The organism is Lysobacter sp. Soil_C_15 (assembly GCF_057657315.1).
The window spans coordinates 299,137-356,807 of the sequence record NZ_JBDGIR010000003.1 but is presented as its reverse complement, the minus strand read 5'-3'; the positions used below and the strand labels follow the sequence as shown (position 1 = coordinate 356,807).

Sequence of the window (57,671 nt, the reverse complement as noted above, 5' to 3'; positions counted from 1 at the left end):
GACCGGAGTGCTGAGGCCGGCCTCGCTGCGATTGCCACGGCCTGTCCCGGGGTGACTGCCTAATCGAAATGTTCGACCACCAATAGCCACCACAATCCTCGTGCGCCCTCCCCCACCAGGTACGAACAGCAGAGTGACTCGCGAGCCATCTCGCACCAGTCGCCATCCAGGCGGTAAGCGAAAATTTGGTCGAAAGGGTGCGGGAACAGGACTTCCAGCGCCTCCCCAATTGCCTGCCATGCGGTCGCAGCCGATTGCGCACTTCGCTTTCGATCAACCAAGAGGCCTACCAGCGAGCCTTGGAACTCGTAGTGCCCCAATCGAACTGTCTCAAGCTTGGTGAGGTCGATCCACCCCAGATCGGCGCACACGGCACGGACACAGGATTGAGTCAAAAACGCTTCAGGAAACTGCGCGTCGTAAGCACTCAGCGTGCTGAAACGGAGCTTGAAGAATGCCGAGAATGTCTCGCGAACAACTTCGGCCGAATCAAACAAAGAACTCAGAGCCGGGCCGTACCGCGGGTTACTGTACTCAGCGATGCCGTCGCAGTCTTTTGTCACCAGCGCGTGGGCTTGCTCAGCGGCGGGGCTTCGCGTTGGCGGTCGTAGGCGCGCAATTCGTCGCGCAGGTGGGCGATGCGCTGGCGGCCCAGGGCGTTGCGTTGCTCGTCCAGGACCACACCGTCGAGCAGTTCGGCCATGCGCTGGGCGGTCGGCAGCATGGTTTCCCAGGCGTCCAGCGCCGGCACCGGCGCCGGCAGGGTCAGGAAGAAGGCGATCGCCGGGGTTTCCAGCGCCTGGATCGCGCCCATGTCGAAGCTGCCGGGCTTCATGATGTTGGCGACGCTGAACACCGGGCCGCGCTCGGGATGGCCTTCGACCAGGCGGTGATAGACGCCCATGTGGCCGTAGACCAGGCCGGCCTTCTCCGCCGCGACCACGATGTCGGGGCCGTGCAGCTTCTGTCCGGCGCGCGCGGCCAGGTACAGGGTGACGATCTTGTCGAACTCGTCGCTGACCCGGCGGCCGAGTTCGCTGCTGGCGCCGCCCTCCAGGGTGCGGTCGAACAGCTCCAGTTCGGCCTGGGTGGTGGCCTCGCCGGGCACGCCGGCGCTCTGGCCGAGCTCGTTCTCGAGTTGTTCGCCCAGGGTCGGCTCCTGGCGCGAGGACTTGCCGGCGCGGGCGTCCTCTTCGCGGGCGATGCGCTTGCCCTGCCCCGGCTTGCGCGGGCGGCCGAAGAACACGATCGCGCCGATCAGGATCAGGCCGGCGATGAAGATGCCGATGCGCATCAGGGTCAGGTCGGACATCGGGGGCTCCTAGTGCTGCTTGCGTCGGTGGCGGGGATTCGGGCCGGGCGCCTCGGCGGCGCCGCGCTTGCCTGGTTTCCGCTGCGACTGCGTGGATTCGGTTGGAACGAAGGTGGCTGCAACGACGGTCGGTCCATTCGGGCGCTGCCGCGCAACGCCCGCCGGCCTCAGGCCGCGCCCGCCAGGCGGGTCGCTTCGGCCAGGTCGACCGAGACCAGGCGGCTAACGCCGGGTTCGCGCATGGTCACGCCGGACAGCTGGTTGGCCACTTCCATCGTCGCCTTGTTGTGGGTGACGAACAGGAACTGTACCTGTTCGCTCATCTCGTTGACCATCGTCGCCAATCGGCCGACGTTGGCTTCGTCGAGCGGCGCGTCGACTTCGTCGAGCAGACAGAACGGCGCCGGGTTCAAGCGGAAGATCGCGAACACCAGCGCCACCGCGGTCATCGCCTTCTCGCCGCCGGACAGCAGCGAGATATTGGACACGCGCTTGCCCGGCGGCCGCGCCATGATCGATACGCCGGTGTCGAGCAGATCCTCGCCGGTCAGTTCCAGATAGGCGTGGCCGCCGCCGAACAGGCGCGGATACAGCTCCTGCACGCCGGAATTGACCCGGTCGAAGGTGTCCTTGAAGCGGCCGCGGGTCTCGCGGTCGATCTTGCGGATCGCCTCTTCCAGGGTGTCCAGCGCGGTGGTCAGGTCGCCGTGCTGGGCGTCCAGGTAGTCCTTGCGCTGCGCCGCTTCGGCGTGTTCGGCGATCGCCGCCAGGTTGACCGGCTCGAGCCGGCGCAGCTTGTTGTCCAGCTCGGCGACGGTGCGCTCCCAGGTCGGCGCGTCGGCGTTTTCGTCCAGGCCGTTGACCACGTCCTCGAGCACCGCGCCGGCCTCGGCGATCGCCGTGGTCAGGGTCTCGGCCTTGAGCACCAGGGCCTGCTGCTCCAGCCGGCGCTGGCCGATCGCCTCGCGCTGCTGCAGCGCCTGCTCGTCGCGCTGCTGGCGGATCTGCTCGAACTTGCGCAGGTCGTTGTCGATGCCGTCCAGCGCGGTGCGCGCGCCGGTCAGGTCCTGCTCGGCGATCACCCGCTGTTCCAGCGCGACCTGGCGCTGCTCCTCCAGCGCGACCACCGGCTCGTCGCCGTCGTCGAGCTGGGACGACAGTTCGCTCAGGCGCGAATCGAGCTGGCCGCGCTGGCCGCCCATCCGCTCCAGGGTCTGGCTGAGGCCGGCGATCTGCGCGCGCTGGGTCTCCAGGCTCAGCATCAGCGCATGCGCGGCATCGCGCGATTCGCGCGCGGCGTTGCGCGCCGCCTCGCGCGCCTCCGACAGGCTGCGGCGCTCGGATTCCAGGCGCAGGCGCGCGTCTTCCAGTTCGCCCATGCGTTCGACCGCGGTCTCCTGGCGCAGCCGCGCCTCGCGCGATTGCTCGCGCGCGCTGTCCAGCCCGATCAGCAACTGCTCCAGGTCGGCATCGATCTTCTCGATCCGGCTGCGCGCCGAGTCCAGCCGGCCCTGGTGGCTCTGCAGCTGGCCGGCCAGTTCGGACACGCTGCGGTGGGCCATGTACAGGCTGCGCTGGGCGTCTTCGCGGTGCTGCTCGGCGGCCAGCGAGCGGTCGCGCAACTGGATCTGGTTCTGCTCCAGTTCGCGCTCGCGCTCCTGCAGGGTTTCGATCTCGACCCGCAGGCTCTGGATCTCGCGTTCGCGCAGCAGCGCGCCCTGCTTGGCCGCGCCGGAGCGCAGCACCCGCACCCAGCCGGCACCGAGGCGCTCGCCGTTGCGGGTGATCACGGTCTCTTCGGCGCCCAGCGTAGCCTGCAGCGCGCGCGCCGCGGCCAGGTCGTCGGCGCCGTGCAGGCGCGCCAGCAGGCGCCGGATCGCCGCCGGGCCCTGGACCTTGGCCGCCAGCGAGGTCGGCGGATAGACCGTGCCGTCGCGTTCGGGCGAGACCAGGGTCAGGCGGCCTTCGCCGAGTTCGCCGATCGCGTCGACCAGGGTCTCCGGCGCCTCGACCAGCACGCCTTCGATCAATTGGCCGAGCGCGCTTTCGACCGCGTTTTCCCAGCCGGCTTCGACCTCCAGGGTCTCGCCGACGCGCTGCGCCGAATCCAGCCCGTGCGCCTGCAGCCAGCTCAGGGCCGCGCCCTGCTCCTGGCCGAGCGCGGCGTGCTGCAGGGTCTCCAGCGAGGACAGCCGGCCGCGCGAGGTCTGCGCCTGCTTGCGCACCTCGGCGAGCTGGTTCTGGGTCGCGCGCTGCTGCTCCTGCAGGTCGGACACCGCGGCCTTGCGCGTTTCCAGTTCCTCGCTGAGGCTGTCCAACGACTCCTTCTGCAGTTCGTGCTGGCTTTGCAATTGCTCGAACGCGTCGGCCAGGGCGGCGACGTCCAGGCCGGTGCGCTCGGCGCTCAGCGCCTCGCGGCGGCGGTCGGCGTCGAGGATCTGCCGGTCCAGGCCTTCGATCCGGGTGCGCTCGACGTCGGCCGCGCGCGCGGATTCGGATTGCTCGCGGCTGTGCGCGTCCCAGCGCTGCTGCCAGTCGTTGAGCCGGGCTTCGGCGTCGCGCAGCGCCTCCTGGCGCGCCTCGTCGTCCTCGCGCAGGGCTTCGATCCGCGGCTCGGCGTCGGCGACCGCGGCCAGCAGCACGTCCAGGCGGGCCTGGTCGTTGCCGATGTGCTCGCCGATCTCGGCCAGCTGCGCCTTCGCCTCCTCGCGCGCCTTGTGCAGGCGGCTGGACAGTTCGCGCTGGTGCTGGATCTGCTGTTCGATCCGGGCCAGGGCGCCGCCGACTTCGTAGCTGGCGGCCTGGGCCTTGTTCAGCGCCTCGGCGGCCTCCTCGCGGCGGACCCGGCCGGTTTCCAGCTCGCGCTCGGCTTCGCGCTGTTCGGCGATCAACTGCTGCAGGCGGGTTTCCTGCTGCGACAGCTTCTCGCGCTGGGTCTGCAGCTTCTGGTCCAGGGCGCGGTATTCCAGCGCCTTCCACTCCACGTCCTTGACCTTGCGTTCGGCCTGGATCGCCTGGTACTGCTCGGCCTGGCGCGCCTGCCGGCGCAGATGCTCGAGCTGCTTGCCGACTTCCTCGCGCAGGTCGTTGAGGCGGTCGAGGTTCTCGCGGGTGTGGCGGATCCGGGTTTCGGTTTCGCGGCGGCGTTCCTTGTACTTGGAAATGCCGGCGGCTTCTTCCAGATAGACGCGCAGGTCCTCGGGCCGAGCCTCGATGATCTGGCTGATCATGCCCTGCTCGATGATCGAGTAGCTGCGCGGGCCCAGGCCGGTGCCGAGGAACAGGTCGGTGATGTCGCGGCGGCGGCATTTGCCGCCGTTGAGGTAGTACTGGCTGGTGCCGTCGCGGCTGACCGTGCGCTTGACCGAGATCTCGTTGAACGCGGCGTATTCGCCGGTGATGGTGTGGTCGGAGTTGTCGAAGATCAGCTCCACCATCGCCTGCGAAACCGGCTTGCGCGCCGAGGAGCCGGCGAAGATCACGTCGGTCAGCGAGTCGCCGCGCAGGCGGCTGGCCGAGCTCTCGCCCATCACCCAGCGCACCGCGTCGATGATGTTCGACTTGCCGCACCCGTTCGGACCGACCACGCCGGTCATGTTGGTGGGCAGGTGCAGCGTGGTCGGATCGACGAAGGACTTGAAACCGGACAGCTTGATCGTGGACAGACGCATGCGGCGGTGTGGCCTCTGGCGCGCCGGGGCGCTACCGTGAAGTTAGGTTAGATAGCTAAGCCAAGTGATTGAATGCACTGGGCCACACACGGTCAAGACCGCGCTTCTTCGCGAGTATAGCGAACCCCGGCCGAGCCCGCCGTCGACAGCGGCGGGCGCGGTCCGCCGGGTCCAAGGGCGCGCGCGGCTGCGGCCGGCGGCGGGGCACGACGCGGGCGCGACCCCCGGCCGTGATAAACAGTCAGTCCGGCCCCGCCAAGCCGTCGCACTCCCTCCGCACGGACCCACCCGCCCCGCATGAGCCGCCCGCGCGCTTCCCACCCGACCCGCAAGGCCGACGCCCCCCTGACCATGGCCGATCTGGCCGAACTGGCCGGGGTCTCGGCGATCACCGTCTCGCGCGCCTTGCGCGACAGCCCGCTGGTCAATCCCGAGACCCGCGCCCGGATCAAGCAACTGGCCGAGCAACAGGGCTACCAGTTCAACATCAGCGCGCGCAACCTGCGCCTGCGCCGCAGCATGACCGTGGCGGTGGTGGTGGAAATGAAGCCGACCGTGGAACGGCAGATGTCCGGCTCCTATCCGCTGGACCTGCTCGGCGGCATCAGCCAGGAGCTGACCTCGGCCGGCTACAGCGTGCTGCTGACCTCGCTGCAGGGCGGCTCGCTGCCCAGCGTACAAGCCGCCGACGGGGTGATCCTGCTCGGCCAGGGCGCGCACGAGGACGCCATGCACGAGGTCCAGCGCTGGGGCCGGCCGATGGTGGTGTGGGGCGCGGTCAGCCGCCACGAGACCCAGGTCGTGGTCGGCAGCGACAACCTGCGCGGCGGCAAGCTCGCCGCCGAGCGTTTCCTGGCCCTGGGCCGGCGCCGGCCGGTGTTCCTCGGCGACAGCGCCCACGGCGAGTTCGCCGAACGCCTGGACGGCTTCGGCTCGACCCTGGCCGAGCACGGCATCGTGCCGCTGACCCCGCAAGTGGCCAGTTTCACCGTCAGCGCCGGGGCCCAAGCGGTGCACAGCCTGCTCGACGAACAGCCGCAGTTCGACGCCCTGTTCGCCGCCAGCGACCTGCTCGCGATCGGCGCGATCCGGGCCCTGATCGAGCGCGGCCGGCGCGTGCCCGAGGACGTGTCGGTGATCGGCTACGACGACACCCCGCTGGGCGCGACCTATCTGCCGCCGTTGACCTCGATCCACCAGAACTTCGTCGACGCCGGGGTGTTGCTGGCGCGCAAGATCCTGGCCTTGATCGAAGGCCGCCCGGCGCAGTCGGAGATCCTGCCGACCCACCTGGTCGCGCGGGTCACCTGAGCCGCGGCGCGGCGCGCCGCGATGCGCGTCGGTCTCGCGCAGGGCGTGCGCTGGGTCATGCTGCGTCGCAACGTGCACACTGCATTGCGACAGTCCGCATGCTGCGCAGCAGCATCGCGCTAAGCGATTGATCCGATTCGTCGGCATGCACAGCGACGGCGCCCGCGCCGGATTCGCTGCGCGGGTCAAAAGCACATTGAATCGCAAGGCTGTTATCGATAACTTGACATCGATAACAGGCGCTCTCTAGGGTCCGCGCAACGCCGCTCAAGGACCCGCCCCGCGTGACCCAGCCCCAAGCCCTGCCGTCCTCCCCCGACGCCGCCGCCGACGCCTGGCTGTTGCGCCAGCGCGGGTTCGATCCGGCCCGGCGCCGCCGCGACGAGACCCTGTTCGCGCTCGCCAACGGTTCGCTGGGCGTGCGCGGCGGATTCGAGGAAGCCGACGGCGGCAGCGACGGCAGCTTCCTGGCCTCGGTCTACGAGAAGCATCCGATCCACTATCACGAACGCTTCCCCGGCTTCGCCCGCCACACCGACACCCGCCTGCCGGTCGCCGACGGCCAGCGCATCGCGGTCTGGCTCGGCGCCCAGCGCCTGGAACCGGATCGTGCGCAATGGCTGGAGTTCGAACGCAGCCTCGACCTGCGCCACGGCCGCAGCGCGCGCCGCCTGCGCCTGCGCACCGCGCAAGGCCAGACCGTGCAGATCCACGCCGAGCGCGTGCTGCCGTTCGACAGCGGCCACGAGGGCGTCGACCTGTTGGCGATCCGCTACCGGGTCGAATCGATCGACTACACCGGTCCGCTGAGCCTGGTCTCGGCGATCGAATGCGGCCACCAGGCCGCCGAACAGGGCGACGATCCGCGCATCGGCGTGGCTTCGGCGGAAGGCCTGAAGCTGCTCTCGGCGCATGCCGATGCGCACGGCGCGCACGTGCTGCAATCGACCCGGCGCAGCAACCTGCGGGTGGTCTGCGCCCAGGGCCACCGCAGCGGCGCCGGACTCGACGCGGCCCAGGCCGAGGTCGACGGCGACGCGGTGCGGCAGCGCTACCAGGCGCAGTTGCAGCCGGGCCAGAGCGCGAGCCTGGAGAAGTTCGTCGCCTACCTCAGCCATCACGACGAAACCGGCCTGGTGCAGCGCGCCCAGCGCGCGCTCGAGGACGCGGCCGCGCTCGGCTTCGACGCCCTCGCCGCGCGCCAGGCCGCGGCGCTGGCGCGGTTCTGGGGCGGCGCCGAGCTGTCGATCGACGGCGACGCGGCGGCCGAGCAGGCGTTGCGCTTCAACCTGTTCCACCTGCTGCAGTCGGCCGGCCGCGACGGCATCAACGGCACCGCCGCCAAGGGCCTGACCGGCGAGGGCTACGAAGGCCATTATTTCTGGGACACCGAGGCCTTCATGCTGCCGGTGATGGTCTACACCGCCCCGGAAGTCGCGCGCGCCATGCTGCACGCGCGCTACCAGGCGCTGGAGCCGGCGCGCCGGCATGCGCGCGAGATGAACCACGCCCACGGCGCGCTGTTCCCTTGGCGCACCATCACCGGCGGCGAATGCTCGGCGCACTACCCCTCGGGCTCGGCCGCGTACCACATCAACGCCGCGGTCGCCTACGCGATCGGGCTGTACTTCGACGCCACCGAAGACCTGGACTTCCTGCTCGAAAGCGGCGCCGAGATCCTGTTCGAGACCGCGCGCATCTGGCCGCAGATCGGCCATTTCGACGCCCGCCGCGGCGGCGCGTTCTGCATCCACGAGGTCACCGGCCCGGACGAATACACCGCCCTGGTCGACAACAATTTCTACACCAACCGCATGGCCCAGCAGCACCTGCTGCGCGCCGCGCAGGTCTGGCGGCTGCTGCAGGAACAGCGCCCGCAACAGGCGCAGGCGCTGGCCGCGCGGCTGCGCCTGCAGCCGCACGAGGCGGCGTCGTGGCAGCGCGCCGGCGAGGCGATGTTCCTGCACTACGACGACGCGCTGGGCATCTACGCCCAGGACGACACCTTCCTGAGCAAGCCGCGCTGGCCGTTCCCGCGCCGCGAGGGCGAGCACCGCCCGCTGTTGCTGGATTTCCACCCGCTGACCCTGTACCGGCACCAGATCTGCAAGCAGGCCGACGTGGTCATGGCCCTGGTCCTGGCCGGCCACGATCTCCCGGCCGACGCCAAGCGGCGCAGCTACGACTACTACGAAGCCGTTACCACCCACGACTCGACCTTGTCGGCATCGGTGTTCGGCATCCTCGCCAGCGAAGTCGGCCATGCCGCGCAGGCCGAGCGTTTCTTCAACGACAACCTGCGCGTCGACCTGGACGATCTGCACGGCAACACCGACCACGGCGTGCACATGGCCGCGCTGGCCGGCACCTGGCTCGGCCTGGGCGCCGGTTTCGCCGGGCTGCGCAGCCACGAGGGCACGTTGCGCTTCGCCCCCACCCTGCCCGCCGGCTGGCGCGGCTACGGCTTCGGCCTGCGCTGGCGCGGCCGCCGCCTACGCCTGCGGGTCGAGCGCGACGGGGTCGAATACCGCCTGCTCGACGGTGCGCCGCTGAGCATCGAGCACCAGGGCAAGCGCCTGGAACTGCGCGTCGAGCAACCGCAGCGCGCCGATCTGGCCGCGCCCGGCGGCCCGGTGCGGCAGACCTTCCCGCGCCCCGCGCAGGCGCTGATCTTCGATCTCGACGGCGTCCTCACCGACACCGCCCAGACCCATTACCGGGCCTGGAAGCGCATGGCCGACGAGGAAGGCCTGCCGTTCGACCGGCACGTCAACGAACAGCTCAAGGGCGTGGACCGGATGGCGTCGCTGGAGATCATCCTGCGCCATGCCGGGCGGGTGCTCGGCGCCGAGGCCAAGCGCGCCCTGGCCGAACGCAAGAACGCCTACTACGTCGAGGCGATCGCCTCGGTGACCCCGGCCGACCTGTTCCCCGGCGTCGCCGAGTTGCTGCAACGCGCGCGCGCGCGCGGGCTCAAGCTCGGCTTGGCCTCGGCCAGCCGCAACGCCGCCGCGCTGCTGGAACGGCTCGGTATCGCCCAGCGCTTCGACTACGTCGCCGACTCGGCGCGGATCGCCCGCGCCAAGCCCGAGCCCGACATCTTCCTCGACGTCGCCGCCGCGCTCGGCGTGGCGCCGGCGCAGTGCATCGGCATCGAGGACGCCGCCGCCGGCGTGGTCGCAATCAAGCGCGCCGGCATGACCGCGGTCGGGATCGGCGACCCGGCCGCCCTCAGCGATGCCGACGCCTGCCTCGGCGAGATCGCCGCCTTCGACCTGGACGCCTTCGTTTCGCCCTGACCGCGCGCGGCACGCACCGCCGCGGCAGATCCGACCGCCAACCGCAATCCGAGCAAGAGAACTTTCAGATGAGTGGGGAGAACACCATGCAACGCGCATCGTCCAAGCAAGCTCGCCTGATCCGTTACGCCCTGTCCGCGGCGATCGCCGCCGCCCTGGCCCCGGGCGCCGTCCTGGCCCAGGCACCGGCCGCGCAGGAACCCGCGCCGGCGGCGCCGGCCGCGGCGTCCGACAGTAAGGAAGCGGCCACCACCCTCGACGCGATCGTGGTCAGCGGCACCGCGCGCTTCAAGGGCCTGCGTAAGCGCGACGCCAGCTTCTCGATCACCACCGCCTCGCTGGAGCAGATCCAGGAAGCGGTGCCGCTGAGCACTGCCGACGCGCTCAAGGTCGTGCCCGGCGTGTGGGCCGAATCGGCCGGCGGCAGCACCGGCGCCAACATTTTCGTCCGCGGCATGCCTTCGGAAGGCGATGCGCCGTTCGTGACCGTGCAGATGGACGGCGCGCCGCTGTACCCGCCGCCGACCCTGTCGTTCCTGGAGAACTCGACCCTGTTCCGGATGGACGACACGGTCGAACGGATGGAAGTGCTGCGCGGCGGCCCGAGCCCGATCTTCTCCAACGGCCAGCCCGGCGCGACGGTCAATTTCATCCAGAAGAAGGGCGGCGAAGAACCCGCCGGCAGCGTCCGCATCGGCCTGGGCAGCGACAACTTCCGCCGGGTCGACCTGTTCAACAGCGGCAAGCTCGGCGAAGGCTGGTACTACAGCGTCGGCGGCTTCTACCGGGTCACCGACGGCGTGCGCGACACCCAGTTCCCGGCCGACAAGGGCGGCCAGCTCAGCGCCACCCTGACCCACAGCTGGGACAGCGGCGAGGTCACCGTCTACGCCCGCCACACCGACGACAAGAACGCCTTCTTCACCCCGATCCCGCTGTTGTCGCGCAACAACGGCAGCAGCCTGTCGAGCTTCCCCGGCCTGGACGCGCAGACCGGCACCCTGCTGGGCAACGACTTCCGCCACGTCGAGATCCCGACCGGCCGCGGCACCAGCATCCGCCGCGACCTGGCCGAGGGCCGCGGCATCAACCTCGACGTGTTCGGCGCCTCGATGGACTTCTACGCCGGCGACTGGACCATCAGCGACCGGGTCAACTACGTCAGCGGCCAGGCCCCGACCAACGGCCTGTTCACCGGCGCCAGCCCCAAGACCTTGGCCGACTACATCGCCGGCTTCAACAGCGCCGGCACCGCCACCTACGTCAACGGCGGCGGCACGGTCGACCCCAACCAGCAGGTGCTGACCGCCGGCTTCTGGGTGGTCGACAAGAAGCTCGAGTCGTTCACCAACGACCTGCGCTTCAGCCGCGACCTGTTCGAGGGCAACACCTTCACCGCCGGCGTCTACTACGCACGCTACTCCTCCAAGGACACCTGGTACCTGGGCAACAACATGCTGCTGACCGCGCAGAACAACGCGCGCCGGATCAATCTGACCCTGGCCGACGGCCGCCAGGTCACCCGCGACGGTTTCGTCGGCACCTCGTTCTTCTCCCTGCGCGGCGACTACGACGGCCAGAACACCGCGGTGTTCCTCGCCGACGAATGGCAGATCAACGACCGCCTGCGCCTGGACGGCGGCGTGCGCTACGAGTGGCAGCAGGTCGACGGCACCGTCCACGACGTGGCCACGGTCGACCTGGACGGCAACCCGAACACCCTGTACGACAACGCCACCTCGATCTCGCTGCCGAGCAGCCGCCGGATCGACCAGGACGACCACCACTTCTCCTGGACCCTGGGCCTGAACTACAAGCTCAACGACAGCAGCAGCGTGTTCGCCCGCGCCAACTCGGGCTACAAGCTGCCGGCGTTCGACAACCTGCGCGACGGCAACACCAAGATCCAGGAAATCGACCAGTACGAGCTCGGCTTCAAGTCCGGCAACAACGTCTACGACCTGTACCTGACCGCGTTCTACAACAAGTTCACCAACTCGCCGTTCCAGGCCTTCCTCGACGACGGCACCAACTTCACCACCGTCGGCGACTCGCGCGCCTACGGCGTGGAAGTGGAAGGCGCGGTGCGGCCGATCGGCGGCCTGGAGCTGGCCCTGACCGGGATCTGGCTGGACGCGCAGTACGAGAACTACCGCGAGTTCACCGGCAACCAGGTGATGCGCCAGCCCAAGCAGCAGTTCCGCTTCACTCCCAGCTACTTCTGGAACCTGCCGTTCGGCGACCTGAAGATCTTCGCCACCTACTCGCACATCGGCGACCGCTACGCCGACCTGGCCAACACCCAGAAGCTGCCGTCCTACGACACCCTGGACGTGGGCGCCAACCTGCACGTCGGCGAACACTGGGAGTTCGCCTTCACCGGCAGCAACGTCACCAACGAGCTGGGCCTGACCGAGGGCAACGTGCGCGTGCCCGGCGCGGCCACCGGCGGCGTGTTCATGGGCCGTCCGCTGGCCGGGCGTTCCTACCTGTTCTCGGCCGCCTACCGCTGGTGATCCGGCGTCCGCGCCGCCGCCCGGCGGCGCGGCGCTACCCGGGCCGCCGCGCGCGGCCCCGGGACCGCTCTTACCTCACCGTTCGCGACGGCCGGCGCTCGTGGCTGCCGCCCTCCCCCTCTCTCCGGCGTCCGCACTTGGCAAGCCGCCGCGAACGGTCTTTTATTGGCTCGCTCCGGCCCCGCGCCGGAGCGCTCACCGGAGCTACGCCCGCATGAACCGAGGCCGCATGATCCTGGCGATGATCCTCACCTACATGGTGTTCGGGATCCTGCTCAACAGCGTCGGCACGGTGATCCTGCAGTCGATCCAGGGCTTCGGCATCGACAAGGGCCAGGCCAGCATCCTGGAAGCGTTCAAGGACCTGCCGATCGCGATCGTGTCGTTCCTGACCGCGGCGCTGATGCCGCGGCTGGGCTACCGCCGGGCGATGATGGTCGGACTGGCCCTGGTCGGCGCGGCCTGCGCGCTGATGCCGCTGCTGGCCTCGTTCTGGATGACCAAGCTGCTGTTCGCGGCCACCGGCATGGCCTTCGCCCTGGTCAAGGTCTCGGTGTATTCCTCGATCGGCCTGCTGACCGAGAGCAAGCAACAGCACGCCAGCCTGACCAGCACCATCGAGGGCTGGTTCATGGTCGGCGTGCTCGCCGGCTACTGGATCTTCGCCTGGTTCATCGATCCGCAATCGCCCGGCGATCCGGTCTGGCTGCGGGTGTACTGGCTGCTGGCGGCGGTATGCGCGGCGATCGTGCTGCTGCTGGCCGGCTCGCATCTGGACGAACGCGCCGCGCGCGACGGCCATGCCGCCGGCGACTCCTTCCTCGACATGTTCCGCCTGGTCGCCCAGCCGCTGGTGGCGGTGTTCCTGGCTTCGGCCTTCCTGTACGTGCTGATCGAGCAGAGCGTCGGCACCTGGCTGCCGACCTTCAACCGCGAAATCCTGCACCTGCCGACCACCATGAGCGTGCAGGCGGCGAGCATCTTCGCCGTGTCGCTGGCGCTGGGCCGGCTCGGCGCCGGCCTGGCCCTGCGCCGGGTTCCCTGGCACTGGCTGCTGATGACTTGCGTCGCGGCGATGGCAGCGCTGGTAGTGCTGGCCCTGCCGCTGGCCGGCGACGCGCGGCCGAATCCGGCCATGACCTGGGCGCACGCGCCGCTGGCGGCCTATGTGTTCCCGCTGATCGGCCTGTTCATGGCGCCGATCTATCCGGCGATCAACTCGGTGGTGCTCAGTTCGCTGCCCAAGTCGCGGCACGCGGCGATGACCGGCCTGATCGTGGTGTTCTCCGCCCTCGGCGGCACCACCGGCTCGTTCATCACCGGACAATTGTTCGCCCGCATCGGCGGCGGCACCGCGTTCTATCTCTCGCTGCTGCCGATGGCGCTGCTGCTGTTGGCGATCGCCTTGCTCAAGCGGCAGAGCGGGCGCGCCGACGCCGCTGTCGCGGCGGCGGCTTGAACGACGGCCGACTCTCGGACGCGACCGACCGACTCATGCTCGTCAGGCTTGCGCGGGGCGGGCATCGGAGGACTTCGCAATCCTGTCGCGATGAAGCCCTGCCCCCCCCCGCTTTCGCGGGGACGACGGCAGGTGGGTTTCGCCGTGAACTGCCCAACCGTCCCGCCTGCGACGGCAGGCGTCGGCTCCCGGCGAGGCCGGGCTCACTCTTCCAGCAGGACGTAGTCGCCCTTGGTGCCCCAGCGCTTGCCGACCCGCGCGCACAGCTTGCCGTCGCAACGGGTCAAGGCGCCCGTGCGCGAGGCTTCCAGGATATCGGCGCCGAACTTGGCGCGTTCGATCTCGCGCATGGATTTGCGGGCGAAATAGACGCTGGCGCCGACCGCCAGCACCGAACCGACCAGCAGCGCGACCACGCCCTTGTACAGCAGGTGCTGCTGCGAGCGCAGCAGCGACTTGCGCTGTTCTTCCAGCGCCTGCGCGGCGCGCTGGGCGGTCTCGGCGCTTTCGCGCAGTTGCGCGCCGATCGGGGCGAAGGTCTGTTCGGCGCCGCGGCCGATGGCCTCCTGGGTCTGGGCGCGCACGGCCTGGGCGATCTGCTGCCCGAGCAATTCGGCGCCGGCGCCCATGCCTTGCGCGGTGCGTTGCAACTCGTCGGCGCTGCGGTCGACGTGCTGGACCGCACGTTCGCTTTGTTCCTGCAGATGCTGGGCGAAAATCGCCAGGTCGGCGGCGAGGCGTTTCAGGTCTTGCGCGTCCTGCACGAGGATCTCCGTAAGCGTGCTTTTGAGAACATGATCTTGAAAAGCGCGATCTTGAAATGCGCGATCTTGAAAAGCGTGATGCTGAAAAGCGTGATGTTGAAAACGTGTTCTTGAAAACGTGCCGGCGAGAACGCGACCCTGAAAACGTTCGTTGAAAACGTGCCGGCCGAAGGTCGGCCGAAGAATCGGGTCGCCCCCTCCCCCCTTACGGTCCGGGCAAGCGCGGCGCGGGCGGCGCCGGCGATTGCGCGGCTTGCTGGGTCGGCGCGGGCGGCGGCTGGACCTCCGGCGCCGGCGTCCGTTCGGCGGTACGGGCCTGGGCGTTGTGATCCTGCTGGCGCTGCTGCTCCTGTTGCTGCCGGTACTGCTCGCGGCCGCCCCGCAGCCAGGCCTGGCCGGATTCGGACTGGGCGTAATCCTGGGTCGCGGCGCGGAAGCCGGCATTGTCGCGGTTGCGCGCGGCTTCGACCATCCGTTCGAAGCTGCGTTCGACCTCGTCGCCGCGCTGCGCGCGGCTGCCCGCGGCCTGGCCGCCATGAGCCTGGCCGCCTTGTACTTGAATGGGCTGGCCGGCGTCCAGCGCGCCCAGCCGCACCGGCGCGGCGCCGATCGGCACCCCGCGACGCTCGAAACGCGCGTCCAGCTCGGGGTCGATCGGTTCCTTGCGGTAAGGATCGGCCACCGAGCCGTCCTTGTGCTGCTGCTTGCTCGCGACCAGGTCGACCCGGTCGCGTTCGCCGTCGCGGAAGTCGCGGGTGGTGTAGAAGAACTGGTGCTTGTCCGAACGATGGACGACGTTGAGCGAGGGATCGTCCGGCTCGGCCCGCTTGGCCAGCAACGGCCGGTCGCTGAGACTGTTGAGGTAGTCGGTCATCAGGTTGCCGCTGCGGATCGACAAGCCGTTGAGCTCGTAGCTGCCGCCGATGTTGCTGTGCGCGCCGCCGACGGTGACGTTGAGGAAGCGCGATTCCTCGGTGAAGCCTGGCCGCAGCAGGCTGGTCGACTTGAACTGGTCGCGGCGCTCGTCCTCGGCGGTGATCTGGAAGCCCGACACCACTGACGGCGGCAGCCGCCGATCGTGCAGGCGCGGCTCGCCGGTGCCGACCGGGTCGAACAGCCCCACCGCCTGCGCCACCTGGCCCGGCGGCACCAGCGCCGGCTTGGTGTATTCGACGCCGACGATGTTGCCGTCGCCGTCCTGGCGGTACTTGGCGCCGCTCGGATCCTGGATGCCGCGCTCGTGGACCAGGCGCGCGAACGCCGCTTCCTGCTCGGCGCCGCGGCTGAAGCCGATCCCGGCGACGCTGATCCGCGCCTGCGGGTCTTCGCGCAGCCATTGCTTGGACTGCTCGGCGAACTGGCGGTACATCTGCTCCACGCGCGGCTCGAAGGTATGGCCGGTGGCCATGTCGCGGGTGCTCTTGAACCAGCCGTCCTGGGTGCCGGGGCCTTCGACGTAGCCGTAGCCGACGTTGCGGTGCAGACCGGCTTCGAGCTGCTGGACCACGTTGGCGACGTTGGTGTGGTTCTTGGGGTCGTCCTTGTACATGCTGTTGCCGGTGCCGTCGAACGCGGCCACGAACAAACGCGCATGCGGGTCTTTCGAATCCAGCAGCAACGGCGACTGCAGCCGCGCCAGTTCGGCGCTGGCCTCGCGGTAACTGTCCAGATCGTGCCGGTCGGCGGGGTAAGTCTTGACCCCGTCCGGATGCTTTCCACCGCCCATCGCAAACTCTCCTTAGTCCTGCGGCCCGCAAGGGCGGTCAGTAGCTGCGGCTGAACACCTTGATCAGGTCGGCGCGGTAGTCGCTGTGCGGATTGGCCGGGTCCTGCGGCCGCTTCAGCGGAATGAAGCAACGGCTGTAGACGTTGATGGTGCGGTCGTCGACTTCCAGGATGATCTCCGGCTCGCCGATGCTGGCGCCGTCGGCGATGTCCTCGCGGGGCACCTCATGCCGCACCAACTGGTCGCGGAAGATCTCGGCGATGTCGATCTGCGCCTGCAGTTCGGTCTTGTCCTTGGCCCGCCAGCGCACCTCGGCCGGGCCGGGGAAGTTGCGGATGTCCAGGTGCCCGCCCTTCATCCGCTCGCGCAGGTCGGCGCCGTAGGACGCGGCCGAAGGACTCAGCGCCTCGGGCTCGGGCCGGCCGTGCGGGAAGCCGTTGTAGAGGATCTGGCAGCCCCAGGTGTCGAAGCAGTAGGCGCCGAAGCGATGGCGCTGGAAGCGCAACGGCCATTCGCTCGAGGAGCCGGCGACCGAAGAACCGGCGGCGGCCGAGGCGGCGGAGCTGGAGGCGGCGGAACTGGACATGGCGGTTTGACATCCTGTGGCGGCGAATAGGACCAGCGCCAAGGCCGCGGCTCGGGCGGCGCGGCGCGTCGGCGCGGCGGGCGCGGCGGGCGCGGTACAGCGGCGGCGGCCGGTCGCGGGCAGACGATCCATCGGTCCCTCCTGGAAACTGAACGTTATCACTCCCCGCCCCGACCCGCCCACTATACGGATCGGCGGCGAGGCGTATCGACACGCGCGAGCCGCCAGCGCCGGGCGTGCCTCGGGCCGCGCGTTGCGAAGCAGCAAGAACCGGGCCGTGTCGAGAAAAAAACGGACCGGCTTCGCGGCCGATTCCGCGGCAACCGTTGCAGATTCCGACATTGGCGGCCGCGGCCGCGCCAGACAGTGCGCGCCGCCGCGATTTCACCGCGCGGCGCCGTGCCACATACGCCTACGTCTGTTGGAACGGCCGTTTGAAAGCAGCGCTCAAACCGCCGCTCGAAACCGGACTTGAAACCCGCGCCTGAAAGTACCGTCTCAAGCTGCCGTCTCAAGCTGCCGCCTCAAGCTGTCGCTTCAAGCCGTTGTTCAATGCCGAACCAAGTGCGCGTCCGACCGACTGCCGCGTCGCGCCCCGCCCACGAGCGCCGATGAACACTCGCCCGCTGCTGCCCGGCAACACCAAGGCCCGCCTGCTCGAGGCGGCCGAGGCCTTGTTCATCGAGCACGGCTACGAAGCCATGTCGTTGCGCCAGATCACCGGCCGCGCGGTGACCAACCTGGCCGCGGTCAACTACCACTTCGGCAGCAAGGAAGCATTGATCCAGGAACTGCTGCAGGAGCGTTTCGACCGGCTCAACCAGGAACGCCTGCGCCTGCTCGACGTGTGCGAGCAACGCTACGGCACCGAGGCCATGGACGCCGCCGCGGTGCTCAGCGCGCTGTTCGTGCCGGCGCTGCGCATGGGCCGCAACCGCGCCAACGGCCCGGCCTTCGTGCGCCTGCTCGGCCGCGTCTACAGCGACCCCTCGCCGTTCATCCGCGACTATCTGCGCGAACACTACCAACCGATCTTCGGCCGCTTCTTCGGCGCGTTCGCCCGCGCCCTGCCCTATCTGTCGCGCAACGAACTGGGCATGCGCCTGCATCTGTGCCTGAAGGCGCTGGCCGGGGTGCTGGCCGGCGAGAACATGGACGAGCTGATCGCCGCATTGTGCATGGGCGAGGAAGTCAGCGACTCGCTGATGCTGGCGCGGTTGATCACCTTCATATCGCCGACCCTGACCGAACCGTTCGGCAACGCCGAACAGATCGGCAAGGTCGAGCGCGTGGTGCTGCTCGCCGACGCCGCGGCCCAGGCCGCCGATGCGCAGGCGGCAGCGCGCAAGCCTTCGGGAATCCTGCCGCCGTGGGCGGTCGAGGTGGTGGAGACATGACCCCTCCAGGCCGCGCTCCGCCCTCGCCGCCGCGGCGATAGCGACCAGCGAATCGCGCCGGCCCAGGACCGGCGCCGTGCGGACCACCGGGCGATGCCACGCGGGCATCGCGACGCTCCCGGCGCTCCGCCCCAGCCTCCGCCGCATGCGTCGCGGCGCGGCCGTCCTGACCCGTCGCGGCACAGCATCCGCGGCGCAACGGTGCATTGCACCTCCCTTTCCAGCCTGTTTGGAGACTAGACCATGTCCGCAATCCGAACTTTCGCGTGGGTTTCCCTGATCGCCGTCGGTGCGTTCGCGGCAAGTGCGGCGTCGGCGGCTTCGCTGACCCCGGTCAACAGCGGCTTCAGCGCCAGCGGCCCGACCAACCTCACCGGCCCCGGCGGCGTCGGCGGCCCCTGCACCTCGACCTTCTACGGCAGCATCGACGCCTTCGGCAACGGCACCATCAACGGGCCGGCCTCGACCTTCGTCGGCAGCTCGCTGATCTGCAGCGTGATCAAGGGCCAGAACACCTGGCAATTGGTGCCGACCTCGCCGACCACCGGCGAGCTGCGCAACGTGCGCGTGGTCGCGCTGGGCCTGATCGCCTGCCAGGGCACGGTGCGCGGAACCCTGGTCGGGGGCGTGTTCACCTTCGACACCATCCTGCCGGGCAATTGCCGGGTCAGCGGCACGCTGACCACCTCGCCCACGGTGGGCATCGTCTGGCCGTAAGCCTGCGCGGTTGCGCAAGGCTCCGGACCTTGCGCAGCCGCTCGCCGTCGCCGGCCGCGAACCAGGGGAACGCAGGCCGCGCATCCGTCGCCCACCCACCGCTGACCTATCGCCAAGCCATCCAGCGCAGGCCGGCCGATCGCGAACGCCGCCGCGCGCCATTCCACGAGGGGAATATCCGATGCCGTCGAGTCATCCACGTTCGCCCACCGCGCCGCGGCGCCGCGCCTTGCTGCTGGCCTTGCTGTCCGGCCTGGCGGCGCAGTCCGCTGCTCAGCAGGCCACCGCCCAGCGGGCCGTCGGCCAGGACGGCGCGTCGGCGGGCGCGGCCGCCGACGCGACCACCCTGGATGCGGTCATCGTCACCGCGCAAAAGCGCGCCGAACGCATCCAGGACGTGCCGATCGCGCTGTCGGTGTTCAGCGCCCAATCCCTGGACGAACTCAAGATCGAAGGCGGCGCCGAGCTGTTGCGGGCGACCCCGAACGTGAGCTTCTCCAAGAGCAATTTCGCCAGCTACAACTTCTCGATCCGCGGCGTCGGCACCAAGGCCCTGTCGGTGACCACCGACCCCGGCGTGGCGGTGAGTTTCAACAGCACCCCGCTGATCCGAAATCGACTGTTCGAGCAGGAGTATTTCGACGTCGACCGGATCGAAGTGCTGCGCGGCCCGCAGGGCACCTTGTACGGCCGCAACGCCACCGGCGGCGTGGTCAACATGATTCCCAGCCTGCCCAGCCTCGACGGCTTCGAGGCCAATCTCAAGGGCGAGGTCGGCAACTACGACAGCCGCCGCGTCGCCGGCATGCTCAACCTGCCGGCCGGCGACAGCCTGGCGTTCCGCCTGGCCGGCGCCTGGACCCGTCGCGACGGCTACGACTACAACACCGTCACCCGTCGCGACGTCAACGACCGCGACCTGTGGTCGGCGCGCGGCTCGGCGCTGTGGACGCCGAACGAGCGCGTACGCGCCAGCCTGGTCTGGGAGCATTTCGAAGAGGACGACCGGCGCTCGCGCACCGGCAAGCAGCTGTGCCATCGCGACCCCGGCCCGGAACGGGTCGGCGCGAGCGCGACCGATGCGCCGTTCTATCGCGAATACCTCAGCCAGGCCTGCCTGCCCGGCTCGCTCTACGACGAGGGCGCTTTCGGCACGCCCAACGGCGCCAGCCTGCCGCAGATGCTGGTCGCGCCGGGTTTCGTCAAGCTCGGCTGGCTGCCGGATTTCAGCGATTTCGTTTACGCCTTGCGCGGCGGCGTGACCGCGCCGATCGACCCGTTCGGCAACGCGCGCCAGTCGCGCGACCTGCGCGAGATCGCGACCAGCTACGACCCGCGCTTCAAGGCCGAGAACGACGTGGTCCAGCTCAACTTCGATTTCGATCTCGGCAACGGCCTTGGCCTGGTCTCGCAAAGCGCGTATTCCAAGGACGATTACTACTCGACCCAGGATTACGGCCGCTTCGCTTCGGTGCCGATCTTCAGCGATTCCGACGGCGCGGTCGACGACGAGGGCAATCCGGCCTTCGCGCTGACCCCGGGCGGCGTCTACACCGATCCGCAGCTCGGCCCCTCGACCGGCTATCTGGCGGTCGACCTGAGCCGCGCGCGCAGCAAGCAGTGGTCGCAGGAGCTGCGCCTGCAGTCGGACTTCGACGGCCGCTTCAACTTCAACGTCGGCGCCAACTACCTGGATTTCGAGATCGACGAGGACTACTACGTCTTCAACAACATCTTCTCCCTGCTCGCCCAGGGCTTCTACAACCAGGACGCGCTGCGCGGCATCGCCGGCTACCCGCCGCTGGACTGCCCGCAGAATCTCGACCCGAGCCTGCCGTTCTACCTGCAATGCGTGTACATCGACCCGAACCCGATCGACCGCATCGACGGCCAGGGCCACAACTATTTCCGCAGCCGCAACATCGCCCGTACCCGCTCCTGGGCGGTGTTCGGCGAGGGCTATTGGCAGCTGTCGGACACGGTCAAGCTGACCGCCGGCCTGCGCTACACCGACGACACCAAGATCACCACGCCGGTGCCGAGCCAGCTGCTGCTGGCGCCGGGGCTGCGCGGCGGCGGCCTGGTCAACAGCGGCTACCCGGCCCTGCCCGACGTGCGCCAGAGCTGGGGCAAGTTCACCGGCCGGCTGGTGCTGGACTGGAAACCGGACCTGGCCTACACCGACGACACCCTGGTCTACGCCTCGCTGGCGCGCGGCTACAAGGCCGGCGGCACCAACTCGCCGGGCATCGGCGCCGACCCGGAGTTCCTGGGCTTCATCCCGCGCGACGCCACCTTCGCCCCGGAATACGTCAACGCTTTCGAGATCGGCACCAAGAACAGCTTCGCCGGCGGCAAGCTGCAGTTCAACGCCTCGGCGTTCTATTACGACTACCGCGATTACCAGGTCTCGCAGATCGTCGACCGCAGCGCGTTCAACGAGAACTTCGACGCGACCTCCTACGGCCTGGAGCTGGAACTGGCCTGGAAGCCGACCGACCGGCTGCGCCTGGACGCCAACCTGGGCTGGCTCAAGACCCGCATCGCCGACGGCGAGCGCTCGATCGACGTGATGAACCGCACCCAGGGCGACCCGGACTGGGTGGTGGTGCGGCCGTGGCTGCAGCAGGCGTCCAACTGCGTCGCCCCCAAGGAGTACGTCGAGCGCATCCTCGCCGTGGCCGGCGACTACAACATCGCCCCGACCATCCTCAACAACTTCTGCAGCCCCAAGTTCTTCCTCGGTGGCGACCTGTTGCCGGGCGGGTTCTACGAATCGCTATTGGGCTTCAGCTACGACCCGCGCAGCGACGGCCCCAACGGCGGCCAGGGCTTCTACGCCGACCTCGGCGGCAACGAGTTGCCGAACGCGCCGCGGCTGACCTTCAATCTGGGCGCGCAATACACCTTCCTGCTCGGCGACAGCTGGGACCTGACCTTGCGCGGCGACTACTACCGGCAGAGCAAGAGCTATGCGCGGGTCTACAACACGGTCAACGACCGGCTGCGCTCGTGGAGCAACGCCAATTTCTCCCTGACCCTGAACCTCCCGCAGTCGGACCTGAGCGTGCAGCTGTACGTCAAGAACGCGTTCGACAAGACCCCGATTACCGACGCCTTCGTCAACAGCGACGACAGCGGCCTGACCACCAACGTGTTCACCCTCGACCCGCGCATCGTCGGACTGAGCGTGCGCAAGGGGTTCTACTGAACGACGGTTCCGGGGCGTATCGAATCGGTTTCGCGGCCTGCGCCGTGCCCGTCTCCCCTCTCCTGCGGGCACGGCGCGGGTCGCCTTCCCGGCAGGGGTAGGAGCGGCGCAAGCCGCGAACGCGGGTTTGCATACCGCCGCGCTGCGATCCGCAACCTGCGCGGTCGCGGCTTGTGACCGAAGGAAATCCCGTGGGACGCCGCTCCAACCCCGAAACCATCCAATCCCGAGTCCCGAGTCCCGAGTCCCGAATCCCTAGTCCCGGCCCAAAGCCAACTCACTGCCGGGATCGAAGAAATGCATGCGCTCGGCCTCGTAGGCCAGGTGCAGTTCGTCGCCGACCTTGGGCAGGTCGTAGGGCGGCAGGCGCACGACCAGTTCCTCGCCGCCGCAGCGCAGGTTGAGGAAGGCTTCGTTGCCGACCGGCTCGACCACTTCGACCCGGGTCGCCAGGGTATCCGCGCCGGCCGCGGCCGGGCGCAGGTGTTCGGGACGCAGGCCGACGATCAGCTCGCGCCCGAGGTAGCCGCGCACGGCCTCGGCCGCCTTGCCCGCCGGGCGCAGCGGCAGTTCGATGCCGTCGGCGACGCGCAGGACCGGGCCGTCGTCGCGCTCGCCCACCACTCCGCTCAGGGTGTTCATCTTCGGGCTGCCGAGGAAGGTGGCGACGAACAGGTTCACCGGGCGCTCGTACAGCGCCATCGGCGTGTCGATCTGCTGCACGTGGCCCTGCTTCATCACCACGATCCGATGGCCCAGGGTCATCGCTTCGATCTGATCGTGGGTGACGTAGATCATGGTCGTGCCGAGCTGGCGGTGCAGGCGCGCGATCTCGACCCGCATGCCCATGCGCAGCTTGGCGTCGAGGTTGGACAGCGGCTCGTCGAGCAGGAACACCTGCGGCTGCCGGACCAGGGCCCGGCCCAGCGCCACGCGCTGGCGCTGGCCGCCGGACAGCGCCGCCGGCTTGCGCTGCAGCAGCGGCTCCAGCTCCAGCATCGCCGCCGCCGCGCCGACCCGCTCGGCGATCTCGGCCTTGCCGGCGCCGCGCAGCTTGAGCCCGAAGCCGAGGTTCTCGGCCACGCTCATATGCGGATACAGCGCATAGCTCTGGAACACCATGGCGATGTCGCGGTCCTTCGGCGGCACATCGTTGACCCGGCGCTCGCCGATGCGCAGTTCGCCTTCGCTGATCGTTTCCAGGCCGGCGACCATGCGCAGCAGGGTCGACTTGCCGCAGCCCGAGGGCCCGACCAGCACCAGCAGCTCGCCGTCCTCGATCTGGAAACTGGCATCGGCCACGCCGACATAACCGTTCGGATAAACCTTGCGCAGACGATCCAGGGTGACCTTGGCCATGAACTCTCCGACGAAAACGAGCGCGGCGGTGCATTCGGCGCCGCCCTCGGCTATTCTGCCATGTAACCGTTTACATGCGCGCCCTTCCGGTGTGCCGCGACACGGAACCGCCTCTTGCCCGAGACTCGCTGCCGCCGCCTCCACCGTACCCTCGCGCAGGGTGGGCCGTGAACCCGGCGCCCGTCCCCGTGCGCGCATCGTCGGCGTCCGCGCCGCGGCGACGCGCGCACGCCCGCGACGCCCGGCACCGTGGCCGCGATCGGATCGCCCGCGCCCACCGTCGCGCACGAGCGTGCCGGCAAGAATGCGCGATCCGCGCCGCCATCGCGCGCATCGCGGCGCGCGGCCTCGCCGCGTCCGGCCGCTATGTCGCCGGACGCCCCCGCGGCGATATGCTTGACCCCGCCTCGGCGTCCGCGCGCGCATCGGCTCGAAAGCCGGTCGCGATCGCCCGAGTTCCCCCCTTCCCCCTTTGGTCCGCGCGTTCCATGCACGACACCCTGCTGTTGTTCGGCGCCACCGGCGATCTCTCCCAGCGTTACCTGTTTCCGTCCCTGGTCCATCTGTGGCGCGACCGCCTGTTGCCGCCGAGCTTCCGCATCGTCGCGGTCGGCCGGCAAGAACTGAGCGAGGAAGAATTCCGCGCCTGGCTGCGCGAGCGCATGGCGGCCGAGGCCGCCGACGACGCCGGCGTGGTCGAAGACCTGCTGGCGCGGATCGCCTACGTCTCGGTCGACCTGCGCGACGAGGCGGCGATCGCGCAGGCGCTGTCGGCCTACGCCGACCGCCCCAGCGTCAGCTACCTGGCCACCCCGCCGGACCTGTTCGTGCCCTGCGCCCAGGGCCTGAAGGCCGCCGGCCTGCTCGACGGCGAATCGCGCCTGGTCCTGGAAAAACCGATCGGCCGCGACCTGGCCTCGGCGCGCGCGATCAACGCCGCGCTCAAGGCCTGCCTGGACGAAACCCGGATCTTCCGCATCGACCATTACCTGGGCAAGGCGGCGGTGCAGAACCTGCTCGCCCTGCGCTTCGGCAATACCTTGCTGGAAGCGGTGTGGCAGCACCGCTGGATCGAGTCGGTCGACATCCTGGTCGGCGAGACCGCCGGCGTCGACGGCCGCGAAGGCTATTACGCCCATTACGGCGCGCTGCGCGACATGGTCCAGAACCACATGCTGCAGCTGCTGGCGCTGATCGCGATGGAGCCGCCGTCGGCGCTGGACGCCGACAGCATCCGCGACGAGAAGCGCAAGGTGCTGCGCGCTTTGCGGCCGATGAGCGAGGCCGACGTGGCCGAGCACACCGTGCGCGGCCGCTACGGCGCCGGCGTGGTCGAGGGCCGCGCGGTCAAGGGCTTCGTCCACGACCAGCCGGTGGAGACCTTCGTCGCGGTGCGGACCTGGATCGACAACTGGCGCTGGGCCGGAGTGCCGTTCCGGCTGGTCACCGGCAAGCGCCTGGCCGAACGCGCGACCGAAGTGGTGGTCTCGTTCCGCCCGGTCGCGCACTGGCTGTTCGACCGGCCCAAGCGCGGCCGCGAACGTCCCAACCACCTGCGCATGCGCCTGCAGCCGGACGAGACCATCGAGCTCGGCCTGATGGGCAGCCTGGCCGCGCCGGAATGGGGCGCGCTGGAACTGCGGCCGATGTCGCTGGACTTGTCGATGTCGTCCTCGCCGCAGCGGCGCATCGCCTACGAGCGGCTGCTGGTCGACGCGCTGCGCGGCAACCAGACCCTGTTCGTGCGCGACGACGAAATCGAAGCGGCCTGGCAGTGGATCGACAGCATCGAACAGGCCTGGAGCCGCAACCGCCAGCCGGTGCTGGAGTACCCCGCCGGCTCCTGGGGCCCGACCGAAGCCGAGGCCTTCCTGCCGCCGCTCAACGGCCAGCGCGGAGGCCGCGCATGAGCGGCGCCCTGCTCGCGGACATCGGCGGCACCAACGCCCGCTTCGCCCTGTCCAAGACCGACGGCGCACGCCCGCAGTTGTGCCCGGACAGCGTGCAGGTCTTCGCCGTCGCCGATTTCCCTTCGCTGGCCGATGCGGCGCGCCACTACCTCGAGCGCAGCGGCGCCACGCCCACCCATGGCGTGTTCGCGGTGGCCGGACGGGTCGACGGCGACGAGGCGCGGATCACCAACCACCCCTGGGTGATTTCGGCCGAACGCACCCGCCTGGCGCTGGGCCTGAACCGGATCGACCTGGTCAACGATTTCGCCGCGCAGGCGATGGCGGCGTCGTTGCTGCAACCGAGCGACGTGGTGCCGATCGGCGGCGCGCGCTGGAACGGCTGGGACGACGAGCGCGACCGCACCTACGCCATCATCGGCCCCGGCACCGGCCTGGGCGTCGGCGGCCTGCTGCGCCGCGACGGCCGCTACTACCCGCTGCAGACCGAAGGCGGCCACGTCAGCTTCGCCCCGGGCACGCCGGAGGAGATCGAGGTGCTGCAGCGCCTGTCGGGCGAGTTCGGCCGGGTCTCCAACGAGCGCCTGATCAGCGGCAGCGGCCTGGTCAACCTGCACCGCGCGCTGAGCCAGATCGCCGGCGAAGACCCCGGCCCGCTGCAGCCGGCCGACATCACCGCGATGGCGCGCGAAGGCGACCCCCGCTGCCTGCGCGCGATCGACCTGTTCTGCGCGGTGTTCGGCGCCGCCGCCGGCGACCTGGTGCTGACCCTGGGCGCCTGGGACGGCGTGTTCCTGCCCGGCGGCCTGGTGCCCAAGCTGATGCCGTGGCTGGCCCATTCCGGCTTCCGCCAGCGCTTCGAGCACAAGGGCCGGTTCTCGCCGACCATGGCGCGGATCCCGACCCTGGCGGTGACCCACCCACAGCCGGGACTGCTCGGCGCCGCGGCGCTGGCGGCGCAGCGCGTGCCGACCCAGGCCTCTTAGCGAATCATCGCTGTCGCCGCCGCGCGGCGCCCCACGCGAACGGCCGGACCTTGCGACCGGCCGTTCGTGCATCCGGGTCCCGGCCCGCTCGGCGGCGCCCGCGCAAACGCCGTTTTAAAGCGCGTCGTGCGAAGATCGGCGCATGCTCGAGGACTCCCTGCCCGCGCCGCACGACCCGGCCCAGATCGCGGCCGCGCCGTACCGTTGGCACGAGCACCGCAGCATCGATCACTGGACCTGGGCCTGTGCGGTGGCGATCGCCGCCGAACTGCGGCGCGAACTGCAGCGCCGCTCGCGCGCGCGGCTGCTGCTGTCCGGCGGCACCACCCCGGCGCCGGTCTATCGCGCCCTGGCGCGCGCTCCGCTGGACTGGGCGCGGGTCGACGTCGCCCTGGTCGACGAGCGCTGGCTGCAGCCCGGCGATCCCGACAGCAACGCCTGGCTGGTGCGCCAGCACCTGCTGCGCGACAACGCCGCCGCGGCGCGCTTCGAATCCCTGACCCGGTCCGGGCAACGCATCGAAGAAGCGGTCGCCGCCGCCAATGCGCATGCGCTGCAGCCGGCCGGCGCGGTGGTGCTGGGCATGGGCGAAGACGGCCACACCGCCTCGCTGTTCCCCGGCATGGCCGGCCTGGAACGGGCCCTGGCCTCGCGCCAGGCTTATGTCGCGGTCGACGCCCAAGGCTGCCCCGGCGCGCGCGACTGGCCGCGCCGGATCAGCCTCACCCCGCGCGGCCTGGCCCAGGCGCAGGCGCGCTACCTGCTGATCCACGGCGCCGGCAAGCGCGACGCGTTCCTGCATGCGCTGGCCAGCGGCGACCCGCAACGCTGGCCGGTGCTGATCGGCCTGCAAGGCCCGGTGCCGCTGGACGTGCACTGGTACCCCTGAGCGTGATCTTTCGTGCAGCCAAGCACCGCTCTGGAGGCCACGCGGCGCGGCTTACGCCGCTCCTGCAGACGGCGATGCCACGCGACACCGCTTGTGGAGGAGCGGCGTAAGCCGCGACAAGGAACGCGCAGAACCCCCACGTCGTCGCCACTGATCGACATCGGACACCGTGGCCAAGCCGGGAGCGGTGTCGTCTGCCGTACGATCCGCGCATACGCCTCAACGCAGCTCGACCACCGCCTCCGCCGGCGCGCGCTCTAACTTCAATTCGTCGCCGGTCCACGTAGCGGTCTTTCCGTCCACCCGGGTCGCGCCCGGAGCGCCGGCGTACGGCCACTTCAGCACCACCCCGCCCGGCGGCCAGTCGAGCCCGGACGCCAGGCTCAGCCGCAGCTGTTTGCCGTCGCTGCGCAAGCGATAGCCCAACTCGCCGTAAGGCGTGCGCAAACCCTCGACCGACACGCCCTCGCCCGCCAGCCATTCCCCGGGCACGCCGGCGCCGATCACCAGCGCGCGGTCGCGGTCGCGCGTGTACGCGAACAAGTCCAGCGCCGAACGCACGTAATCCGATTCGACCCAGGCGTGCGGCAGATCGCCGACGAAAAACGGCGCGCGCGGGGTGCGCGACACCACTTCCGCCCACTGGTTCCAGGCCCGCGGCTGCTGGTCCTTGAAGAAGAACGCCAGCGCTTCGTGCGCGCGCTCGCGCCAGCCCAGGCGGACGAAACTGCCGACGGTGCGCAGCTCGTACGGGGTGTAGTCCTTCCACTGCCGGCGCCCGTCGCGGCGTTCGACGAACTCCTTCCAGTAACGTTCGAAAGTGTTGCGCAGCAAGCGCTCGGGCAACAGCCCTTGCTCGCCGCCCGGCGCCAGGGCGATGGTGGTGGAGGTCGCGTCGAAATCGCCGAGCTCGGCCGCGCCCGGCAGGTAATCGATCCGGTGCGCCTGCGCCGCGGTTTCCAGCGAGCGGTACAGGTCGGCGCGGAACTCGTCGCGCGATGCGGCGAAGGCGCGCGCCTGCTCGTCCTTGCCCAGCCACCGGGCGATGTCGACCGCGTCCTTGTAGCCGCGCAACGCCCAGAAATTGTCCCAGTACGAATGCATCGGCTTGGCCGAATAGCCCTCGTGGCTGATCGACGCCGGCATCATCCCGTAGAAGGCCGGGTTGCGCGCGCGGTTGGCCTCGGTGCGCTCGCTCAGGCGCAACTCGTCCATGTAGCGCACCGCGCCGGCCACGTGCGGCCACATCGCCTCGAGCAGGGCGCGGTCGCGGGTGTAACGATAGACCTCGGCGACGGTGAAGATCAGCTCGCCGTGGCTGTCGTTCTCCGGCACCGGGTCGCTGCCGCGGTCGTCGACGCAGCACGGCACTTTGCCGTTGTCGAACTGGTACGGCGCATACCAGCGCAGGAATTCCTCGGCCACGTCCTCGCGCCCCATGCGCAGCAGGCCCTCGCCGATCATCGCGCCGTCGCGCACCCAGGCGCGCGCGTAAGAGCGCGTGCCCGGCTGCAGGCGCGGGCCGACCCGGCTGATCAGCATGTGCGCCAGGCCGGTGCGCAAGGTGTCGACCACGTGCTGACCGGCTTTGGGAACGCGCAAGCGGACCTTGTCGAGCTTCTCGCGCCACAACGCCGCCGTGCGTTGCTGCCATTGCTCCGCCAGCGCCGGATCGCGTTGCGGCCAGAAGCCGTCGCCGCGCCTGGGCAGCTCCACCGCGACCTCGCGGGTTTCGCCGGGCGCCAGCCGCATCGGGTACAACAGCACCGCCGACGCCAGCCCGGTCGGATCGTCGACCCGGTCCTGGTCCGGCCACGGCGCCGGCGAGCGCAGGCGTTCGACCGCCTCGCCGCTGTGCAGGGCGGTGGCGAAACCCGCCGCGACCGGGGTCAGCGACTGCAGCGCCGGCCGGCCGTCCGCGCTCACCCGGCCCGCCGCCAGATCGAGCTCGATCGTGCCGATCGCGCCGACGCCGCCGGTGGTGCTCAGGAACTGGGTCGGCGGATTGACCTGCAAGGGCCGCAGCGCCAAGGCCAGGGTCGCATCGCGCGCCCGTGCGCCGTCGTTGCGCAATCGGTAGCGGGCGACGATGCGTTGGTCCTCGCCGGGGGCGCCGGTTTCGGGCGCGAACGCGACGATGTCCAGGCGCAGGTCATCGGCCTGCCACGACACGCCGGGGATCGGCAGATAACCGTCCTGCAGGCCCTGGCCGAGCTCGGCGTCGGCCCAGGTCAGCAGCCGGCCATGCGCCGAGGCGCCGGCGCCGCGATCGCTCAACAGGAACGGTTCGACGCTGAAGCCGCCCTTGTTCGGCTCGATCGCGCCGTCCTCGCCGATCAGGCTCTGCACCGCGCCGCCGTCGGTGCCGAACAGGGTCCAGTACGGTTGCTCGCCGCTGAAGCCGCGCGGATAGCTTCCGCGCGGCGCGCGCTGGGCCAGTTGCCTGACGTAATCGTTCGGCGTCGCCGCGAACGCCAGCGGCTGCACGCTGATCTCGGCCAGGCCGAAGCCCGGTCCGCTGCCGTGCAGCGGCCGCAGGCGCAGATACCGCGCCTCGCTCTCCGGCAGCGGCAGCAGGTCGCTGCCGCCGTTGCCGCCGCTGACCGCATAGGCTTCGCGCCAGCGCCGGCCGTCGTCGGACAGCTCGATCCGGTAATCCGAGGCGAACCCGTCGTCGGCCCATTGCAGCGCCAGGCCGCCGAATTCGCGCACCCGGCCCAGGTCCAGGGTCAGCGCCGGATCGGGCGCGACCTGGAAACCGGCGCGCCAGGCAGTGGCCGGATCGCCGTCGGTCGCGAACGCCGCGCGGCTGCCCGCCGCGCTGGACGTCGCCGAGACCGCACCAGTCAACGGCGCGTCGTCGTCTTTGGGCAGGGCCTGGAAACGCAGTTCGTCGAAGCACACCGAGCCCTTGCCGCCGACGCTGTTGTAGACGGTGAATTCGAGCTTGGCGCTGCGGCGCAGGGCCGGGTCCGGCGCCGGCCCCCAGGCGCGGCTGATGTGGCGCTGCTTGTAGGCCACCGGCGTCCATTGCCTGGGGTAGACGTAGCGCGGCTTGTTGACCCACCACACGTTGTCGCCGCTGGCGTCGACCAGCTTGAATTGCAGGTCGTTGTCGGGCGAATCGCCGCGCAGGCGGAAATCGAAACGGTAGTTGTCCGGGTACTCGACCGGCAGTTCGCGCTGCAGCCCGGCGTAACCGGACACGCCGTTGAAATCGTAGTCCAGGCACAGGCCGCGGCCCTGCGCGCCATCGACCGGACGCAGGCTCGCCCGAACCTGGTTGGACGTCACCACCGTCCACGGCGCCGCCGATTCGAAGCCGTCGAGCAGGCGCGACGCCCCCTGCGCCGCCGCCGCCGGCAGGCCGATCGCGGCCAGCAGCGCCAGCGCGCCGATCCGCAGCGGCCGCGCCGCCGCCGAGCGCGCGGCGACCGCCGCGCTGCCTAGTGTCGCCATCATTCGCACCTCTGTGCCGCGTCGTGCGCGGCCTGTTCGCGCACGCGGCGCGGTCGCGGCGGCGTCGGCTTCAGCCCTTGACGCTGCCCACCAGCAGGCCCTGCAGGTAGTAGCGCTGCAGGGCCAGGAACAGCAACAGCACCGGCACCACAGTCACCACCGAACCGGCCATCATCATTTCGTTGTCCTGCACGTGCTCGCGCGACAGCGACGCCAGCGCCACCGGCAGGGTCTGCAGGCTGTCGTCGCTGAGCACGATCAGCGGCCACATGAAATCGTTCCAGGCGCCGAGGAAGCTGAAGATCGCCAGGGTCACCAGGATCGGCCGCAGCACCGGCAGCACGATCTGGAAGAAGATCCGCCACTCGCCGGCGCCGTCGATGCGCGGCGCCTCCAGCAGCTCGTCGGGGATCGAGCGCGCGTACTGGCGCACCAGGAAGATGCCGAAGATCCCGGCCATGCCCGGCACCACCGCGCCGGCGTAGCTGTTGATCAGGCCCATCTGCTTGAGCATCAGGAACAGCGGCATCATCGACACCTGGGCCGGGATCACCAGCGCCGCCAGCAGCAGCCGGAACACCCGCTCGCGCCCGGCGAAGGCGAGCTTGGCGAAGGCGTAGCCGGCCAGCGTGTTGAGCAGCACCGCGATCGCGGTGACCAGGGTCGAGATCAGGAAGCTGTTGAGCAGGTAGCGGCCCATGCCCATGCGCGAGAACAGCTCGGCGTAGTTGTGCAGGGTCGGCGCCGACGGCAGCAGCGGCGGCGGGAACGCGCTGGCCTCGCCCGGCTGCATCAGCGACACCGCCAGCATCCACAGCAGCGGCGCCACGCTCAGCGCCGCCAGCGCGATCAGCAGGCCGTTGACGATGGCCCGGGCCAGCCAGGCCGGCATGCCCGCCTCGTTCATTCGACCCCCTTGCGGCGCGCGATCCACATCAGCGCGCTGGTGGTCGCGGTCATCAGCACGAACAGCAGGAAGGCCACCGCCGAAGCGTTGCCCAGGTTCCACCACTTGAAGCCTTCTTCGTACATCAGGTACAGCACGCTGACCGTGCTCTGCAGCGGGCCGCCCTGGGTGATCACGTAAGGCTCGGCGAACAACTGGAAATACCCGGCCAGGGTCAGGATGCTGACCATCAGCAGCACCGGGCCGAGGATCGGCAGGGTGATGTGGCGGAACTGCCGCGCCGGGCTGGCGCCGTCGATGCGCGCCGCCTCGTACAGGTCCTCCGGGATCGCCTGCAGGCCGGCGAGGAAGATGATCATGTTGTAGCCGAAGTTCTTCCACACCGCGAACAGGATGATCGCCGGCATCGCCCAGTCCGGATCGCCGAGCCAATCCACCGGATCGATGCCGAACTGGCCCAGGCCCCAGTTGATCAGGCCGTAGCGGGTGTGCAGCAGATAGCGCCAGATCACCGCCACCGCGACCACCGTGGTCACCACCGGGGCGAAGAACGCGGTGCGGAACAAGGGCTTGAACCAGGCCAGGCGCGAATGCAGCAGCAATGCCGCGCCCAGCGACACCGCGATCGACAGCGGCACGCCGACCGCGACGAAGTACAGGGTGTTGCCCAATGCGCTCCAGAACAGCGGGTTGCGCAGCAGGTTCAGATAGTTGTCGAAGCCGACGAAGCGCAGGTTCTCGCTATTCGCCAGGGCGTAGATGTCGAAGTCGGTCAGGCTCAGCGCCAGCGCCGCCAGCACCGGCACGGCGAAAAACACCCCGATCACGCTCAAGGCGGGGGCGGCGAACACCCAGCCGGCGGTGGACGGCTTCATCCGCCCTCCCCGGCCGCGTCGGCCGCGTCGGCCGCGTCGGCCGCGGCGCCGATGCTGCGATGGTCGAGCATCCAGCGCCGCTTCTCCAAGATCCGGTCGGCGCGGCGGTCGAGCTCGGCCGCGGCCTCGTCGACGCTGAGCCGGCCGTTGGCCAGTTGCTCGCCGACCAGCTTGATCTCCATCGCGATGCGCTCCCATTCCGGCACCTTCGGCGTCGGCCGCGCGCGTTCGAGCTGGTCGCGGAACGCGCGCGCATACGGGTCGGCGACCAGCGCCGGCGCATTCCACGAGGCGCGCCGCGGCGGCAGGTTGCCGCTCAGGCCGTGAAAGCGCACTTGCACCTCGGGCTCGGACAGATACGCGATCAGTTTCCAGGCTGCATCCGCCTGCGGCGAGCCGCGGAACAGCACGAAGCTGGCGCCGCCGGCCACCGACGCGCCCGGGCCGTGCTCGCCGGGCAAGGGCATGGTCGTCCAGCGGTCCTGCAGGTTCGCCGGCAGGCGTTTCTTGAACTCGGCGATGTTCCAGGGGCCGTTGACGTAGAAGCTGAAATAGCCGCGGCCGAACTCGTTCCAGACATTGGCGATCTGGGTGTTGCTGGCCAGCGGCGCCCACTTGCGATCGAAGGCCTCGCGGTAGAACGCCAGCGCGCGCTTGAAGCCGGGGCTGCGGAAATTGCCGTAGCGGCCGTTGTCGCGCAGCAGCGGATCGGGCGACTGGATGCCCAGATTGAGCAGCGGTTCGGGCTCGTTGAGCGGAAACAGCACCGCGTAACGGTCCGGCCCGACCTTGCGCTTGATCGCGGCCATCGCCTGCCGCCACTCGGCCCAGGTCGCCGGCGGCCGCTCGACCCCGGCCTGAGCGAGCAGGTCCTTGCGGTAGTACGGCAGGCGGGTCTCGACGTACCACGGCACCGCGTAGGTGCGGCCGTCGATCACGCCGGTGTCCCAGGCGCCGGCGAAGTAGTCGGCGCCGCGCGGGCCCGAGCTGCCGGCCAGGCGCCGGTCCAGCGGCTCCAGCGCGTCGAGCAAGGCGAACTCGGAAATCCAGGTGTTGCCGATCGCGCCGACGTCCGGCAGCGAATCGCCGGCGAACGCGGTCAGCAGCTTCTCGTGCGCGGCGGTGATCGGCAGTTGCTGCACTTCGACCCGCAGCTGCGGATTGCGCCGTTCGAACTCGGGAATCAGGCGCTGCACGACTTCGCCTTCGAAGCCCATCGCCCAGAACTTAACCACTGTGCGCCGGTCGCCGGTATCCGAGCAACTGCCCAGCAGCAACGCCAGCAGTGCCGCCGCGATCGTCCGCCACACCCGCGCCCCCTCCCCGCATCGCTCACTTCGTTCCCCCCTTCGGAAAAGGGTGAGAGCGTGCGTCAGCGAACCGAAGGTTCGCGCATGATCGAACGCCAGCAGGCTGTGCCTGCTGGCCGGACGGGCTAGGGGCGATTCGCCTTTGCGTGACGCATCACGCAGCCGCATCGGCGACGCAACGCCAGCGCCGTCGATACGCCTGATGCCTGGCGCCCCCGTTCTCACGCCCTCATTCCGGCTTCGGCGCATTGTGCTTGGCCGGCGCGTTGCCGCGGTTGGCGCGCGATTCCGCCTCGCCCAGCGCGCGCGCCGTGGCCGGGTCGATGGTGCCGGACGGCTTGGCCGCCGGCGCGGCCTCGGCTTCGCCCGGCTTGGCCCCGTCCTTGCCCGACGCGGCGTCCTTCGGCGTCAGCCAGCCGCCCTTGAACCCGGCGCGCTGCAGGCCCTCGCGGATGTAGGGATTGCGCTTCATCACGTTCCACACGAACTCGTTGCGGTAGTTCGTGATCATGGTCAGGATCGGTCCCTGGTCGATGCCGATGTAATCGCTGGCCACCCAGCCCTGGTCCGGCACCAGCCGTCCGGTCTTGAGCGGGATGTCGTACTTGAAGCTGGGATTGAACGAATCCAGGAAACCGTAGCTGGAGTAGATGAACTCGCCGTAGCGCTCGTGCATCGACACCGTGGTCGGGATCACGATCTCCGGCGCGAACGGCAGCGAGGCGATCGCCGCGGTCGGGGCGATGGTGCCGTCGTCGAAGTTCTCGCGCAGGCCGGCGCCGCGCGCCGAGTAATGGCGGAACTGGCGCTGCTCGCCGCGATACTCCTGCAGGGTCTGCTGCGGGCCGTCGCTGGCGGTCAGGCCCCACAGCTCGGGGCCGTAGTCCTCCCACTTCATCGGATTGGCGATCGCATAAGCGCGCTGGGCGTAGGCGGCGCGGCGGCTGTTCTCGAAGTAGTCGATCCCGCGCTCGCGCATGTAATCGTCCTGGATGCCGCGGAAATCGATCCAGACGTGGCTGTACTGGTGGCCGAACAGCGGGCCGAAGGCCAGGAACTCCTCGCCCTGGTACACGCCCCAGACGTCGTTGTAGGTGCGCGTCCACACCGTCCAGGCTTCCGGCTCGACCGGATGGGTCGGCGAGCCCAGCGCCAGCACGTACAGCAGCATGGCCTCGTTGTAGCCCATCCAATCGTGCTTGATGAAGCCCGACTCGGGGAACCAGCCCATCGAGATCAGCGGCTTGTTCTGCTGCAGCCACTGCCAGTCCACCCGCTTGTACAGGGTGTCGGCGATCGCCCGGATTTCCTTCTCGCGAGCGTCGTCGCGATCGTAGTAGGACTGGGCGAACAGCACGCCCATCATCAGCAGGCCGGTGTCCACGCTCGACAGCTCGACCCAGCTGTCGTAGCGCTGGCCCTTCTGCATGTCGAGGAAGTGATAGTAGAAGCCCTTGTAGCTGCCCTTGCCGCTGGCCTGCGGGCCGCTGGGCAGGTCGCGCAGGAACTTCAGCGTGGTCAGGGTGCGGTCGACCGCCTGGGTGCGGCTGACCCAGCCGCGCTCGATCCCGATCGGGTACGCGGTCAGGGCGAAGCCGACCGAGGCGATGCTGGCGAACGGCCGCGACGGATAGCGGTCGGGGGTCAGCCCGTTCTGCTCGTTGCTGGTGTCCCAGAAGAACTGGAAGGTGCGCTTTTCGATGTCGCGGAACAGCGGCGGCAGCTCCAGCCGCTCTTGCTTCAACGGCTCCACCGTCACCGGTTCCGGCGTCACGATCGGCTGGGTCTGCGATTGCGTCTCGGGCTTCTTGCAGGCCGACAGCGCCAGCAACAGCGCGCCCAGGACCGCGAAGGAAACTGCTCGTGTTGCCGGCTTGACGCGTCGCATGAAAAACCCAAGACCCCTGTCTTTGATTGAATCGAACTCTAGGAAGCGGCGCCGGCCGCGATCGCGGCCGACGCGCGCGGCATCACCAGCTGAAGCCCATCGACAGCTTGAACATGCGCGTCGGCAGGATGATGCCGTCCTGGTGCTCGCCGAACTTGGCGTTCGGCGCGCCCAGGCGCCCGGCATAGGTTTCGTACTGGTTGTAGTTGCGCTCGTTGGTGACGTTGAGCAGGTCGCCGCGGATGCGGAACTTGATCCCGGCGCCGGTATCGAACTCCTTGCTCACCGCCAGGTCGAGTTGCTTGAAGCCGATCGTGTCGTCGGGCTTGAACTGGTCGGTGAAGCACTGGCCGTCGTTGCCGGCCGGCGCCTGCGAGCAATTGACGAAGTAGTAGCCGGTCGGGCTGGCCACGGTCAGCTTGCCCGAGAACGTCAGCCCCCACGGACCATCGTAAATGCCGGTGGCGACCAGGCGATGGCGCGGCACGCCCTTGGCGTCGTGCCAGCCGAAGCCGGCCAGGCTGGGATGGTCGAGCGAGAACGACTCGCCGTTCTCGCGATTCTCCTCGGCGTCGGTCAGCGTATAGGCCACGGTCACGCCCCAGCCCGACTCGCGGGTATAGGGCTTGTCGATCTTGACCAGCAGCGAATTGGCGCGGGTCTCGATGCCGTTGACGCCGAGGATCAGCGCGCGGCCGAAGCCCGGGATGCCGTTGCCGAACGGCGCGCCCCACTGCGCGCCCGGCGGATAGAACGAACCGTCGGGACGGCGGTTGCCGAGCAGGAAGGCGAAGCCGTCCTTGCTGACGATGCGCGACAGGCCGACGTCGGTCTGCCATTCGGTCTCGCCGATGGTCAGCGCGTTGCGCATGCCGATGCTGAACTGATCCGAGTACGGGGTCTTCAGATCGTTGTTGAGCAGGAACACCTCGCGGCCGTTGTTCGGATTCGCCGCGACCAGGGCTTCCAGCGCCGCGCGGTCGAAGTAGCGCGGATCGAAGGCCAGGCAGTCGCGGACGCCCGGGGTGCAGGCATGGCCGGGTTGGTTGAAGCGGAACGAATAGGTCGGGAAGGTGCCCTTGGTGGTTTCCAGCTGCAGGTTGTTGAAGATGTTGCGGTCGTAGGCGCGGCCGGCGCCGCCGTAGATCACGTGGCGCTGGTCGGCGTTGAGATCGTAGGAGAAGCCCAGGCGCGGCTGGAACGCGTCCTTGAAGTTGCTGCGCTCGCGGCCGGTGCTGATGTAGTCGTTGAGATCGATGCCGCCCAGGGCGAGGGTCTGGCGATAGCTCTGCCCGGCCGGCGCGCGCGGGTCCTGGCTGTTGAGCGCGGCGACCACGTCGGCCGGGGTGCGGTAGTCGGTGTAGACGTCGCTGGTCTCGTAATCCCAGCGGATGCCGAGGTTCAGGGTCAGCTTGTCGTTGACCTCCCAGTCGTCCTGGATGTAGATGCCGAACTGCTTGTTGCGCGACTCGACGCTGCCGTCGGCGATGCCCGGCAGGCCGGCGCCGAATCGGACCAGGTAGGGCGCGCCCAGGTCGCGGTCGATGTCGTAGAAGAACTGCGGGTTGTAGGGGATCTGCTCGGCGGCGCTGATGTCGATGCGCTTGTACTTCAGCCCCATCTTGACCGTGTGGTAGCCGTGCCACTGCAGGTCGGTCAGGGTCAGGTCGTCCTGGAACGAATAGCCCTTCTGCGCCTTGTTCTGGAAGTTCTCGCCGGGGCCGGCGTTGAGCACGCGCTTGCCGCCGTTGGAATCGATGTCGGCGCGGGTCAGCACATAGCCGTTGCCGAAGGCGTTGGCGCGCGGGTTGTAGCTGGCGTCCTCGTAAGTCAGGTGGGCGTCGTTGATCCAGCCCTGGCCGGTGTACTGGTAGCGCAGATCCAGGCGCTTGTCGCTATTGTCCTTGGCGGTGCCGAACGGCACGGTGTTGATGCCGTCGACGCCGGTGATCTCGGTCTCGTCGCGGTACTTGCCGGTCAGTTCGAAATAGTGGTTGTCGCCGAGCAGCCAGTCGATCTTGGCGAAGTACAGGTCTTCCTTGAACGGTGCGTTGACGCCGCCGACCAGCGACTGGAACTGCGCCGGCAGCTGGGCCACGCTCACGCCCTCGCCGGGCTTGATCGTGAACGGCGTGTTGTATTCCTTGGCCTCGTAGGCGACGAAGAAGTGCGCGCGGTCGCGCAGGATCGGGCCGCTGAAGGAAACGCCGTACTGCTCTTCCTTGGAGTCGGTCTTGCGCCCGGCCTTTTCCTCGGCCGGGGTCGGCGAGCGCCACTTCTCGGCGGTGTAGTCCCAGAAGAAGTCGCCGTGGAATTCGTTGCCGCCCGAGCGCGTCACCGCGGTGATCGCGGCGCTGCTGAGCTGGTCGAACTCGGCCTTGTAGTTCGAGGTGATGACCTTGTATTCGCCGATCGCCGACTGCGGGAACGGGTTGCCGCGGGTGTCGTCCTGGCCGCCGACGCCGCCGGGCAGGACGTAGTTCTTCTGGCCGACGCCGTCGATGTAGACGTTGACCCCGTTGGAGCTCTGCGCGCCGCTGCGGATCGAGGTCGAGCCGTTGCCGGACTGGACGAACTGCACGCCCGGCACGGTGTCGGCGAAGGCGAGGAAGTTGCGCGTGCCCTGCGGCAGCGATTCGATCTGCTTGGTGCTGATGTAGGTCGCGTTCTCCGAGGTGCGCACCTCGGCCAGCGCTTCGCTGGTCACCGTGACCTTGTCCAGCTCGGTCGCTTCGCCCGCCGGCGCGGTCTCGGCGAGGCCGCCGGTGGAAACGTTGAGCGTGGCCGACTGGCCGACCGCGACGGTGACGTTGCGCGAATTGGTCTTGCCTCCCGCGTCCACGTCGATGCGATAGGTGCCCGGCGGCAGACCGGCCAGGGTGTAGTTGCCGTCGGCGCTGGTCTGCACCTTGCGGCTGAGGCCGCTGGCCAGGTTGGTCGCGGTGACGTTGGCGTTGGCGGCCGGGCCGGCGTCGCCGCTGACCACGCCGCGGATGGTCGCGGCGGTGCTTTGCGCCAGCGCGGCCGGCGCGGCCATCGCCAGGCAGCCGGCCAGGGCGCAGGCCAGCAGGCTGCGGCCGGGTCTTTGCATCGGGTTGCGCGGGGTCGTTGGGTTCATATGCTTTCCTCCCTCCAAGGAGCACGTACAGCAAGTCGTTGCGGTGGAGCGGCGTTTGTGTAATCGCTTACAGCCGCAGCCAAATTTTTTTCCGCGCGGATCAGCCGTCGCCCCCTCGACGCATGCCCGATTCGCGAACGATCAGTTCCGGCTGCAGCAGTTGCGTTTGCCGCGGTTCGTCGGTGGTTGGCGCCGCGTCCTGCGGCGCCGGGTCGGCGGTGAGCTTGCTCAACAACAGGCGCGCCGCCCGCGCGCCCAATTCGGCGATATTGACCCGCATGGTCGTGAGCGTCGGGTGCACGTAGCGGGCCAAGGGAATGTCGTCGAAACCGGCCACGGCGACGTCGTCGGGCACCTTCAGTCCGGCCTGGGCGAACGCGAACAAGCAACCCAGGGCCATCATGTCGTTGGCCGCGAACACCGCATCGGGGCGTTGCGGCGCCGCCAGCAGCGCCTGTCCGGCGCGATGGCCGGAGGCTTCGTCGAACTCGCCCGGCAGCACCCATTCGGCGGCCTCGGGCAGGCGCCGCGCCAGCGCTTCGCGATAACCGCGCAGTCGCTCGTGGGCGTCGTAGTTGGCTTCGGGGCCGGCGATGAAAGCGATCCGGCGGTGGCCGCAGTCGATCAGATAGTCGACCATCGCCTGGGCGCCGCCGTAGTTGTCGATGCTCAGCGACATCGGCCCCGGCACGGCATCCTGCGAATTGATCAGCACCACCGGCAGCGCGCTGTCGAGTTCTTCGGCGACGGTGGTCTGCGCCTGCGCGTACGGCGACATCACCAGCAGGCCGTCGACCCGTCCGCGCATCGCGCGCAAGGCGGCGACCTGCTCTTCCGGGCAGCCGTGGTAGCTGGACACCAGCAGGTGCAGGCGGTGTTCGCGCGCGATCTGGTCGACGCCGCGCACCAGTTCGGAGAAGAATTCGCCATGCAGGTCCGGCAGGACCACGCCCAGGGTCTGGGTGCGCCGGCTGCTGAGGCTGCGCGCCGCGGCGTGCGGCGTATAGCGCAGGTCGCGGGCCACGGCGAGCACGCGCCGGCGCACCTCTTCGGCGACGTTGCCGTGGCCGTTCAAGGTTCGCGACACGGTCGCCACCGACACCTGCGCCGCGCGGGCGACGTCTTTGATCGTCACGCTCACCACGTTCCTGGACCGCCCCTCTCGCGGTGGGAAAGTGGGCCGACTGTAAACGTTTTCAGCCACGAGTGTAAAGCGCCCGTTAGCCGCGCCCTTCCGGGGCCATTATGCTGCGTCGCGACAAAACCGTCGACGCTTCGATGCGGCCGATGATCGAAACCGCGCAGCGCGTCGCAGGGGCGCGGCGGGCGCGATCAGCGCGAGGCTTCGGCGGGCGTGCGCGCGCTGATCGCCAGCGCGTGGATATCGGTGTTCATCAACTCGCCGACCGCGGCATAGACCGCGCGATGGCGCGCGATCGGGCTGAGCCCGGCGAAGGCCTCGCTGACCACCGCGACGCGGAAGTGGCCGCGCCCGTCCTGGGCGCCGGCGTGGCCGGCATGGCGGTGGCTTTCGTCCTCGATCTCCAGCGCCTGCGGCGCCAGCGCGGCCTCGATCGCGGCGCGGATCGCGGCGACGCGCCGCTCGCGCGGCAACGGCCCGGCGCTCACGGCAGCACCTTGCGGAACGGCCGCACCTCGACCCGCGCGTAGACGCCGGCCTCCACGTACGGATCCGCGTCGGCCCAGGCGCGCGCGGCCTGCAGCGATTCGAACTCGGCCACGATCAGGCTGCCGCTGAAACCGGCCGGGCCCGGATCTTCGGCGTCGATCGCCGGGCACGGCCCGGCCAGCAGCAGGCGGCCCTGGTCGCGCAGCGCTTCCAGCCGCGCCAGATGCGCGGGGCGCGCGGGACCGCGCCTGGGCAGCGCATCGGCGACGTCGTAACCCTCGATCAGATACCACATGGCGACCAGCGACCTCGTAAGCGGGCAAGGCCCGCATTCTAACGGCGTCGCGCGCGCGACCGGCGCTGCCGGATGCGGCGCGTCGACGCCCTGCCCTCGTCCGCTCCTGCGGGGCACCCTCTCCCGCTCGCGCGAAAAGACCGCAACCTCGTATCAGCCCCTTTCCCGCTTGCGGGGTGAGGGGCTGCGCTTGCGAGCCACCGGCTCGCGCGGCACCGAACGCCCCAACGCCGTGCGTTCGGGCCGGGATGGGGCTGGGGTGAAGGCTGCGGGCGATCCCGCGCTTCGCATGCCGCCGTCTCGCCGCCCTTCTCCCGCCCCCAAACGACACGGCCCGCACCGTCGCCGATGCGGGCCGCGCTTCACGCCGGGTGCGACCAACTCAGGCGGTCATCGGCCGCTGCGCCTGCGCCTGGCTCGGCTGGGCGACCTGCGGCGCCATCGCCGGCACGTCCTGCTGCAGCTTCTGGGTCGACTGCTCGACGCTCTGCTGCACCGCCTGATCGCGGTCGGCGAAGGCGCGCCGGTGGCCGGGGTCGGTCGGCTCGCCCTGGACCGCGAACAGGCCGGTGCCGCTGGCGTTGGGCACCACGTGGTCGATCCGGTTCATGCCGCTGACCCGCGCGTCGTAGGTCAGCGTGGCCGCCGCGCGCTCCAGGTCCTGGTGATTGCGGAACCCGCCGAGCTTCTCCAGGCCGGTCACCGCTTGCCGGTACATGGCGTTGTCGGGGTGGTTGGCGTCCGACAGCAGCGGCGAGCGCGCCGGATCGGCCGAACGCGCCGGCGCATCGGCGCGCTGGGCGTTGCGCAACGCGTTGAAGGTGTCGCGGCCGACGATGCCGTCGTCTTCCAGGCCGTGCGCGCGCTGGAAGGCCTGCACGGCCTCCTTGGTGCGCTGGCCGAACTTGCCGTCGGCGGTCAGGGCGTGGCCGGCCGCATCGCGGAAGCCGAGCTGGTTGAGGCGGTCCTGCAGGTTCTGCACGTCCGGGCCGCGTTCGTCCTTGCGCAGCACGCCGTCGGCCATCGCCTCCGGGCGCGGCTGCGAGCCGTTGCCGCCGGGGTTGTGCACGCTGCGGCCGTTGCCGGACACGTCGCTGACCCGGGCCGGGCCGGTCAGGTTGTCCTGCGCCGGCGGGCGCCGGTCGGTGGTGATCGCGCCGCTGTCGAGGTCGCGCACGTAGCGCTCCATCTGCGGCAGGTAGCTGGTGTTGATGTCGATGTGGACGTGCTTGCCGAACGCGCTGGGATTGCCGTTGTTGAAGCCGCCCTGGATGCCGACCGACTGGCCGTACTCGATCCGGTCGCCGGCCTGCAGGTGGGTGTTGCGCAGGTCCAGGTGACGGTACTGGGCGATCATCTCGCGGTTCGGATCGCTGGCCGGTCGGTCGTAGATCTGGACGATGCCGTCGCTGGGATCGACCCGGCCGATGTAGCCGCTGGCGACCGCGGGCACGGCCACCGAACTGGAACCGCCGGCCTGCAGGACGAAGTCCTTGGACACGTAGTAGTCGCCGTCGCGCGAGACGGTCGGCGTGCCGCGGTAGTTGCCGAGCAGCTCTTCGCGCTCGCCGTTGACCGTGCCGTAGACGCGGCCGCGTTCGTTGCCGCGGCTGGGGTGATGGCGCTCGAGGTCTTGGTAATCGTGGACGTGTTCCACATTACGGCCGACCGATTCGACGATCGAATATTTGGGCATCGTAACTTCTCCTTGTCGTTGGTGGTTCCGGGCTTCCGCTGCCGTTGCCGGCGACAGCGGCGGCAGGCGTCAGCGCAGCTGTTGGCTCAGCTGCCAGCACCCTTGTTCGAACGTGAATACATAGGCTTCCGGCGCCCCCTTGGTGCTGGCGACGTCGTCGTCGGGGGTGAATTCGGCGCGGACGAAATCGACCCGCATGCGATCGCCGTCGAGCTTGCGCCGGCTGTCGATGCGTTCGAGCTGGCCGGGGTCTTTGCCCGGCTCGTCGTAGACCCACTGGCTGTCGACCAGGGCGATCCGGAACGGGTCGGCCTGTTCGCGCGGCACGCTGCGGCCGGGCTTGGCCGGATCGCGCAGGTCGCGGATCTCGAGCTGGGCGGCGGTATAGCCGGCGCGCACCGCCGGATCCTGGACGTAGCGTTCGAAGAAGGCGCCGAAGCCGTCCTCGCTGCGCTGGCAGGCTTCGGCCGGCAGCGCAGGACGCGCGGCGGGCGCCGCGGCCGGGGCGGTCGCCGGAGCGGCCGCAGTGGTGTCCGCCGCGGGTGCGGCGGCGGCCGTCGCGGGCGCGGAGGCTTGCGGGGCCGCGGCCCGATCGCAGGCGGCCAGGCTCAACGCCGCGGCCAGCGCCAGGGCGAGCGTGGTGGCTTCCTTCATCTCAATACCAATCCGTAGGTTGTTCCCCGTGGCACAGTCTAATCGCAGTGCGGCATGCGCGGGAAACCCCGGCCCGCCTGGGCCGGGGCCGCCGGTCCGTGGCGGCGGCGTTCAGGCCGGACGCTGGACAGTGCCGGCCCCAGCCCTTACCCTAACTGTCAATGCCCCAGGCCAGCCGCAGCGGCCCGTCGCGACCGGCCCCACCCCGTCGCCACGTTCAGCACCCGTACTCCCACGCACACCATCGGTGCGCCGGTACGCCGTGCCAAGCTGCAGTGCACCGGCCGGCGCCCGCAACCTCCTCCGCCTGAGACCGTCGCCCCGCGCGCCGGCAGGCCGGGACCGTTCGGGCCAAAGCACACGACTTTTGAGTGGCCCGTAGCACCCGTAGGGAACCCGATCCGGTCTTCGCACGACCCCGGGCGGCGTCCCGATGCGGCCCTGTGCCGCAAGCCTCGTCGCAACTGCAGTGCCCACGGCCCGGAGGGGCCGGCCTCGAATGACCAACGATTCCGCGCCCGCCGCGACCGAACCCACGCCAGCGCCGACGCCGCCGCAGCAGCAGGAAATGCCGCTGGCGGTGGTCCACGGCCAGCCGGTTCTGCAGATCCCGCAGGATCTGTACATCCCGCCGGACGCGCTGGAGGTGATCCTGGAGGCCTTCGAGGGCCCGCTCGACTTGTTGCTGTACCTGATCCGCCGGCAGAACCTGGACATCCTCGACATTCCGGTGGCGGACATCACCCGCCAGTACGTCGACTACATCCAGGCCATGCACGAGATGCGCTTCGAGCTGGCCGCCGACTATCTGGTCATGGCCGCGATGCTGGCCGAGATCAAGTCGCGCATGCTGCTGCCGCGCGCGCCCAACGAGGAAGGCCTGGAGGAGGACCCGCGCGCCGAACTGGTGCGCCGCCTGCAGGAGTACGAGCGGTTCAAGAAGGCGGCCGAGGACATCGACACCCTGCCCCGCCAGGACCGCGACACCACGCCGGTGCAGGCCTTCGTGCCGGACCGGGCCGCGGTCAAGCTGCCGCCGCCGGTGGAGCTGCGCGAGATGCTGCTGGCCCTGCACGACGTATTCAAGCGTGCCGAGCTGTACACCCAGCACGCGATCAAGCGCGACGCGTTGAGCGTGCGCCAGCGCATGGGCGAGCTGCTCACCCGCATGTCCGACGGCGTGTTCCATCGCTTCGAGACCTTGTTCACGGCCGAAGAGGGCCGGCTCGGGGTGGTGGTCACCTTCCTCGGCCTGCTGACCCTGGCCAAGGAACAATTGATCGAGATCGTCCAGGACGGGCCGCTGGCGCCGATCTACGTCAAGTCGCTGGCGCTGATGACCGACCCGGCGGAAATCGAACTCAGCAGCGAGTTCGACGACGCTGCCAACGACGAACAGGCGCCATGACCGCGTCCGCACCGACGCCCTCGGCTTCGACTTAAGGCTTTATCGCTTCCCGATTCCCGATTCCCGATTCCCCATTCCCGACTTCCCCGGCCCGCATGGACCAACTTCTAGTCACCCGCATCGTCGAAGCCGCCCTGCTCGCGGCCAACCAGCCGTTGACGCTGGCGCAACTGCATGCGCTGTTTCCGGAAGATCAGCCGCCGCCGCCGGACAGCGTCGAGACCGCGCTGCAGACCCTGCGCGAAGGCTGCGCCGAACGCGGCGTGGAACTGGTCGAGGTCGCCTCCGGCTTCCGCTTCCAGGTCCAGGCCGACGTGCACGCCTGGGTCGCCCGGCTGTGGACCGAACGCCAGACCCGCTACACCCGCGCCACCCTGGAAACCCTGGCCCTGATCGCCTACCGCCAGCCGATCACCCGCGGCGAGATCGAACAGGTGCGCGGGGTCGCGGTCAGCAGCAACATCATCAAGGCGCTGGAAGAGCGCGAGTGGATCCGCGTCGTCGGCCACCGCGACGTGCCCGGCAAGCCGGCCCTGTTCGGCACCACCAAGGCCTTCCTCGACTATTTCGGCCTCAAGCGCCTGGACGACCTGCCGCCGCTGTCCGAACTCAAGGACATCGGCGAGCTCGAACCGCAGCTGCCGCTCGACGGCGCGCCGATCGCCGCCGGCGGCATCGCCACGGGCGACGGCGAAGCCGGCGCTGAAGGCGCCCCCGGCGTCGGCGAGGCCGCCAACCAGGACCAGGCCGACAGCGACGACGACGCGGCCGCCGAAGACGGCGCCGAAGCGGCGCCCGCGGCCGAAACCGGCGAAACCGGCGCAGAACCCGAGCACGAAGCCGAAGGCGACTCCGCCGAGGCCACGCAAGACCCCGAACACAACGTCCTGTCGGACGACCCCGAAGCCGCGCCGGGCGAGCGCGCGGCGGACGCGAACGATCACGAGCAAGACCAACACGCCGTCGAGACGACGACCGTTCCGGAACTTGAGGCCGAGTCCGAAGACGACCGGCCGGAGCAAGAGAAATGACTGAAGAAACCCGCCGCAAGCTGTCCCTCAAGCGCGGCACCGACACCGTCGCCAGCGAAGCGCCGCGACTGGAAGAACGCCTGCACAAGGTGCTGGCGCAAGCGGGCCTGGGCTCGCGCCGCGCGCTCGAGCAGCGCATCGCCGACGGCCTGGTCAAGGTCAACGGCGAAGTCGCCCAGATCGGCGTCAGCATCAAGAGCGGCGACAAGGTCGAGCTGGACGGCCGCGGCTTCGTCGCCAGCGCGCTGACCGAGGCCTCGCGCGTGCTGATGTACAACAAGCCCGAAGGCGAAGTCACCACCCGCGAAGATCCCGAAGGCCGGCCGACCATCTTCGATTCGCTGCCCGCGCTCAAGGGCGCGCGCTGGATCGCGATCGGCCGCCTCGACATCAATACCACCGGCCTGCTGCTGCTGACCACCGACGGCGAACTCGCCAATGCGCTGATGCATCCCTCCTTCGAGGTCGAGCGCGAGTACGTCTGCCGGGTGCGCGCGCCGGAAGGCCAGGAAACGGTGCCGGACAACCTGGTCGACCGCCTCGCCCGAGGCGTCGCCCTCGACGACGGCCCGGCCAAGTTCGACGAAATCGAGCGCATCGGCGGCAGCGATTCGCACGACTGGTTCCGGGTCGTGGTCAAGGAAGGCCGCAACCGCGAAGTGCGCCGGCTGTGGGAGTCGCAGGGCTGCCAGGTCAGCCGCCTCAAGCGCATCCGCTACGGCAAGGTCGCGCTGCCGCGCGAACTGCTGCGCGGCCACTCGCAGGAACTGGCGGCCGACAAGGTCGAAGCCCTGCGCACCCAGCTCGGCCTGGAAGACGGCGCCCCGTCGGCGCTGACCCTGCAACCGGTGATCGGCCAGCGCAAGGCGACCAAGTCGACCGTGCACCTGTCCGGCGGCGAGCGCTCGCACGGTTACGTCGGCGGCCACAACACCGCCGACGAAGGCCGCGAACTGCGCCGCTTCGACCACGTGCGCGAAGACCGCAACGGCCGCGGCGGCCCGCGCAAGCACGGCGGCCTCACGGTCAGCGGCGAAGCCGCGGCCAAGCAGTCGCACAAGCCGTTCAAGCAGCGCAAGGAAAAGGGTCCCAAGCCGCTGCCGGACGGCAACCCCGCCGCGTTCCGCACCTGGTACGTACCGGAAGGCGTGGAAACCGGCCCCAGCGGTCACCGTAATCCCGACGGCCGCGGCAAGAAGCCTTACGGCACCAAGGCCGGCGGCGGTGGCGGCGGTGGTCGCGGCCGCTCGGCCGGCGGCGCGGGCGGCTTCGGCGGCGAGCGCAGCGGCGGTCCCTACGGCGAACGCCGTGGCGGCGGTGGCGGTGCCGGCGGCGAACGTCGCGGTGGCGGCGCTGGCGGCGGCGGTGGTTTCGGCGGCGAACGCCGCAGCGGCGGCGGTGGCGCGGGCCAGTCCCAGCGCAGCGCGCGTCCCTACGGTCACCCCGGCAACGCCTCGACCTCCTTCCCCTCCGACCACGCCAACCCGGGCGGTTTCAACCCTTACGGCGAACGCCCGCGCGGCAACGCGCGTCCGGGCGGCGGCAAGCCGGGCGGGCGCCCCGGCGGCACCGGACGTCCCGGCAATGCCGCACGTCCGCAGGGCCCGCGGCCCGGCGGCCCGCGCGGCGGCGGCCGTCCCGGCGGCGGACGCGGCCCGCGCGGCTGAGTCGGTAGCGGTCGATCGAGACACGGGGCGCTAAGGCGCCCCGTGTCGTTTCTGCGCCTGCCTTGCGCCCTGCATTGCACAAGCAGCGTCAAGCGCGACAGCTACAGCGGCGTACGCGAGCGCCCTACCCGGAAATCGAACTGCTGCGCAGAATCGCTGCGAAAGCGAACCGATCCGAAAGCGAATGCCCTCAGCGCTTTCGTTTTCGACTCGAAGCCCGGACTTCGGAGGCTGCGATTTCGAACGTCGCTTCGGTTGGTGGCGGCTCACGCCGCTCCTACAGGGGCGGCGTTTCGCGCAGTTCGGCGTGCGGCATCGCGGCAAACCGACGCGGCGAAACTTTCACCCGCGGCTTGCGCGGTGCCGCAGGCCCCGTCGTTGCTCGACGCGCGATTTTCATGCCTGAGCACACATTGACGTCCGCCGGATCGGCCTGCGCGTAATCGGCGCGCGTCGCCGCGGGCGGCAACAACGATGTCGCCGCCGCGGACCGCGCACCCGACCCGCACCGACCGGAGGAATCCATGCGCATCGCAAAATGGCTGTTGCTGCTGTTCTGCCTGGGATCGCACTCGACCGCCGGCGCGATCGTCGCCGGCGGCATGGTCGCGATCGACCGCACCTGGCCGGCGACCGCGTCGGGCTATGCCGATCGCGACATCTATCTTGCGGTCACCCAGGAGCCCGGCAACAGCGGCTACACTTACTGGGCGCACCAGTTCTACTTCAAGAACGGCGACGGCGGCTACATCGGCCTGCAGCAGCGCGCCGGCAGCGAGAAAGCGCTGAATTTCTCGATCTGGAAGGCCACCGGCTGGACCGCCGAGCCCGATGCGCAATGCGGCTATTTCGATCACGAAGGCAGCGGCGTGCAATGCTGGATCCCCTACGCCTGGGCCCAGGGCCGCAAGTACAAGCTGCGCCTGGTCAACGAATCGCAGGCGCGCTGGGCGGCCTACGTCACCGACACCGCAAGCGGCGCCAGCCGCAAGGTCGCGACCATCCAGGTGCCTGCCGCCTGGGGCGGGCTCAACGAAACCACGGTCGAATTCTTGGAGAACTACGCCCAGGGCAGCGATCAATACGCTAGTTGCGCCCAGGTGCCGGCGACCAGCGCGGTGTTCTTCCGTCCGGCCTCGGCCAACGGCAGCGTCGCACCCACCTCCAGCGCGTCGAAGAACTACGGCAACTGCGCCGCGATCGCACGCTCGGCCTGCACCGATCAGCAGGACTGCATCGCCGCCGACAACAAGTTCGGCACGCTCGGCTCGCCCAAGGTGCTGCTCAACACCTATAGCGGCCTGTGCCTGGATACTCTCGCCGGCGGCAACCGCGCCGGCCTGTGGAGCTGCGCCAGCAACAACGCCAACCAGTCGATGGAACGCGACGACGGCTTCCGCCTGTTGATGCGCAACCGCAGCCAGTGCCTGCAGGCCGCCGGCAACGGCGAAGTCGGCCTGGCCGCCTGCGACAACACTTCCGCGCAGCGTTGGATGCCGATGCCGGGCAGCGACGGCTTGTACAACGTCGGCAGCGGCGCCTGCCTGGACCCGCTCGACAATGCCGCCCAGGGCGCTTACCTGCGCGTGTACGACTGCCTGGGCAACGGCTACCAGCGCTGGAAGCTCAACCCCTGAGTCCCTGGATGCAGCGCCTTCGCGGCGCTGCATCGCTTCGCCGTTTCGTCTCCGGGACGGGCCGCCGCGATTCGTCGCGGCGGCGTCGGAGGCCGTTCGGGAGGCCGGTTCGGGAGATCGGCTCGAAAGCCGAGCCGCGGCGCGACGTCGGCTCGCGTCCGCTTACAGGCCCAGTTCGCTGAGTCCCGGGTGCGTGTCCGGCCGGCGGCCCTGCGGCCAATCGAACAGGCGTTCGCCGGCGGCGATCGGACGGTCGTTGATGCTGGCCACCCGCACCGCCATCAATCCGTCGTCGCCGAACTCCCAGTTCTCGTTGCCGTAGCTGCGATACCACTGCCCCGCATCGTCGCGCCATTCGTAGGCGAAACGCACCGCGATGCGATGGCCCTCGAATGCCCACAACTCCTTGATCAGCCGGTACTCCAGTTCGCGGTCCCACTTGCGGCGCAGGAAAGCCACCGCGGCCTCGCGCCCCTGCAGGAACTCGGCGCGATTGCGCCAACGCGTATCGACGCTGTAGGCCTGGCCGATCCGCTCGGGATCGCGGGAGTTCCAGGCATCCTCGGCCAGGCGGACTTTTTCGATCGCGCTTTCGCGGGTGAACGGCGGCAAGGGGGGACGGGTGTTCACAGCAAGCTCCAGGCATGTAGACAGAATTGTCTACATAACCAATCTAGATCATGTAGGACGATCTGTCTACATCAGCTGGCGCAACGTGGACCGGTCGGTCTACCATGCGCCTATGAGCCGTGCTTCCGCCCCCGACACCGCCACCCTGCCGGCACGCGAGCGCATCCTGCGCACCGCCCACGATCTGTTCTACCTGGAAGGCATCCGCGCCACCGGCATCGACCGGGTGATCGCCGAATCCGGCGTCACCAAGGTCACCCTGTACCGGCATTTTCCGAGCAAGAACGAACTGATCCTGGCGTTCCTGAACTATCGGCACGAACGCTGGATGAGCTGGTTCGACGCCGCGTTGCAGCGCCACGGCCAGGCCCATCCCGGCGCGCAGGCGCTGGTGCCGGCCTTGGCCGAATGGTTCGTCCATCCGCATTACCGCGGTTGCGCCTTCATCAACGCGGTGGCCGAAATCGGCCCGGCCCTGCCCGAGGCCGTGGGCTGCGCGCAACAGCACAAGCAGGCCGTGGTCGAACGCATCGCCGCCTTGCTGCCGGCGGACTCGCCGCAGCGCGAGCTGCGCGCACGCGCCCTGGCTCAGGCGGTCGACGGCGCGATCGTGCGCGCGGCCAGCGGGCCTGATCCAGTGCCCGCTTTGGACGCGCTGGCGTTCTCGGTTCGAGCGCTTAGCCCGTCACAGCCCTGAACGGCGGGGTCGGCGACTTCACACTGACGCCATCGAGTCTTCGCCGGCACGGTCCAGACTGGTCCCGCACTCCCCCTGCGAGACCCGGTCATGAATCACGATTCCCGTTCCTACGATTGCGAGCTGGTCGTGGTCGGCGCCAGCTTCGCCGGCGCCGCCTGCGCCCTCGCCGCCGCGCGCGCCGGCCTGCGCGTGGTCGTGCTCGAACGCAAGCGCGACCCGGGAGAAAAATTGCGCACCACCGGCATCGTGGTCAAGGAAGCCGCGGAACAGACCTGGCTCAGCCGCGCCCCGGCCGGCTGTCTGCACCGGGTAGAACGGGTGCGCCTGTATTCGCCCAAGCTGCGCAGCATGGCGCTGAGCGCGCCCGGCTATTACTTCCTCACCACCGACACGCCGCGGCTGATGCGCTGGCTGGCCCAGGACCTGGTCCGGCACGGCGTCGATCTGCGCCTGGGCGCCTCCTTCACCCAAGCCGAGCGCGACGGCGAGGGCTGGCTGATCGAGGGCGTGGGCCGCGCCCGCTTCCTGGTCGGCGCCGACGGCGCCAAGTCGCGCGTCGCCGAACGCACCGGCCTGGGCCGCACCCACGAGTTCCTGTACGGGATCGAATACGAGTTCCCCGGCGCCAGCCTGCCCGAATCCGGCGCCCTGCACTGCTTCGTCAGCAAGCGCTATGCGCCGGGCTACATCGGCTGGGTCGCGCAGAACCCGACCGGCGTGCAGGCCGGCCTGGCGCTGCGCCACGACCCCGAGCATGCGCGGGTGCCGGACATCGACGGTTTTCTGCAGCGGGTGCGCGACGTGGTCGGACTCGATCCGGCGATCGCGCCGACCGCGACCCGCGCCGGCCTGATCCCCTGCGGCGGCCCGGTGTTTCCGCTGGCGCGCGACGGGGTGATGCTGACCGGCGACGCCGCCGGCATCGTCTCGCCGGTCACCGCCGGCGGCATCCATTCGGCCTGGGCGCACGGCGAAACCCTCGGCCAGGCCATTGCCCTGCACGCGTTGGGCCAGGGCCCGGCGCCGGAGACCATCGCCCGCGACGCCGCCCCGCGCTTCCGCCGCAAGCGCGCGCTGCGCTGGGCCTTCGACCATTTCCAGTTCGACTGGCCGTTCGATCTGTTGCTGCACTCCGCGCCGCTGCGCTGGGCCGCCGAGCAGGTGTATTTCCACAAGCGCGGGCTGCGCGGCGCAGACGCGCCAGACAGCAACGGCGAATTGGACCGCAGTTGGCCGCGCGGCGGCTGAGCGTCGCGATCGAACGGCCCCTGCCGAGGCCGGGGTTGCGGGTGCGGCGCGATTCCGGGTCGCGGCTCACGCCGCTCCTACAGGGGCTGCTGTTCTGGTAGGAGCGGCGTAAGCCGCGACCATGGGACGCGCAGAAACCGCAGCTACGGCGCTACCCATCGAACCCGCCCACCCCAGCGGGGTAGGAGCGACGCAAGTCGCGACCGCGGGATTGCCGATCGCTGCGCGGCCGCCTGCGGGTTCGATGTCGCGACTTGCGTCGCTCCTACCCCAAAGCGCGAGGTAGGTCCTTGCAGGAGCGGCGTCCCACAGGGATTTCCTCCGGTCATCAGTCCCGACAGGGACGCGCAGAAACCGACGCCGCTTCGGCGTCAGGCCAGCTCGAAGCGGTCCCCGTCCAGCATCGCCGGAAAGCGCTCGCGGTGCGCGGCCAGCTCCGCCGCCTGCAGCGTGGTCGTGACCACCACTTCCTCGTCGGTGCATTCGCTGACCGGATGGCCGAGGAAATCGATCACCGCGCTGTCGCCGGAATAATGCAGGCCGTTGCCATCGGTGCCGACCCGGTTCAGGCCGGCGACGTAGCACAGGTTCTCGATCGCCCGCGCGCGCAACAGGGTCTTCCACGGATAAGCCCGCGCCGACGGCCAGTTGGCGACGTACAGCAGCAGGTCGTAGTCCAGCGCGCCGGGACGCTCGACGTCGTAGCGGTTGCGCGAGAACACCGGGAAGCGCAGGTCGTAGCAGACCATCGGGCAGATCCGCCAGCCCCTCCACTCCACGCTCAGGCGTTCGCGGCCGGCGGCGTAGCGCTCGTGCTCCTTGGCGTAGCGGAATAGGTGACGCTTGTCGTAGGTCGACACGGCTCCGTCCGGGGTCGCGAACAGCAGGCGGTTGAACACGCCCGCGTCGGTACGCAACTGCACGCTGCCGGTGACTGCCGCATCGAGCCGGGCCGCCTGCTCGCGGATCCAGCTCACGGTCGGTCCGTCCATGGTCTCGGCGTTGCCGATGGCGTCGTTGCTGAAACCGCTGGTGAAGGTCTCCGGCAACACCACCAGATCGCTGAGGCCGCGCAGCGAACCGATCAGATGGCCGTAGTACTCGCGGTTGCCGGCCGGGTCGTGCCAACGGGTGGCGCCTTGCACCAGGGATACGCGCAGATCGTTCATGCGGAAGCGAACGCCGTGTGGGGATGGCCCCATTATGGCCCGGGAGGGCGCCCGATGGCGTACGCCCCATGCAGGAGCGGCGTAGACCGCGCCCCATCTGAGCGACGCCGCAAGCCTCCCGGCCGATGCCCGCCGAAAAACGAAAGCTGCTTGGCCAACCGGGACGATTCGGAGCTTCGGACGCGGTCGCGGTCTTGCGCCGCTTCGGTTGTCGCGGCTCATGACCGGGGGAAATCCCGGTGGGACGCCGCTCCTACGCTTCGGGTATCGCCAGGATGGAAACGAAAACGCCGCCGGTCTCCCGGCGACGTCCGATCGCGTCCGGCGATGCCGGCCGGCTCAACCGACCTTGATGTCGAGCACCGGCACGGTGACCTTGGGCAGCAGGCGCTGGGTGAACAGCTTGTCTTGGTAGTACTTGATCTTGTCGCACTTCACCGGGTGCGGGATGCCCTCGTACAGGAACACCTCGGAATCGAAGCCCATCGCCTTGAGCTCCTGGGGCAGCATCAGCGCGCGCCGCTCTTCCGACTCGCTGCGCGAGACTTCCTTGCCGCGGGTGACGTTGGTCTTGCGCACGGTGGTGTAGCCGAGCATCTCGGAGTAGTCGTTGGCGTCCTGCTGCTCGCGCGGCGCATAGATGATCTGCAGCGCGTGGTTGGTGATGATGGTGCGCGAGACGTCCTTGCCGTAGGTCGCGTCCAGCTGCGACATGCTCTGGATGATCGGCAAAAGGCGGATGTTGTAGCCGGCCATGTACGACACCGCCGAGGCGATGATGTCGACCTTGCCGATCGAGGTGAACTCGTCCATCAGCAGCAGGCACTGATGCTTGAGTTCGGGGTTGTTCTGCGGCAGCTCGCGGGTGTTGAGGTTGATGATCTGGCTGAAGAACAGGTTGACGATCAAGCGGCTCTCGGCCAGCTTGTTCGGCTGGATGCCGACGTAGATCGTCATCTTCTTCTTGCGCAGGTCGGTCAGCAGGAAGTCGTCGGTCGCGGTGGCCGCGTCCAGGACCGGGTTGATCCAGGGGTTCAGCGGTTCCTTGAACGTGCCCAGGATCGACGCGAAGGTCTCGTCGGCCTGCGACAGCATGTTGGCGAACGCCGATTTGGCGTTGCTGCTCAGGAACGGCCGCTCCGACAGGCCCTTCAGGAACGGCTTGAGCTCGCTCTTGCCGTCGCCGGAGGACAGCCGGTAGACCGCGCCCAGGGTCGGCGCGGTGGCGAACGGGAAGCCCACCTTCTGCGCGTCGTCGTAGGCCTCGAACAGGTACAAGGTAAAGGCCATGAAGGCGTTGCGCGCCTGGCTGACCCAGAACTTCTGGTCGTCCGAGCCGTCCGGATACAGCATCGCGGCGATGCTCATCAGGTCGGAGACGCGGAACGCCGGATCGTTGGAGACGTAGGTCAGCGGGTTCCAGCGATGGGTGCGGCGGTCTTCGGCGAAGGGGTTGAACAGGAAGATCTCCTGGCCCTGCTGCGAACGCCAGCCGCTGGTCAGGTCGAAGTTTTCCTGCTTGATGTCCAGCACCACCATCGAACCCTGGTAGTTCAGCAGGTTCGGAATGACGATGCCCACGCCCTTGCCCGAGCGGGTCGGCGCGGCCAGGATCACGAACTGCTGGCCGCTGAGCTGGACCAGCTGGCCGTTGAACTTGCCGACCACGATGCTGGTCGGGCTCGGCTTGAACATGCCCTTGGCCGCCAGGTCGCCGGCCTTGGCGAAGCGCGCGTCGCCGTGCATCGACTTCTTCTGCGGCTTGAGCATCAGCGCGACCAGCACCAGGTAGCCGATCAGCGGTGCGCCGTAGCCGATGAAGCCGCCGGCTTTGATCTTGCCCGCGTAAGGCTTGTACTGCGGCAGGTCCAGGACCTTGAGGTAATCGATATAGGTGCTCCACTTGAGCGCCGCGGTATCGATCTTCATCAACATCAGCGTCACGTATCCCGACAGATACGTCCCCGCGGCCAGTACGAGTACCAGTATCGCCAGGGCGAAAATAAGCTTCCCTTTCACGTAATGTTTCCTGCTTGGAATCCCCGAACCCGCTGTCGGTCAGCGTCGCCTCCGTCCGGGCCGCGCGCTGGGCGGCGCCGGCGGGCGCGATGCGGCCATGATATCCGGCGCCGGGGCTCCGCTGGAGGCCAGTTCGCGCTCCCATTGCTCCAGCCACAGCCGGGCGTCGCTGAGGGTCAGTTCCTGACGCAGTTTGAGCCCGGACGAGGACAGCACCGCATAGGCGTAGATATCGTCCTCCTCGTAGTCGGCGTCGCGGGTCAGGGCCACGATCTGGTAGTGGCCGCGGGTCTGGATGTGGTGTCGGTACTCGTTCATTCGGCCTCCTGGCCTGCGCGCCGCGGGGCGCGTCCGGCGCGGTGTCAGTCGCGGTCCTTGAACAGACTGCGCATCGGCGAGGGCTCGCGGCGCTCCTCGCGGTTCTCGTCCTGGCGCGGGTCGCGGTCGCCGGGCTGGCGCTGCGCGTCGCGCTGCAGCTCCTGCAACTGGCGCTCGCGCTCCAACTGCACGAACTGCTGGGTGGTGCGTTCCATCGACTGGGCCGCGGCCTGGGCGGTGTCGACGTGGGCGATCCGCCGCCCCGGCGCATCCGGCTCGCCCTCGATGGCGAAGCTGCGCGCGCCGTCGCGGCTCATGGCCACGTGGTCGACGCTGCGCAGACCGCCGGCGCGCGCTTCCAGGGCCAGCGCGGCGGCCAGGTTGTCGCGCTGCTCGGTCGGGTAGTTGCGCAGCGCGTCCTGTTTGTCCAGGCAAACCCGGACCTGGGCGAAGAAATCGTGGTGCGGGTGGCTGGGGCTGCTGAGCAGGTTGCGCTGCTCGGCCCGGCGCAGATCGTCGAGGGTTTGCGTGCCCGCGCCTTCCGGCACGGCCAAGCGCGGTTCCTGGGCGTTCGCGTTCATCGCCGAACCTCCGCTGGCTGGCGCCCGCGCCCGCCATGGCGGACGCGGTCGGTGAGGGGTATCCCCGCAGGCCGATGCTCGCGCAAGCGCCGCGGGGGTTCAAGCCGCCCGCGCCGCGCGACGGCCGGAGCCGGCGCGCGGCGGAACGTGGCAGCGACAGGCCCGACCTCCCTAGCGGTCGGACCTGCCCTGCCGCCTCCGCCCTCCCTGGCGGAGTCGACCTCCCTGTCGCGGACATCGCTTCCTTGGTCGACGCATTCCCTTGCGCCTGCGATGCCTGTCCCGAACCGGCCGCACGCCCGCCCTCCACCGGGATCACGGGCCTGCGGCCGAACCGAGCCTGGGCGATCGCGGCGATGCGCCGCCGCGATCGGATCCTGCGCCGGCGCCCCGTGCCGCGGGCGCCGGCCTCATCTCATGCGATCACCATCCGCGGCCCGCTGTGCTGGCGCGCTTCCAGGCTCTGCTGCGGATCGGCCTGGACCTGCGCCTGGGCCTGGGCCGGCGCGTCCTGCTGCAGGCGCTGGCTGGACTGTTCGACGCTCTGCGCCACGGCCTGGCCGCGGTCGGCGAAGACGCGGTGGTGGGCCGGGTCCTGCAGCCCGCCCTGGACCGCGAACAGGCCGCTGCCGTTGAGGTTCGGCACCACGTGGTCGATCCGGTTCATGCCGGCCACGCGCGCCTCGTAGGTGAGCGTGCCGGCGGCGCGCTCGAGCTCTTCGCGGTTGCGCAGCCCGGCCTGCGGACCGAGCCGCTCCAGGCCGTCGACCGCCTGGCGGTACATGGCGTAATTCGGATGCGCCGGATTCGACAGCAGCGGCGCCGACTCGGCGCGGCCGAGCTGGGCCAGGGTGTTGCGTCCGGCGATGCCGTCGGCCTCGAGCCCATGCGCGCGCTGGAACGCCAACAAGGCCTGACGGGTGCGGTCGCCGAACTCGCCGTCGGCCTGCAAAGGCCGACCCTGGTCGTCGCGGAAACCGAGCCGGTTGAGGTTCTCCTGCAGCGCCAGCACCTGTTCGCCGCGCTCGCCGCGGTGCAGCACGCCGTCGTCGCGCTGCGCGCTGCGGGCGTGGCCGCGGTCGTGATCGTGGCCGTCGTGGCCGTGATCGCGCGCGCCGACGCTCTGGCGCCGGTTCCAGAAATCTTCGGGGTTGATGTTGCGCCCCTGCGCGTCCTTCATCTGGTAGTGCACGTGCTGGGCGTACTGATCGGCGCCGCGCGGGCCGCGCCCGCCCATGGTGCCGATCTCGGTGCCGGGCTCGACGTGCTGGCCGACCACCACCGACTGGCGGTCGGTGTGCAGCAACTGGTGCAGGTTGCCCTCGCCGTCGCGGATGCCGATCGTGCCGAAGCGGCCGCCGACGAACTCGACCGTGCCGGCGACCGGCGAGTGGATCCGCGGATGGGTCAGGTTCACCCCGCTCTGGCCGCCGACGTAATTGAAGTCGGAGCCGCCGTGCGGGCCGCCGTCGCGGTGCTCGCCGTAGTGGCCGGTGATGTGCGGCGAACGGCCCTGCTGCGGCGGCAGGATCGTGTTCATGGCGTCTTGGTAAGACATGGAAGTCCTCGGGGCAGGTTCGTTGGCGCCGGTCACAGCGAGTCGTCGCGCATGCGGTACAAGGTCCAGCAATCGCCCTTACGGAAGAAGTACGACAGCTGGTAGTCGGTGTCGGGCTTGGCCAGCATCACTTCCTTGTCGCCGTTCGACTCGCTCTGGCTCAATGCCAGTCCGTCCTGCTTTTGCCTGGCCGCGCTCGGCATCAGCGGAAACTGCAATTTTTCGCCGTCGAGCAGCGCCGTCACCGGCTTGGGCTCCGGCATCGCGTCGGCATCCACGGTTTCGCTCTGCAGCGGGCGCTTGGTGAACGCCTTCTGCACCGCCGGGTCGTCCATGAACGCGACCAGGAAGGCGTCGAAATCCTGCGACGGGCAAGCGACGCCGGCGCCCTGGGCGAGTGCCGGCTTGACCGCCGCCGGCTGGCTCTTGGACTCGACCTCGCAGCCGCCCAGGGCGAACAGCGCGGACAACAACAACACGGACTGGATGCGTTTCATCGCTCGACTCTCCGAATACTGCGGACGATCGCGGCGGAGCTTCGACTCCGCCGCCTGCGGCGACGAGCTTAACCGTCGCCGGCGGCCGGCTCGCGGCACCGCTTCACGCTTGCCGGGTTGCGATCACGGTTGCAGATCCCCGTTCAAGCGCAGCCGGAACGGCTGCGGACGGTCGCGGTCGCCGCCATCGGCGAACTGCCCGCCGACCTCCAGTCCGCCGTCGCGCCAGGCGAAGCCGGCCGGGTCCTCCCCGACCCAGGCCG

42 protein-coding genes (1 of these 42 running past the window's edge) are annotated in these 57,671 nt (G+C 69.6%); 16 read left to right on the top strand and 26 right to left on the bottom strand.

Features of this window, described 5'->3' with window-relative positions; genetic code table 11:
* Nucleotides 1-59: 59 nt before the first annotated feature.
* The 3 genes from AC3A57_RS09530 to smc form a co-directional block, all read right to left on the bottom strand.
* Nucleotides 60-497, bottom strand: coding sequence for a hypothetical protein (locus AC3A57_RS09530; RefSeq protein ID WP_487578691.1), 438 nt, complete (start codon nucleotides 495-497; stop codon nucleotides 60-62).
* A 62-nt stretch (nucleotides 498-559) separates the two neighbouring features.
* Nucleotides 560-1,312 (bottom strand): cell division protein ZipA, encoded by a 753-nt coding sequence (gene zipA / locus AC3A57_RS09525; RefSeq protein WP_487578690.1) that lies wholly within the window; start codon nucleotides 1,310-1,312, stop codon nucleotides 560-562.
* Nucleotides 1,313-1,479: 167 nt separating this feature from the next.
* Nucleotides 1,480-4,983 (bottom strand): chromosome segregation protein SMC, encoded by a 3,504-nt coding sequence (smc, locus tag AC3A57_RS09520; RefSeq protein ID WP_487578689.1) that lies wholly within the window; start codon nucleotides 4,981-4,983, stop codon nucleotides 1,480-1,482.
* Between the two features lie 297 nt (nucleotides 4,984-5,280).
* Between smc and AC3A57_RS09515 the strand changes: the two genes are divergently transcribed.
* From AC3A57_RS09515 to AC3A57_RS09500, 4 genes are all read left to right on the top strand, one after another.
* Nucleotides 5,281-6,294, top strand: coding sequence for a LacI family DNA-binding transcriptional regulator (locus AC3A57_RS09515; RefSeq protein ID WP_487578688.1), 1,014 nt, complete (start codon nucleotides 5,281-5,283; stop codon nucleotides 6,292-6,294).
* A gap of 284 nt (nucleotides 6,295-6,578) precedes the next feature.
* Entirely contained in the window at nucleotides 6,579-9,593 is a 3,015-nt protein-coding gene (gene pgmB / locus AC3A57_RS09510) for a beta-phosphoglucomutase (RefSeq protein ID WP_487578687.1), read from the top strand.
* A gap of 86 nt (nucleotides 9,594-9,679) precedes the next feature.
* Nucleotides 9,680-12,109: a TonB-dependent receptor gene (locus AC3A57_RS09505; RefSeq protein ID WP_487578686.1), complete on the top strand. Its 2,430-nt coding sequence runs from the start codon at nucleotides 9,680-9,682 to the stop codon at nucleotides 12,107-12,109.
* Nucleotides 12,110-12,323: 214 nt separating this feature from the next.
* Nucleotides 12,324-13,568 (top strand): MFS transporter, encoded by a 1,245-nt coding sequence (locus AC3A57_RS09500; protein ID WP_487578685.1) that lies wholly within the window; start codon nucleotides 12,324-12,326, stop codon nucleotides 13,566-13,568.
* Between the two features lie 203 nt (nucleotides 13,569-13,771).
* Here the strand turns inward: AC3A57_RS09500 and AC3A57_RS09495 are convergent, their stop codons facing one another.
* From AC3A57_RS09495 to AC3A57_RS09485, 3 genes are all read right to left on the bottom strand, one after another.
* Nucleotides 13,772-14,332: a hypothetical protein gene (locus AC3A57_RS09495; protein WP_221672856.1), complete on the bottom strand. Its 561-nt coding sequence runs from the start codon at nucleotides 14,330-14,332 to the stop codon at nucleotides 13,772-13,774.
* Between the two features lie 205 nt (nucleotides 14,333-14,537).
* Nucleotides 14,538-16,058, bottom strand: coding sequence for a phospholipase effector Tle1 domain-containing protein (locus tag AC3A57_RS09490; protein ID WP_487578684.1), 1,521 nt, complete (start codon nucleotides 16,056-16,058; stop codon nucleotides 14,538-14,540).
* 37 nt (nucleotides 16,059-16,095) lie between these two features.
* On the bottom strand, nucleotides 16,096-16,644 hold the full coding sequence (locus tag AC3A57_RS09485; RefSeq protein WP_487578683.1) for a hypothetical protein: 549 nt from the start codon (nucleotides 16,642-16,644) through the stop codon (nucleotides 16,096-16,098).
* 611 nt (nucleotides 16,645-17,255) lie between these two features.
* Here AC3A57_RS09485 and AC3A57_RS09480 point away from each other — a divergent pair.
* The 3 genes from AC3A57_RS09480 (at nucleotide 17,256) to AC3A57_RS09470 (ending at nucleotide 21,969) form a co-directional block, all read left to right on the top strand.
* Complete coding sequence (locus AC3A57_RS09480) at nucleotides 17,256-18,041, top strand: TetR/AcrR family transcriptional regulator (protein WP_487578682.1); 786 nt, start codon at nucleotides 17,256-17,258, stop codon at nucleotides 18,039-18,041.
* A gap of 243 nt (nucleotides 18,042-18,284) precedes the next feature.
* Nucleotides 18,285-18,758 (top strand): hypothetical protein, encoded by a 474-nt coding sequence (locus AC3A57_RS09475; protein WP_487578681.1) that lies wholly within the window; start codon nucleotides 18,285-18,287, stop codon nucleotides 18,756-18,758.
* A gap of 181 nt (nucleotides 18,759-18,939) precedes the next feature.
* On the top strand, nucleotides 18,940-21,969 hold the full coding sequence (locus AC3A57_RS09470; protein ID WP_487578680.1) for a TonB-dependent receptor: 3,030 nt from the start codon (nucleotides 18,940-18,942) through the stop codon (nucleotides 21,967-21,969).
* A 255-nt stretch (nucleotides 21,970-22,224) separates the two neighbouring features.
* Here the strand turns inward: AC3A57_RS09470 and AC3A57_RS09465 are convergent, their stop codons facing one another.
* A complete protein-coding gene (locus AC3A57_RS09465; protein ID WP_487578679.1) occupies nucleotides 22,225-23,328 on the bottom strand; it encodes an ABC transporter ATP-binding protein in 1,104 nt (367 codons plus the stop codon).
* Between the two features lie 488 nt (nucleotides 23,329-23,816).
* Between AC3A57_RS09465 and zwf the strand changes: the two genes are divergently transcribed.
* From zwf to pgl, 3 genes are all read left to right on the top strand, one after another.
* Complete coding sequence (gene zwf, locus AC3A57_RS09460) at nucleotides 23,817-25,238, top strand: glucose-6-phosphate dehydrogenase (protein ID WP_487578678.1); 1,422 nt, start codon at nucleotides 23,817-23,819, stop codon at nucleotides 25,236-25,238.
* Nucleotides 25,235-26,224, top strand: a complete 990-nt coding sequence (gene glk, locus AC3A57_RS09455; protein ID WP_487578677.1) for a glucokinase — start codon at nucleotides 25,235-25,237, stop codon at nucleotides 26,222-26,224. Before zwf ends, glk begins: the two co-directional genes overlap by 4 nt.
* A 142-nt stretch (nucleotides 26,225-26,366) precedes the next feature.
* A complete protein-coding gene (gene pgl / locus AC3A57_RS09450; RefSeq protein ID WP_487578676.1) occupies nucleotides 26,367-27,113 on the top strand; it encodes a 6-phosphogluconolactonase in 747 nt (248 codons plus the stop codon).
* Nucleotides 27,114-27,332: 219 nt separating this feature from the next.
* Here the strand turns inward: pgl and AC3A57_RS09445 are convergent, their stop codons facing one another.
* From AC3A57_RS09445 to AC3A57_RS09395, 11 genes are all read right to left on the bottom strand, one after another.
* Nucleotides 27,333-30,494, bottom strand: a complete 3,162-nt coding sequence (locus tag AC3A57_RS09445; protein WP_487578841.1) for a discoidin domain-containing protein — start codon at nucleotides 30,492-30,494, stop codon at nucleotides 27,333-27,335.
* A 148-nt stretch (nucleotides 30,495-30,642) separates the two neighbouring features.
* Nucleotides 30,643-31,479: a carbohydrate ABC transporter permease gene (locus tag AC3A57_RS09440; RefSeq protein ID WP_487578675.1), complete on the bottom strand. Its 837-nt coding sequence runs from the start codon at nucleotides 31,477-31,479 to the stop codon at nucleotides 30,643-30,645.
* On the bottom strand, nucleotides 31,476-32,354 hold the full coding sequence (locus tag AC3A57_RS09435; RefSeq protein WP_487578674.1) for a carbohydrate ABC transporter permease: 879 nt from the start codon (nucleotides 32,352-32,354) through the stop codon (nucleotides 31,476-31,478). The genes AC3A57_RS09440 and AC3A57_RS09435 overlap by 4 nt, the downstream gene beginning before the upstream one ends.
* Nucleotides 32,351-33,664, bottom strand: coding sequence for a sugar ABC transporter substrate-binding protein (locus AC3A57_RS09430; RefSeq protein ID WP_487578673.1), 1,314 nt, complete (start codon nucleotides 33,662-33,664; stop codon nucleotides 32,351-32,353). Before AC3A57_RS09430 ends, AC3A57_RS09435 begins: the two co-directional genes overlap by 4 nt.
* A 229-nt stretch (nucleotides 33,665-33,893) precedes the next feature.
* Nucleotides 33,894-35,552, bottom strand: coding sequence for a glucoamylase family protein (locus AC3A57_RS09425; RefSeq protein WP_487578672.1), 1,659 nt, complete (start codon nucleotides 35,550-35,552; stop codon nucleotides 33,894-33,896).
* Between the two features lie 82 nt (nucleotides 35,553-35,634).
* Complete coding sequence (locus AC3A57_RS09420) at nucleotides 35,635-38,670, bottom strand: TonB-dependent receptor (RefSeq protein WP_487578671.1); 3,036 nt, start codon at nucleotides 38,668-38,670, stop codon at nucleotides 35,635-35,637.
* Nucleotides 38,671-38,770: 100 nt separating this feature from the next.
* The gene (locus AC3A57_RS09415; RefSeq protein WP_487578670.1) at nucleotides 38,771-39,811 is read right to left on the bottom strand and encodes a LacI family DNA-binding transcriptional regulator; all 1,041 of its coding nucleotides are present in this window, start codon (nucleotides 39,809-39,811) and stop codon (nucleotides 38,771-38,773) included.
* A gap of 191 nt (nucleotides 39,812-40,002) precedes the next feature.
* Complete coding sequence (locus AC3A57_RS09410) at nucleotides 40,003-40,299, bottom strand: BolA family protein (RefSeq protein ID WP_487578669.1); 297 nt, start codon at nucleotides 40,297-40,299, stop codon at nucleotides 40,003-40,005.
* Nucleotides 40,296-40,595 carry a YciI family protein gene (locus AC3A57_RS09405; RefSeq protein ID WP_487578668.1) on the bottom strand — a complete coding sequence of 100 codons (300 nt, stop codon included), beginning with the start codon at nucleotides 40,593-40,595 and terminating at the stop codon, nucleotides 40,296-40,298. Before AC3A57_RS09405 ends, AC3A57_RS09410 begins: the two co-directional genes overlap by 4 nt.
* A 382-nt stretch (nucleotides 40,596-40,977) precedes the next feature.
* The gene (locus tag AC3A57_RS09400; protein ID WP_487578667.1) at nucleotides 40,978-42,291 is read right to left on the bottom strand and encodes an XVIPCD domain-containing protein; all 1,314 of its coding nucleotides are present in this window, start codon (nucleotides 42,289-42,291) and stop codon (nucleotides 40,978-40,980) included.
* Between the two features lie 69 nt (nucleotides 42,292-42,360).
* Nucleotides 42,361-42,945, bottom strand: coding sequence for a hypothetical protein (locus tag AC3A57_RS09395; RefSeq protein WP_487578666.1), 585 nt, complete (start codon nucleotides 42,943-42,945; stop codon nucleotides 42,361-42,363).
* Between the two features lie 499 nt (nucleotides 42,946-43,444).
* Here AC3A57_RS09395 and AC3A57_RS09390 point away from each other — a divergent pair, with 499 nt between their 5' ends.
* From AC3A57_RS09390 to AC3A57_RS09375, 4 genes are all read left to right on the top strand, one after another.
* Complete coding sequence (locus AC3A57_RS09390) at nucleotides 43,445-44,353, top strand: segregation and condensation protein A (RefSeq protein WP_487578665.1); 909 nt, start codon at nucleotides 43,445-43,447, stop codon at nucleotides 44,351-44,353.
* A 95-nt stretch (nucleotides 44,354-44,448) separates the two neighbouring features.
* Entirely contained in the window at nucleotides 44,449-45,384 is a 936-nt protein-coding gene (gene scpB, locus AC3A57_RS09385) for an SMC-Scp complex subunit ScpB (protein ID WP_487578664.1), read from the top strand.
* Nucleotides 45,381-47,051, top strand: a complete 1,671-nt coding sequence (locus tag AC3A57_RS09380) for a pseudouridine synthase (RefSeq protein WP_487578663.1) — start codon at nucleotides 45,381-45,383, stop codon at nucleotides 47,049-47,051. Before scpB ends, AC3A57_RS09380 begins: the two co-directional genes overlap by 4 nt.
* A 524-nt stretch (nucleotides 47,052-47,575) precedes the next feature.
* On the top strand, nucleotides 47,576-48,688 hold the full coding sequence (locus tag AC3A57_RS09375; protein WP_487578662.1) for a DUF3472 domain-containing protein: 1,113 nt from the start codon (nucleotides 47,576-47,578) through the stop codon (nucleotides 48,686-48,688).
* A 162-nt stretch (nucleotides 48,689-48,850) separates the two neighbouring features.
* On the opposite strand, the gene AC3A57_RS09370 is transcribed toward AC3A57_RS09375, so the two are convergent.
* Complete coding sequence (locus tag AC3A57_RS09370; RefSeq protein WP_487578661.1) at nucleotides 48,851-49,318, bottom strand: nuclear transport factor 2 family protein; 468 nt, start codon at nucleotides 49,316-49,318, stop codon at nucleotides 48,851-48,853.
* A gap of 112 nt (nucleotides 49,319-49,430) precedes the next feature.
* Between AC3A57_RS09370 and AC3A57_RS09365 the strand changes: the two genes are divergently transcribed.
* Both AC3A57_RS09365 and AC3A57_RS09360 read left to right on the top strand, forming a co-directional pair.
* Nucleotides 49,431-50,015, top strand: coding sequence for a TetR/AcrR family transcriptional regulator (locus tag AC3A57_RS09365; RefSeq protein WP_487578660.1), 585 nt, complete (start codon nucleotides 49,431-49,433; stop codon nucleotides 50,013-50,015).
* Between the two features lie 90 nt (nucleotides 50,016-50,105).
* Nucleotides 50,106-51,266 carry an NAD(P)/FAD-dependent oxidoreductase gene (locus tag AC3A57_RS09360; protein WP_487578659.1) on the top strand — a complete coding sequence of 387 codons (1,161 nt, stop codon included), beginning with the start codon at nucleotides 50,106-50,108 and terminating at the stop codon, nucleotides 51,264-51,266.
* Between the two features lie 371 nt (nucleotides 51,267-51,637).
* Here AC3A57_RS09360 and AC3A57_RS09355 read toward each other — a convergent pair whose 3' ends face one another.
* From AC3A57_RS09355 to AC3A57_RS09325, 7 genes are all read right to left on the bottom strand, one after another.
* A complete protein-coding gene (locus AC3A57_RS09355) occupies nucleotides 51,638-52,435 on the bottom strand; it encodes an amidohydrolase (protein WP_487578658.1) in 798 nt (265 codons plus the stop codon).
* A gap of 339 nt (nucleotides 52,436-52,774) precedes the next feature.
* Complete coding sequence (locus AC3A57_RS09350) at nucleotides 52,775-54,454, bottom strand: type IV secretory system conjugative DNA transfer family protein (protein ID WP_487578657.1); 1,680 nt, start codon at nucleotides 54,452-54,454, stop codon at nucleotides 52,775-52,777.
* Between the two features lie 39 nt (nucleotides 54,455-54,493).
* Entirely contained in the window at nucleotides 54,494-54,772 is a 279-nt protein-coding gene (locus AC3A57_RS09345; protein WP_487578656.1) for a hypothetical protein, read from the bottom strand.
* Nucleotides 54,773-54,816: 44 nt separating this feature from the next.
* Nucleotides 54,817-55,353: an XVIPCD domain-containing protein gene (locus AC3A57_RS09340; protein WP_487578655.1), complete on the bottom strand. Its 537-nt coding sequence runs from the start codon at nucleotides 55,351-55,353 to the stop codon at nucleotides 54,817-54,819.
* Between the two features lie 415 nt (nucleotides 55,354-55,768).
* Complete coding sequence (locus tag AC3A57_RS09335) at nucleotides 55,769-56,911, bottom strand: XVIPCD domain-containing protein (protein ID WP_487578654.1); 1,143 nt, start codon at nucleotides 56,909-56,911, stop codon at nucleotides 55,769-55,771.
* A 32-nt stretch (nucleotides 56,912-56,943) separates the two neighbouring features.
* Complete coding sequence (locus AC3A57_RS09330; protein ID WP_487578653.1) at nucleotides 56,944-57,408, bottom strand: hypothetical protein; 465 nt, start codon at nucleotides 57,406-57,408, stop codon at nucleotides 56,944-56,946.
* A 123-nt stretch (nucleotides 57,409-57,531) separates the two neighbouring features.
* A protein-coding gene (locus AC3A57_RS09325) for a hypothetical protein (RefSeq protein WP_487578652.1) crosses the window boundary here: on the bottom strand, nucleotides 57,532-57,671 show its 3' portion. 526 nt of this gene lie beyond the right edge of the window; only the last 140 of its 666 coding nucleotides appear in the window; the start codon falls outside the window, past its right edge; it ends in the stop codon at nucleotides 57,532-57,534.

What these genes read in the sequence shown, in the direction of transcription:
- zipA (WP_487578690.1), bottom strand. Translation starts at nt 1,312, where the DNA reads ATGTCCGACCTGACCCTGATGCGCATCGGCATCTTCATCGCCGGCCTG.
- smc (WP_487578689.1), bottom strand. Translation starts at nt 4,983, where the DNA reads ATGCGTCTGTCCACGATCAAGCTGTCCGGTTTCAAGTCCTTCGTCGAT.
- AC3A57_RS09515 (WP_487578688.1), top strand. Translation starts at nt 5,281, where the DNA reads ATGAGCCGCCCGCGCGCTTCCCACCCGACCCGCAAGGCCGACGCCCCC.
- AC3A57_RS09505 (WP_487578686.1), top strand. Translation starts at nt 9,680, where the DNA reads ATGCAACGCGCATCGTCCAAGCAAGCTCGCCTGATCCGTTACGCCCTG.
- AC3A57_RS09500 (WP_487578685.1), top strand. Translation starts at nt 12,324, where the DNA reads ATGAACCGAGGCCGCATGATCCTGGCGATGATCCTCACCTACATGGTG.
- AC3A57_RS09490 (WP_487578684.1), bottom strand. Translation starts at nt 16,058, where the DNA reads ATGGGCGGTGGAAAGCATCCGGACGGGGTCAAGACTTACCCCGCCGAC.
- AC3A57_RS09485 (WP_487578683.1), bottom strand. Translation starts at nt 16,644, where the DNA reads ATGTCCAGTTCCGCCGCCTCCAGCTCCGCCGCCTCGGCCGCCGCCGGT.
- AC3A57_RS09480 (WP_487578682.1), top strand. Translation starts at nt 17,256, where the DNA reads ATGAACACTCGCCCGCTGCTGCCCGGCAACACCAAGGCCCGCCTGCTC.
- AC3A57_RS09475 (WP_487578681.1), top strand. Translation starts at nt 18,285, where the DNA reads ATGTCCGCAATCCGAACTTTCGCGTGGGTTTCCCTGATCGCCGTCGGT.
- AC3A57_RS09470 (WP_487578680.1), top strand. Translation starts at nt 18,940, where the DNA reads ATGCCGTCGAGTCATCCACGTTCGCCCACCGCGCCGCGGCGCCGCGCC.
- AC3A57_RS09465 (WP_487578679.1), bottom strand. Translation starts at nt 23,328, where the DNA reads ATGGCCAAGGTCACCCTGGATCGTCTGCGCAAGGTTTATCCGAACGGT.
- zwf (WP_487578678.1), top strand. Translation starts at nt 23,817, where the DNA reads ATGCACGACACCCTGCTGTTGTTCGGCGCCACCGGCGATCTCTCCCAG.
- glk (WP_487578677.1), top strand. Translation starts at nt 25,235, where the DNA reads ATGAGCGGCGCCCTGCTCGCGGACATCGGCGGCACCAACGCCCGCTTC.
- pgl (WP_487578676.1), top strand. Translation starts at nt 26,367, where the DNA reads ATGCTCGAGGACTCCCTGCCCGCGCCGCACGACCCGGCCCAGATCGCG.
- AC3A57_RS09440 (WP_487578675.1), bottom strand. Translation starts at nt 31,479, where the DNA reads ATGAACGAGGCGGGCATGCCGGCCTGGCTGGCCCGGGCCATCGTCAAC.
- AC3A57_RS09435 (WP_487578674.1), bottom strand. Translation starts at nt 32,354, where the DNA reads ATGAAGCCGTCCACCGCCGGCTGGGTGTTCGCCGCCCCCGCCTTGAGC.
- AC3A57_RS09425 (WP_487578672.1), bottom strand. Translation starts at nt 35,552, where the DNA reads ATGCGACGCGTCAAGCCGGCAACACGAGCAGTTTCCTTCGCGGTCCTG.
- AC3A57_RS09420 (WP_487578671.1), bottom strand. Translation starts at nt 38,670, where the DNA reads ATGAACCCAACGACCCCGCGCAACCCGATGCAAAGACCCGGCCGCAGC.
- AC3A57_RS09405 (WP_487578668.1), bottom strand. Translation starts at nt 40,595, where the DNA reads ATGTGGTATCTGATCGAGGGTTACGACGTCGCCGATGCGCTGCCCAGG.
- AC3A57_RS09400 (WP_487578667.1), bottom strand. Translation starts at nt 42,291, where the DNA reads ATGCCCAAATATTCGATCGTCGAATCGGTCGGCCGTAATGTGGAACAC.
- AC3A57_RS09395 (WP_487578666.1), bottom strand. Translation starts at nt 42,945, where the DNA reads ATGAAGGAAGCCACCACGCTCGCCCTGGCGCTGGCCGCGGCGTTGAGC.
- AC3A57_RS09390 (WP_487578665.1), top strand. Translation starts at nt 43,445, where the DNA reads ATGACCAACGATTCCGCGCCCGCCGCGACCGAACCCACGCCAGCGCCG.
- scpB (WP_487578664.1), top strand. Translation starts at nt 44,449, where the DNA reads ATGGACCAACTTCTAGTCACCCGCATCGTCGAAGCCGCCCTGCTCGCG.
- AC3A57_RS09380 (WP_487578663.1), top strand. Translation starts at nt 45,381, where the DNA reads ATGACTGAAGAAACCCGCCGCAAGCTGTCCCTCAAGCGCGGCACCGAC.
- AC3A57_RS09375 (WP_487578662.1), top strand. Translation starts at nt 47,576, where the DNA reads ATGCGCATCGCAAAATGGCTGTTGCTGCTGTTCTGCCTGGGATCGCAC.
- AC3A57_RS09365 (WP_487578660.1), top strand. Translation starts at nt 49,431, where the DNA reads ATGAGCCGTGCTTCCGCCCCCGACACCGCCACCCTGCCGGCACGCGAG.
- AC3A57_RS09360 (WP_487578659.1), top strand. Translation starts at nt 50,106, where the DNA reads ATGAATCACGATTCCCGTTCCTACGATTGCGAGCTGGTCGTGGTCGGC.
- AC3A57_RS09355 (WP_487578658.1), bottom strand. Translation starts at nt 52,435, where the DNA reads ATGAACGATCTGCGCGTATCCCTGGTGCAAGGCGCCACCCGTTGGCAC.
- AC3A57_RS09345 (WP_487578656.1), bottom strand. Translation starts at nt 54,772, where the DNA reads ATGAACGAGTACCGACACCACATCCAGACCCGCGGCCACTACCAGATC.
- AC3A57_RS09340 (WP_487578655.1), bottom strand. Translation starts at nt 55,353, where the DNA reads ATGAACGCGAACGCCCAGGAACCGCGCTTGGCCGTGCCGGAAGGCGCG.
- AC3A57_RS09335 (WP_487578654.1), bottom strand. Translation starts at nt 56,911, where the DNA reads ATGTCTTACCAAGACGCCATGAACACGATCCTGCCGCCGCAGCAGGGC.
- AC3A57_RS09330 (WP_487578653.1), bottom strand. Translation starts at nt 57,408, where the DNA reads ATGAAACGCATCCAGTCCGTGTTGTTGTTGTCCGCGCTGTTCGCCCTG.